We start from the raw sequence: 57,671 nt of genomic DNA, 5'->3' as shown, positions 1-57,671 counted from the left end.
AAAACGCCGGGTCGTTTAGATTTCCAGCGTGGTATTTTGTCGACCAATGCACAGGGTGAAATGGAAGTTTGTACTACCGGTCATCAGGGATCACACGTGTTTAGCTCATTTAGCCAGGCTAACTGCTTTATTGTGTTAGAGCAGGAACGCGGCTCTGTTGCCGCCGGTGAATGGGTTACGGTAGAACCCTTTAATTCACTGCTGGAGAGCTAAGCGATGCTGCCTGAACTGAGCGATAGCGAAACCCTGCGTTATAACCGTCAGATTATCCTGCGCGGATTTGACTTCGACGGGCAGGAAAAACTGAAAGCCTCTTCGGCGCTGATCGTCGGCTTAGGTGGTTTAGGTTGCCCGGCAGCCCAGTATCTGGCCGCTGCCGGTATTGGCTCGCTGACGCTGCTGGATTTCGACACCGTGTCGTTATCCAACCTACAGCGCCAAATACTGCACCGCGACGACCGCATTGGTATGTCAAAGGTTGAATCTGCCCGCCGCTCGCTGAGCGAAATCAATCCCAACGTGGCTTTGCATACGGTCGATGCCGCGCTGGATGACCAACAGTTGGCTGCGTTAATTCAGCAGGTGGATATTGTTGTAGACTGCACCGATAACGTAGATATCCGCAATCGGCTTAATCAGCAATGCTGCAAATTACGCATCCCCTTGGTTTCCGGTGCGGCTATTCGCATGGAAGGTCAGATTAGCGTATTTACTTACCAGCAGAATGAACCTTGCTATCAATGCCTGAGCCGCCTGTTTGGTGCCAATGCTTTAACCTGCGTCGAGGCCGGCGTAATGTCACCGTTGGTTGGCATGATCGGCTCAATGCAGGCAATGGAAACGATTAAAGTGTTAACTCACTTTGGTACCCCGTTAACCGGCCGACTACTGATGATTGATGCCATGACAATGCAGTTCAGAGAGATGAAACTGATGCGCGATCCGGCCTGTCCGGTGTGCTCAAGCTGTAGCTGACAACGTGGTTTAATTTGATTTTAGCGTAGATTTCGTGCGCATAATTGACATCGGGATATACATTTTTCCTAGCGGCCGAGGGGCGATACTTTTAACGTCTGGTGGGCTACCGGCCTACCTTTCCTAAGGGCCATTATTGGACACATTCATGTGTCCAACCCTACGGGCCAGCGCTAGCGCTGTTTAAATTTATTGCCGACAAATTTGTCGGCAACTCAAGTTGCGGCGCCCCCTTCGGTTGACCACCTTTAAGAGCAATAGTTTAATTATTGGAGTTTGTCAGCAGTCTGAGCCCTCAATAATGAGGGTTTTAAATTTATCATCGTCGCCAAACGTCATCCTCCTCAGCCCGTGAACGACGATCGGCTGAGATTTGTCGGAATACTTTATATTTCCGATTTGATTCCGGGGAAAAGAGAGACTACTAGTTTAAATATTAGCGTGATAAATATTCGGCAAGATAGCTTACAGTATGCTACCACTTTGACTGTTTGGCTGATTAGGTTGAGGTGCTGCATCTTGAGCCTGCCGATCGGGATCGGCCTGTTTATTATCACAGCCCTTAGCACCACACTTAACCAACTCTAGTGGGCCACTGTGCAGCAGGATAGCTAACCAGCCGGTTTTACTGGTAAAGTCTTCACCATTAAACGGCTGAACCCCTGAAGGCCCGCCGCATAGCATCATATGGCTTGATGCTACACATGACCAGCCACGGGCTTTCAACGCTTCCGACATTTCACTGTCTTTATTATCAAGCCGGTCGAGATATACTTTTTCTTTGGTCTCGGTATTTTCTGCCACCCAGGCCCTGAGCGATAGCTGCTCTTCGGTCAGGTTACTCTCATCCTCCATCCCCTTTTTATAAGGGATAACCTTTAAGGTTGACGGTGTCACCTCTCCACTTCTCGGATCGATGGCCTGATATTCACCAGCAAAGGTAAATAACGCAGAATTATCCGTCGCGGCTATTGCTGATGAAGTGCCCCATAACGCCAGGCAAGTCATCATTACCATTGAATATTTTCTCATTTGATTAACTGTCCTTGATTGACGGGAAAGGTCCGTACATGATGTAGGGAAGATAGCTTCCGCTCACCAGATGGCTTGATTTCCGTTAATTATCAGCATGCGGTAATGTCAGCACAGATAATAAATATAGCCCGCTTTTACCCATAAGGGCTATTGTTATCCAGATGGCTGATATTACAAATAAATTAATGAGCAGGCTATGTTTATAACCTATATCTTAGGGGAATTACCGCGGGGATAAAGCGTAAAACGTAAGCATAAAGGGAATTTTAATCAATCCCCTTTATGGTATTGTCGATTAGTCTACCAATTTACACACCCCAAACGCCGCCGGAATATGGAAGTCAGGCTTCACGGTTTGTGGGTTAACCCAACTAATCCATTTACGCACTTGGCCGGTTTCACCTTGACTAAACTCGCCGCGTAAAATTGCACACATCAGCTCGCGTTTATCACTTCCCAGCAGTAGATTGAGTTTTTCCAGCTCGCTAAGGTCAACTTTACCCGCCACGCTATAACCCTCTTTGGTTTTCTCTGCATGGGTTTTTAAACTGTTCCAGTTCCAGGTCGCATCCACCTGACGATAAAAATTAGCTTCGGCATCAAACACCCGCCCTGCTGAATCCATTTCCATGGTGTAGTAAGGCTTCAACTCTTTGCCGGTTGAAAAAAACAGCTCAACCCGGTCAGAGGCTAAAACCGCGGTATCTTTATCAGGGTCGTCCCCGAGCTGAATATCATCATCCTTCACGTTAAAGCGAAAATAGAGTGCATCTTTGTCCCACAAAGCACGAAACTCAGTTGCAGGAACCGCTTCTGGATTCCACGGAAAAACAAAATCAGTCAGCACCTCGGCTTTACTCCAGATAGCCGGATCGGCACTGCCGGTTAGCAATGGCGCCTTATCGGTATGATGAATATTGTACTGTTGAGCATGAGCCACCGTGATACCTAAAAGCAGAGTGGTAAAGCAGATGAGTAATCTTTTCATTAAAAGTACCTTATGCAAAATGTCACCAAGGGGTTAGCTGGAAATTATCTTGAAATGAAATTTCAATAAAAATATAGATCAATGAATTATTATTTCAAATAAGTTTATGACCAATTAAGCAACTGGCGTGCGTTTTTGCGATGGGTATCACTTAACAAGCTGACTTAGCCGCCGGTATGGCGAACCAAACCTATCCATGCGAAAATGCGCCGCTTATTATCAACTCTATCAACCCGGTGACCCGATGCGTGTAATGCTCGCTCCGATGGAAGGCGTATTGGATGCCTTTGTTCGTGAACTTCTCACAGAGATCAATGACTATGATCTTTGCATCACCGAATTTGTGCGCATTACCGGTACCCTGCTGCCGCAAAAAACCTATTATCGCTTAAGCCCTGAATTACATAACGGCGGGCTAACTAAATCAGGTACGCCGGTACGGGTTCAGCTATTGGGTAATTCACCCGACTGGCTGGCAGAAAACGCCGCCAGAGCGGTTGAGATGGGATCTCACGGGATTGATTTAAACTGCGGCTGCCCGGCTAAACGCGTTGTCGGCGGCGACGGCGGAGCCAGTCTGTTACGGGAACCTGAAACCATCTATCAGGTAGCCAAAGCGATGAGACAGGCGATTCCCGCAGATAAAATATTATCGGTTAAGGTCAGATTAGGCTGGGACTCTAGCGAACGTCGTTTTGAAATTGCCGATGCGGTACAACAAGCCGGAGCTAATGAGCTCACGGTACATGGCAGAACGAAAGAAGATGGCTATAAAGCAGATAAAATTAACTGGCAGGCCATCGGTGAAATTCGCCAGCGATTATCAATTCCGGTGATTGCTAACGGTGAAATCTGGAACTACCAAGATGGCCTGCGCTGCCAAGAAATCACCGGTTGCGATGCGCTGATGGTTGGTCGCGGCGCGCTAAATCTACCTAATCTAGGCTCGGTGGTTAAACATCAACAGGATAAGATGCCTTGGGATCGGGTGCTCATGCTATTAAAGAAATACGTTCAGACTGAGAATCCTTACGATACCGGGCTATATAATATTGCCAGAACCAAGCAATGGTTAGGGTATTTGCGTAAAGAGTATGATGAAGCATCAACATTGTTCTCATCCATCAGAGCGATGACTGATAAAGAGCAACTATCGCAATTTATCACTAGCCTGGTGAGGTGAAAATAATTTCAAGGTCAGCGCTGAATAGCCGATAGGCTGTATACGATGCGCCTACTCAAATAAGCGATCCCGGCAAGTAAGCAGCGCCAACAAAAATGCCGCTTGATATATGACAGGTATGATAACAAGGATTTACCGAACGCCATGACCTTCACAGCTGGCGATTTAATATTGCCAATCAATATAGAAAAGCAGCCGATTGACTACTTTTCTATAAAAATAGTGGTAATGATTACAGACCTGCCCGTGGATCAGGGCCATAGGCATTATCACCTACTGTAGGCTTCATCACTAAAGCCGCACCAATAAAGGCCGCAGCAAAAACAAGCCAACCCAAACACCACCATCCACTTTGACCCGCATCATGCAAACGCCGAACGTTATAAGGCAACATTGTCAGGATAGAAACCAATACAAATCCATAAGCAACAATCTCAGCAACGACTCCACTTCCACCAAATAACCGGCTGGCGATGAATGCAATAACAAAAAATACAATAAGTTGTATTAATAGAAAGAAGCCAAAATCTCTACGCCGTTCACGTCCGCTGTAACAAAAAATCTTTTTATACCCATTTAACCAAGCATTTATCGCATATGACATATGAATACCACTTCTATTAAAATTCCATTTAAAGCCGCTCTCAATATACATTTTGAATCGAGCAACCACATATTAAGATAACCAATAAGGCAAAATAATGATACTGCAATCTCAGTATAAAAAACACCATAAAAATAAAATAAAAAATTGGCGGGTCAGATGCTTCCCCATTAAAAAAATAGGTTAAAATCGAAAGCTCGTATGATACTGTTTTATATAATATTGCCAGAACTAAACGGGCCATTGGATATTTGAGCAAGGAATATGATGCTGCTAAGTTATTTAATCAAGTCAGAACTATTATTCAAAAATAACCATTATCACAGGCTATTTATTCAAAAACACGACCGGTATATATAAGGATATTCTATGAAGCTATTCTGCCTGCTGTTACTGTTCTCCGGCACTGCGTGGGCGTGCAGCCCGTCAGCGCTAAATATTCCTCAAGCTTTGTCTGTACCACTAGGCACTCAAGAAATTGTCTCGGTTGTAAAAGGATATTATGTACAACAGCAAAAAATAGAACAGAATAATAATGAAGGGATTTTTCAAGTCGTGCACTCTTTTGGGCAGCAGGTCGATGCCGGAAAGTATCGGGTCTTTATCGGTGGCCCATTAGGAAATTTCTGTGAATATGGCGAAATAGAAATGGAGTCAGCCTATCAGGATCAATATGCAACAGGTCTACGTTATTTGTTAGTGAGTAAAGTGGATAAAAAAGGACTGATTATTCCCCTGTTTTCGTCAGAAGGTTTGTCAATTAAGGACGGGCAAGTATATAGCCCTGAGCCCTATAAGCGCAGGGCTGAGAAGTACTTAACCATAGCGCAGTCGGCCTTTGATGCCAAAGTATTACAAGGAATTCCGGTAACCAACTGGCAGCAAGAATAAATAGACCGGTTTTTTGTTGCCAGTGCCAGAGATGAAACCATGTCTCCGGCGCTGGCAAATTAATTAATTAAGAACATTCAAAAGTGAGTAATGCAATACGATTTTTAGGCTCAAAAAATAAAATGACAGAACGTTCGGCGATATCCATAAAAGGATGCGCATAGGTTTGAGCAATAAAATGGAAAGGTGAGCCATCTTCAGCCAGTGGCCTGATATTGGTCTCCTGCATACAAGGCTTAGCTTCTGTCCCTACATTTCGCATATCAGACTGATAAGGAAATGGTTCAAAAGAAAACCAGTTACTGCATGAAGAAGCCACTTCCCCCGCGAACTGCTCTAATATGCCATCGTTTAATGGATAATCTTCAGGGTATTCCTCAAAAAAGTAATTACGCCGATCCAGAACAATATCACCTTCCTTCTGGTATCGCCGTTTACACGCCTGATAGTCAGCATGCATCTGCGTATATTGGTCTTCTAGATCCTGCCGATGGGTTGGCCATAATTCCAAATCTTTAGTTAGCTCAGCCGAAGGCTCATTCTCTAAAAAGAAATAGCGCCAATCGCCCATTAATTCATAACGACTGTCATCGGTAAGATGGAAAGCTATCCAACGATGACGTAGGTAATAGTTATGAAAAGTCGAGGTATTCTCAACCAAATCGATATCTATAGGATTAACAATGTGGATGTTGCCTGACCAATTTGGATTCACTGCCTTTAGATCTATTGATGCCAGTGGTAATAAATGACGGGCATATTTTTCTGTCGGTTGAGCAAATATTTGCTCAGGTTCCGGATAAGCCGTTAGATAATCAGGTAGCTTAAAGTCATCCCAAACGCTGGTCTTTTGATCAACCACCCTGAGAATATCCTGATGCTTATACAAGATGTTGTTGAAGTGATTAATGATATTATCGCTCGGCACCGGCGAACCGGTTAAGCCTGCAAAATCGCGGAAAAGTGTACGACTCTCCAGTTGCTCGCTCACGTCATAACAGAGTTTAAGCCATTTACTGAGGCAATAAACTCTCAGCATATTTTCGACCCTAAAGTTTCTGAATCCTTTTTTATCCGCAGGATAATAAGGCTCCAGCAAGTCAACCAGCTCTTGCCAAGGGACTTTAGCATTCATCTTATTTAGCAAATGCTCCCCGCGGTCTAAATAGGGAGAGTGGCGTTCATCGCTCATATAAGTAATATCCTTATTTATTGAAGCTCAGGAAAATCAGCCGTAGCACAAATCCAAAAACAAAATAACCAATTGAAATAAAGTGATTTTCACTATAAAAAATGGCTAAAATCCTCAAGGTATAATATATACATCCTCACCTGATTGATGCAATATAATCCCCGGTCTTCGTAACTGACGATAAGACTATTTCTAAAAAAAAACCAGAATAATAGCGGTTCCTGATGCTGAAATAATTTTCACAACAAATGGATTTAAGGTGTATTAATGATAAAGGGAATGACCAAAGTTACCGTCTGCATTTTCATCTTTGCATTAGCGGGTTGTGATGATTCCTCTCCAACAGTTACCGAGCAGCATAAAGAAAAATACATTTCAAACGAACCCGGTGCTTGGCCGTATTGTCCAGATAATACGATTTCCTGCCGCAATTTGCATAACGTTCATGAACGCCCCGAACAAGAAGATAGCGAATATCAAGTATCCCCAGTTATATATTTCTTGAATAACGAGAACTACCAAGCTCAAGCTATTTCTCTTCCTGGTGTTAGCGCCAACTTTAGTAGCCTTGTTTCCTCTGAAGGTAAAATATATGCCGTTGGTGGACCAACACTCACTATCGTTCAATCCGGCCGTGATGTTTCAAATCCATGGCAAGTACAGAAGTACTCCCGGTTTGCTGATTCGTTCCGAGATATCACTGTCGCCGGTTCAAAACCCGAACGTTTATTCACCACTGGCTCAAAGGGTGATATTTTCCGCACTCAAAACAGTGGAAAAACATGGGAACCCTTTAACATGGCATTCTGGGTTGAACCATCGATTCCAGATAATGAGCAATTAAATGAAAGGCAATCCCGCTTAGCGCCATATTCTTTTGAAGGTGAATCATATGGTATCGCTTTTGCTAACGACAATGTCGCAGTCGTAGTAGGCGAAGCAAATATTCTGCGCTCTGTGGATGGAGGGCAATCCTGGCAACCCGCCACAACTCGCCTTTCCTCTAGAACTGCACTTCAGGGCGTCACCTTTGTTTCAGATAAACAAGGTTGGGTGGTCGGTAGTGGTGGCTTGATAATGTTCACTAAGGATGGCGGAGATAACTGGGAAACAGTTCCTTTAGACACACAACAGACACACTTTATGTCAGTCAGCTTCTCAGATATCAATCATGGCTGTATCGCAGGTGGAAAAGGACGCGTATGGTGCACAACCGATGGAGGCACCAACTGGCAACAGGGCAATGTATCGAGTAAAAGTGATAGCATGATCACCCGAATTCAGTTGCTGAATGAACTAGATGGTTGGATGGTTAACCATACTGGTCATATTTACCGCACCCAAGATGGGGGCCTTCACTGGTCACTTTGGATGGATATTGCTGCCGCTTCCGCAGGAAAAATCACAAGCGTCAATCTATGGGGGATGACATTTGATGAACAGCATGGATGGGCAGCCGGCACCGTTAAATTTCCAAAAGACAAAGCAAACTCTAATTCCATGTCATTAACCTCATCTCCAGTAATTATCACTTGGGATCTGCCAGCAACAAAAAATTGAAATCAGACAAGAGGAAAATAAATTTCAAGTTTCAAAATAGCCGTGTTAGTAACGGCTTAATTAACACTCAGGATGATAATTATTATGATGATGCCTATGTCTGACGAAGCGTATATGTTGATTTTTCTTATTATAATGTCAATAAGTGTGGCTATTTCATTCATTATTAGTTTAATTGTCAGTAAACCAGATAGATTTTATCTATTTTTTGTATTGCTTACCGTTATTTCTATGGCGTTAATGGCGTTTAGCTTGCTTCTTTTCACATCATTCGCGCTTTTTTATCTTTTTGTCATGGTTATAATTTTTTTTATTGGTATGAATTGTAAATCCGAACAGGAAAGCAAGGTAGACAAAAATGGAAATACTCGTTTAAAAACAAGGATAAGAGAAGAAAGAAGAGAGAAGAAAAGGAACAAGTGGGGTGTTTAAAAATAGCTCTAAAATTCACCGAGGAGAAGCGCTCTGCCCCTCTATTTCAGTTAAATAAACACCCAGGAAAAACAGATATATATTTACTCTATAATTTTAAAAGTGAAACGGCTTCCGCCCGATGAGCAAAACTAGCCCCTTGATTTGGCAAATAGATATACCAACCATGACTGCTCACCTCAATTAGGCTCGCCGTATTGACTACAAAGTCAGAGTAATAAACTCATTTCTTCCGTCACTCCATACCTCGCCCTTTTCGGTTTTTACCGCTTGGCTAAACATCGGGCCATCGGTGCAGAAAGTATGATACTCACCATATTCTGCACAGCGATCGACTCCGGCAGGCAAGTTATCCAGCAGTTGGTTATCTATGGTCATACCAAGATAGTCAGAAGTCAGCCGAGTACTATCAACTGCAACAATCGACGTTTTATAGCCTAAAGCCAGAAACTCCTCGGTAATTTGTTCCGGTGTAGAACCCCACAGCGGATAAACGCCCTGTATGCCACTTTGCTGGTTAAGATTCTCCCGATAGGCTTTTACATCTTCCAGATGAATATCTCCGTACATTATGTGAGAGATTCCCTGTTGGACGAGATCAAGGCAGAACCGCCCTACTTTTTCATCGTAGTCGGCATAGGCATGCCCGCGTTTATCTTCCAGTTCAATAATATGTAATGGCAGACCTAATGCGTCAGCCTGGGCCTGTATCACTTCCCGGCGAATATTATGCGCGGTAGAACGACCGGTGTTAGCATCAAACATCGTCATCAGCCCGACTGGCTGATAATCATTGAATCGGGGGTCATAGCGCAGCCGATGCAGTGCCAGCGTGGCATCTTTTCCGCCGGAGGTTGCAACCATAATCGGGCGTTTTTGTGGCTGAATAATCATGTCTACCTAACGCTTATCTGAGATTATTATCGGATTAATATATATCACGCTCAGTGATAATGATGATTTTCATTCATTGTAAAACATAACCGATAATGATTTTTCAAGGGGATTAATATACGTAAAAATCAATTAATTCTCTCCAACAGCATAAAAATACAATTTATTACAAATAACCTCCCCTTTATCAGGCATATATAGGCTAATTCAGTTGTACGGGAAACCACATCATAAATTATAATTCTGTTAGCTGAACGTCCCGTTCATTTCCCATAATCTAATTAAGTCAGTGAGCTATGCGCGCAAAAATTCGTTGTTCATTATTAAGCCTGTTAATTTTATCCGCCGGCACAATGGCGGTACCTGAGGCCATGGCTAAAACTAGCCAAACTACAACTCAAAGCGCATCATCGCAACCGGAACTGGCTTCTGGCAGTGCGCTGGTGATTGATATGAAGAATCGCAGCGTTATTTATTCCAGCAACCCGGACAAAGTGGTTCCAATTGCCTCCATTACCAAGCTGATGACCGCGATGGTCGTTCTGGACAAGAAACAGCCTTTAACCGAAGTCATCTCAATTAATATTAATGACACTAAAGAGATGAAAGGTGTCTATTCGAGAGTAAAAATTGGCAGCGAAATCACCCGTCAAGAGATGCTATTACTGGCACTGATGTCGTCAGAAAACCGGGCGGCGGCGAGTCTGGCCCACCACTATCCCGGCGGCTATAACGCATTTATCAAGGCGATGAATGCCAAAGCTAAATCCCTGGGTATGAAAAACACCCGCTACGTTGAGCCGACCGGACTGTCAGAAAAAAATGTTTCAACCGCCAGAGACCTGACCCGTTTACTGATTGCCACCAAACAGTATCCCCTGCTTAGCAAACTGAGTACCACACCGGACAAGACCGTTGCTTTCCAGAAGCCTAACTACAGTTTAGGCTTTCGTAATACCAATCATTTGATCAGCAATGAAGCCTGGAATATTCAGCTAACTAAAACCGGCTTTACCAATGAAGCCGGACACTGTTTGGCAATGCGCACCACGATTGCTAATCGTGACGTCGCCTTGGTGGTATTAGATGCCTATGGTAAATACACCCACTTTGCTGATGCCAACCGTTTACGCAAATGGATGGAAACCGGCAAAACACCACCGGTTCCTGAAGCGGCTAAAAGCTATAAAAAGCAAAAAGCTCGTCAGGGACAAGCCTGATTCCAGCTTAGCCATCGCTAAGGTTCGATAGACAGACAGAACCGTCGCTTCAACCTACCGTTGAACGGCGGTTTTTTAATGATTAAACCAACCTGTTAGCTTGCCTGAGTGCTTCATATTTCAGTAGGAAGCGTTGAAACCTTCAGGTAAGCTTGACGCAATGTTGCCTGTATAAAGGCAAATTGTTAATTGACCCTATAAGGAATTTACACATTGGCTGGTGGTAGCTTACTTGCGTTGCTCGACGATATCGCAGCAGTTCTTGATGACGTTGCTTTAATGACGAAATTAGCCGCAAAAAAAACGTCCGGCGTCTTAGGTGACGATCTGGCACTGAATGCCCAACAGGTTAGCGGCGTCAGGGCCGAACGCGAAATTCCGGTAGTTTGGGCGGTAGCCAAAGGCTCATTTATCAATAAGCTCATTTTGGTTCCTCTGGCTTTGGCTATTAGCGCATTTGCTCCCTGGGCGGTGACTCCGTTACTGATGCTGGGTGGGGCGTTTTTATGCTTTGAAGGCGTTGAGAAGCTGGCACATAAATATCTGCATGCGAAAAACTCCGCTGATGACCAACAGAATTCAGCAGAAATAGACGTTTCTGAAGAAGATCTGGCCGCGCTTGAAAAAACAAAAATCAAAGGTGCAATAAGAACCGACTTTATCCTGTCCGCCGAAATTATTGCAATTACCTTAGGGGTTATTGCCGAAGCTGAATTTTTACAACAGGTCATTGTTATGTCCGGTATTGCTATCGCAATGACCATCGGTGTTTACGGACTGGTGGCCGGCATCGTCAAGCTAGACGATCTCGGTTTTTACCTGAGCCGTAAAAAAACCAGCGTGGTTAAAGCTATGGGCAATGGGCTTATCAGCGTTACACCTTACCTGATGAAAACCCTTTCGATCGTTGGTACCGCAGCCATGTTTATGGTGGGTGGCGGTATTCTGACTCACGGTATTCCGCCGGTAAGCGGCGCTATTGAACATTTGGCTCAAATGGCCGCGACCGTTCCGACCATAGGCTTTATTCTTAGCGCGGTTAGCCCGACCATCTTAAGCATGGTTTTTGGCGCTATTGCCGGCGCGATAGTACTAATCGGTGTCACTATCGTGGGTAAATTAAAAAATAACAAACCGTCGACCCCATCAGCCTGATTCTTTCCCGTTCGCCTTGCTGACCCATATTCAGCAAGGCGACATATCTGCTGACAAATCCGCCAAAACCAACACATCTATTACAGCCAATTAAACTATACTTACCCTAAGACCGCGAGATTAGCCTTAATTAAATAGAAGGTGTTATCTGTTGCCGGGTGCGGCCACCGGCAAGTCCGGAGGTGTCTTATGATGTTCAATCATGTCTGGGGACTTTTGACCCATCCCGGCCGGGAGTTCCAACAAATCAGTCAGGAAAAAGAGACAGTATCTCACCTGTATACCCGCTATATATTATTGATGGCGGCAATACCGGTGATCTGTTCGTTTATTGGTACCACCTATTTCGGCTGGATGTTCGGCGATGGTCAGGTTGTTAAAGTCATGCCAATTATAGCCATTTATATCGGCATTGTTTTCTACGGTATGCTGTTAGCCGCGGTGGCTATCGTGGGTAAAGTCATTCATGTTATGGCCCGTCGCTATCACCAACGCCCTGATTTGTCCCAATGTATTATTTTTGCCGGTTATACGGCTACTCCGATGTTCTTAAGCGGTATCGTTGCCTTATATCCGCTGGTGTGGATGTGTCTGTTAGCGGGTATTATCGGACTGTGCTATTGCGCTTATCTGCTTTATTCCGGCATTCCGGCCTTTCTTAACATTGACCGAAGCGAAGGATTTATCTTTTCCAGCTCAACGCTGGCCATTGGTATTCTGGTACTGGAAGCCCTGTTAGGACTCACGGTGTTACTGTGGGGATATGGCGCTCACTTTTGGTAAATGATTCGGGTGAGTAAACGCAGCCAACAAAGATGCAGCTTGAAGTATGACGGGTATAAGAGTAAGGAAGTCAAATATCACTAAGGGGGCGCATTTGATGGCACGCCCCCTTTGTTTTAACTCGGTAATCAGAAAAACACCACTTCACCGCCGTTCAGATTATACATAGAGCCAACGATTTTAATTTTACCTTCTTTTTCCAGCGTGTTTAGGATCTCGCTCTTACTGCGAATATTATCCACCGTCATCTGTACGTTAGTTTTCGCCACTGCATCAACAAAAGCGTCGTTACTTGATTTTCTTTCACCATCAAATTTAGTGGCATCTACGGCTGGCTTAATTTTTTCAAGCAGGCCGGTTAGATTGCCGAGTTCAACATTATCAATAGCGCCTTTGACTGCGCCGCACCCTGTATGCCCAATAACCAGAACCACTTTAGCCCCGGCTGCAGCACAGGCAAATTCTAAGCTACCCAAAAGATCTTCATTGGCAACATTGCCGGCAACACGACCGTTAAAAGCCTCACCAATTCCGGTATCGAGCAAAATTTCTGCCGGTGCACGCGAGTCGATACAGCTCAGAATAACCGCTGATGGAAATTGCCCGTCCTGACTGGAAACTTTTTGCGCCAGGTAATCATGGTGCTTTGGTTTTCCTGAGCGGAAACGCTGGTTTCCCTGTTTGAGACTTTCAACTACCTGATCAGGGGTCATACTGTCCCGCTGTTCTTTGGTCAATGCTGCGGCATAGCTAATACCCGGAACGCTGACGCCAATAACACCGGCAACGCCCAGAATAGACAATCCTGCCGCTTTTTTAAACAATGTACGGCGCGGAAGTTCAATAGGATCGGATACGTTTTTATCAGTCATGATGTGCACCTAAAGGGAGATAATGGACGATTTATAATGGGAATGAAGGCATCTGATTTCCATTACTTGAGTGGAGCCTTTAATCAGTATCGTAAGTGAATGCTATTTTTTCCAATAAAACCCCGACTTTTACTAAGTTTATTTAAATTAAAAGCAACATCTTAAAAATAAAATGAAATATTTAAAATCTACTATAATAAGTATTATTTATATTAAAATATTATTAGCCTGTTAATAATCACCAGCAAATTAAAGCAATGATGATTTTTGGCTTGGTCAGATGTTGAATTTAGAGAAAGTAATATGGATAACCAATTTATTGAAGGTGACAATCGTTTCTATCTAAATGATAGAGATAACAATATGATAGCTGAGATTGTTTTTATTCCCACCGGCGTTAATCTGGCAATCATTGACCATACTTACGTTGACCCAAGCTTTAAAGGCCAAGGGATTGGAAAAAAGCTGGTTGCCTTAGTGGTAAAAAAAATGCGCGCTGAGCACAGAAAGATTATTCCTCTGTGTCCGTTTGCTAAACATCAGTTTGATATGACTCCGGAATATCAGGATATTCTGGCTTAAATTAACAACAGCAGAAAACAAACACGAGTTTAACGCAACCAACCAACGCATTAATTAACATAAAGAAACAAAGTTTATACCGCAATAAAGGTATATCGTAAAAGGACGGTTAAAATTGATTGATCGGTTATCATGATATCCAGAGAAAAATAAAACGGGCTACCCGATATTGCGATAGCCCGTTTTACATACTTCAAGTTTTACATGCTTCAAATAGTCTTAGAAGCTGACTTTGATACCCAGATTTCCTGAATAACCATCCATTTGGCCATCAAAAGCTTTCTGGTAACGCGCGTCAGCATAAACATCAACGCCCTGCCCGACTTTTGCCGTCACTCCTACACCGCCCTGCCAGTATGACTCACTGAAATCTGGCCGAATCGTTGCTGTATCAACGGTCACTTTCGGATCCTTTCCTAACTGATAAATCACATCGCTGGACAGATAAGGCTTAATCACCTGCTCTTTACCACCGTCATGATACAGCCGGAATCCGCCTCGGGCCTGACCAACGCTATGAGAAGTCCCGCTGATATCAGAGATATCATCACTGAAGCTCTCAAGATTTAAATACTGATACTTAAGCTGCCCCTGAGGTTCAATGCTCCAGCCATCAGCAATATTAAATGCCTTGCCAACCTCGGCCGACATCGCTAAACCGTATCCATTCTGGTCGGCGTTATTGCGACTTTCATAACTATTGCGATAAAAAGTCCCCTGACCAACTAAGTCGATATAACCACCATCATTCGTCATGATGGTGTAATAACCACCCAAACCATAGGCATCAGTTTTGATTTTACCGGTATTAACCGACAGTTCCGCTCTGACACTACGTGCACGGTCTTGCGTATTAGTATGCTGAGTTCCCAGGGTCATCATCACACCGGCCGTTGTCTGAGTACCGGCCGCATTTTCTGACTGGTATAAATCGCTGCCCATTTGAGCAAACCAGATATCCGAATCATAGCTAAACCGCCCGGCATCAAAGTTATTGTGCTGACCGCTAATACGTCCCCATGCGCCTTGACTAAATCCACTGCCATAGGAAGCGGAGTCACCTCGGCGTTCATGCAAACTACCTAAGGTAGTAAAACCATAAAACTCATTGAGATAAGGTGCTGCAATATAGCCGGATACTTCGGTCCGATAAGCAATTTCGGGCTTAGGCGGAAGCGGAGGTAACGGTGGCTCCGGCGGTTCAGGCGGTACTGGAGGCTCAGGTGGTTCTGGCGGCTCCGGAGTTAAGTTAGACTGTAAATTCCAGTGATTATCATCAATTTCATACAGATAATAGTCATAAGCACCGGCCGACACGCTGCCGTTCATCGCAAACTGACCGGCTGATGCATCACCGTCTACGCTAATAAGGTTAATACCATTGCCGGTCGTCAGCGCACCAAGTCCGCCACGGTTCACTACGCGAACGCCATAATCACCGGTAACGTCACCCATTACGTGAATTTTATCGGTCACCGAGTCGTTATCGCCTAATGCACCATTTAGCGTAAAGTTACCGCCGCCGCTCAGGTTGCCATTAATCGTCAGAGTACTAAAGTCTGAGCTAGAAGCACGAGCGCTGGTTGAGCTTGGTAAAAAGACGACGTTTCCGGCCATGTTCAATGACTGGACATCAACATCACCGGTCAAATTCCACAGGCTAGTCTCATCAATATCGATGCTGTTTGCGTTAATCGCTGCACCGCTCCAAACAGAATTGCCGGTGAGTGATAGGTTAACCACATTGTTTTCGGCAGCCCGAATATCACCGACAACGGTCGACTGATTGTCTACCGTCATATTCACATTACTGACAATATTCAACGGTGAACTTACCGTTCCCACGTTGGTTGCCGCATCGATCAGAATACCGTTGCCGCCACTGAGTATTGAACCATTTCTCACATCAGTATTGATATTCGCGCCATAGGCCCGCAAACCTGAGCCCAACGTACTGATTACCGATGAATTATTCAGATCAACGTTGGTATAGACTGCGGCAGAGCCAGCCGCATAGATACCACCGGCATTAACGCCTTGAGTGGTGATGCGGCTATTCTCAAGATTAATGTTACTGCTGGTCTGAGTCCATAAAGCATAAGCGCTGGCACCGGTTGAGGTTCCAATAACGTTTTTCGCATCTACCGTTGAACTGGCAAACGTGCCAATCACCATGCCTGAATCACCAGTGGTATCGATACTTGCGGTGTCCAGATTTAATAGGCCACCTCTGGCCGCCGTCGCGCCTACGCTGCCAACACCCGCGGTAGAGATAGCCATATTAGTCGCGTCAAAACGATATTCAGAATAGATTCCGTGGGCGTTACCGCCTTTCGTTCCCACCGTGGTGCTATCAACCACCGCCGTTCCGCGGTTTTCTATCGCTGATGCGCCATAACCTTCGGTGTATATCTGACTGTTGGTGACCTGGACTTTAGAGTCCTTACCCGGCACCCAAATTCCGATCGCATTGTCGCCCTTAGACAGATAAGAACCGCCAATCACCGTAACATCAGCATAGGTGTTGACGTTGATCATGGTGGCGTTACCACTTTGAGAAGTGGCATTAACGTTAGTCAGCGTCACCTTTGCCAGATTAGTCGCATTCCCGATAACTCTAACTACCGCACCGCTATCAAGATGAATTTCTGCGTTACTTAGGTTAAAGGTTCCCCCGCCTTCTAGTACCTGATTAACCTTACCGGTGACATTCAGGCCATCCAGAGTAAGGGTTGATCCTCTGGCAACAGAAGCAACGGCGTAACCGTTATCCAAATAGGCCGTGGTATTGGTTAAATAACCATTAGCACCGGATGACAGGTTAATTGAAGTACCTGAATACCCGGTATTGCTAAAACTATTACCATCGCCGGTCAGCGTGCTGTTGGTCCCCGTCAGGTATACCCCTTTCAGCGAACCGCCATCGGTACTAATATGCGTATCGGTTAGAGATATTTCGGTACCTGACCAACCTTCAATACCATTCCCGGTAGCCGTAATCGTGGTACCGTCAAGGATCGTTTTAGATCCGACCCCGGTAGAATAAATCCCACGAGCAGTGTCACCGCTGGTTGTGATAGTTCCGCCGTGAAGGTTAACGGTGCCTTTACTGTTAGAAATACCGGATGCCACTATGCCATGCGTGGTTATGGATGAACCGGTCAGGTTCAACGCCCCACCCTCAGTCACTTTGACCCCGGTAGTATTGCGGCCGGTTGTATCAATCACCAGGCCAGAAATACTGTTTACGATGCTGTTTGCTCCGCCAACTTCAATAGCATAGCCGTTCTCTATTGCTGAATCATAGTCGCCGGTAACAGACTTTGTTGTGCCATCGATAACACTAAGAGTATTCTCCGCCCATGCGGAGGGCACACTAAAAAGTGGGATCAATAAACTGGCAAGAAGGGTTTTCCTAAAACTAGGCGGATTTAAAAACGTGGTCTTCATAGATAATATCCCTTTATTACTCTTGATATCCATTCATTGCAACTGCAACGTCATCATTTAATAAATAATTAAATTCGCTGCCGGCCCATTTTTAAAAAATAGGTTTAAGCAATGAATTTGAATACCACCCTATAGAGCTACTATTAAGTTATTAATAATCCTTAATAGTGTCGAAAAATCCCAATGTCCTGACTACACTTTAGCTATACCAAGCAATAGGTATATGTGTCTTCGGTCATTAAACAACCGAAATCACGCCAGAATTAAAAACTCAGAAGAAATTAAACTACAATTCAATATACTGATCAACATAAATCCATCGATCTAATGAGCTACATTAACAATCAATCATAAGATTTAAAGCTAATTAATGGCTTTATACCAGATCATCAGATCGAAGAAACCCCTCCTAATCAGGCCTATGTAATGATTAATGGTTATTTGATAGATAAATACACTAATAAACATAGTGTCAAAAATGTTATTAAAAATATAAAACTCATTATTTAAAGTTCATAAAAATTACTGAAATAATTTCTTACTTATTTTTAATAAATAAACTAATAGGTTGCTATTTCATTTAAAAAAATCAAGTATTAAATTCTTACAATTACCCTTAAAGAAAAATATTGTGATAATTGTGATGGCAAAAAACAGACAAACCACCCATCCGATACAACCTGAAATCATTAATATTATAATTATCAATCAATTATATTAATTCAACCTGACAGGGATCCTGACTCGTCTCCAGATTAACTCATCGTCGTACAAGCACGATGAATTCAGTTAAAAATCGAGTAACGGCTAAAACCAGTCAACCATAAAAAACAAAATATAACGGTTGTATGAGGTCATTCCTCACCCTTTTTCATCATTCAAAAAATGATTGAATTCTCTATCGCCGATCAACCCTTCAATTCCTTGGATTCCCGCTAGCCCATAGGTGAATTCAAGAACTAACTCACAGTTTTAATCTACTATTACAGTATGGTGATACTAGGTAACTTATTGATATAGGCTTCGGTTTAAGCCTTATCAGATCTCATCTTTTATACTTTTTTGAACTGTACATTGGTTCAGTTTTTTAAGAATTTCAATAAAGGGAGACGACGGATGTCAGACGCTATAAATAGGGATACTATTCAACAACTGACCGCCGGACACTATGCCGATCCGTTCTCCATATTGGGTATGCATAAAACCAGCGCAGGCTTTACCATTCGGGCCTTTCTACCTGATGCATTGCAAGTCGATGTATTAGATAAACAAACCCAACAATCTTTAGCTACGCTAACTCAGGTTGATGAAACCGGCTTTTTCTCCGGCCGCCTTCCCGCCAGAGCCCAACCCTATCAGTATCAGTTGCTTATTCAGTGGCAAGATCACCAGCAGGTGATTGAAGATCCCTACCGCTTTGGCCCGCTTTTGCAAGAAATGGACAGTTGGCTTTTAGCTGAGGGTACCCACCTTCGCCCTTATGAGCGGTTAGGCGCTCATCCGACCCGCTTAGATAATGTTGATGGCGTAACCTTTGCGGTATGGGCACCTAACGCTCTGCGCGTTTCCGTCGTCGGTGAGTTTAACTTCTGGGACGGCAGGCGTCACCCAATGCGCTTTCGTAAAGAAAATGGCATCTGGGAGCTGTTTATTCCGCACGTTCAGATTGGGCAAATCTATAAATATGAGGTGATAAACTGCCACGGGCAGCCAACGCTCAAAGCGGATCCTTATGCCTTTTCTGCCGAAATGCGGCCGAATACCGCCTCCCGAATTAGCCAGTTACCCCCTAGGGTAGCCATGTCAGACAAACGTCGCGCAGCAAACGCTTTTTCAGCACCGGTATCGATTTATGAAGTTCATTTGGGCTCGTGGCGTCGCCATACTGACGATAATAGTTGGCTAAGTTATAAAGAGTTAGCTGAACAGTTAATCCCCTACGTTAAATATATGGGTTTTACCCATATAGAATTAATGCCAATGAGTGAGCATCCCTTTGACGGTTCATGGGGGTACCAACCTATAGGCATATACGCACCAACCCGTCGTTTTGGCGACGTTGAAGAGTTTCGCGATCTGGTTGATGCTGCTCATCAGGCCGGAATTAACGTATTGCTTGACTGGGTGCCGGCACATTTCCCTACTGATGCCCACGGTCTGGCGCAGTTTGACGGTACTTCTCTGTATGAATATTCAGATCCGAAAGAGGGTTTTCATCAGGATTGGAACACGCTGATTTATAACTATAGCCGGCTTGAAGTCCGTAATTACCTTTCCGGTAATGCCCTGTACTGGATGGAGCGCTTTGGCATTGATGGCTTACGGGTTGATGCCGTGGCATCGATGATCTACCGCAATTACAGTCGGGCCGACGGAGAATGGATCCCCAATAAATTTGGCGGCAATGAAAATCTGGAGGCTATCGACTTCGTTCGTTACACCAATAAAACCATTGGTACCGAATGCCCCGGTGCTGCGACTATCGCTGAAGAGTCTACTGATTATCCCGGCGTCACTCTGCCACCGGATATGGGGGGGCTGGGTTTTCATTACAAATGGAATTTGGGCTGGATGCATGATTCGCTGGACTACATGAGTCTGGATCCGGTTCATCGCCAGTACCATCACGACTTGCTGACCTTCGGCATGCTTTACGCCTATACCGAAAACTTTGTTCTGCCGCTGTCTCACGATGAAGTGGTTCACGGTAAGCGTTCCCTGCTGGGCCGCATGCCCGGCGATACCTGGCAACAGTTTGCTAACCTGCGCGCTTACTACGGCTTTATGTGGGCTCACCCCGGCAAAAAACTGCTGTTTATGGGCGGTGAATTTGCTCAGGGTCGCGAATGGGATCACGACAGCAGCTTGGACTGGCATCTGCTGGACCCTATTCAAGGCGGCTGGCATAACGGCGTTCAAGATTTGGTTCGCGATCTTAACCATTGCTATCAGCAACAGGCCCCGCTCTATCAGCTAGATTTTGACCCTCGTGGCTTTGAGTGGCTGGTGGTTGATGACAAGCAAAATTCGGTATTTGCCTTTGTTCGTCGCGATGACGAAGGTAACGAAGTGGTGGTGGTCAGTAACTTTACGCCAGTTCCTCGTGAAAATTATCGCATCGGTATTGATATTGCCGGTGAGTATCGGGAAATCCTGAATACTGACTCCGAGTTTTATCGCGGCAGTAATACCGGAAACCACGGTGGAGTACACAGTGATGACATTCCTGCCCACGGCAGAAATCACTCGCTGCAATTGATGTTACCCCCTTTGGCAACGATATATTTACGACGGGAATCCTGATATGACGGCAACGCTACTCAGGGGGAGTGATTACCCGGTCGGCAGCCATTTTGACGGCAGCGGCATTAACTTCAGCTTATTTTCAGCCCATGCTGAAAAGGTTGAACTGTGCCTGTTTGATGAGCATGGACAGGAACAGCGATTGGCATTACCCGGCCGAACCGGTGACGTATGGCATGGTTATCTCGCCGGTTATAAACCGGGCGTTCGCTATGGCTATCGAGTTTATGGCCCTTGGGATCCGCAAAATGGCCTACGATTTAACCCGCAAAAACTGTTGATCGACCCTTACTGTCGTGCGCTGGACGCAAAAGTCCCCGACAGCCCTCTGCTAGTCGATGCCGGTTCTCAGCCCGATGCGGCAGACAGCGCCCCTGTGTCGCCAAAAAGTATCGTAACCCATGAACCCTATGACTGGCAGCAGGATAGGTGCCCGCGTACGCCGTGGTCGCAGTCGGTCATTTATGAAGCCCATGTTAAAGGGTTAACCAAAACTCATCCGGCTATTCCCGCCATTCTGCGTGGAAGCTATGCCGCTGTAGCGCATCCGGCGATGATTAATTACCTGAAAAATTTAGGGATTACTGCGCTGGAACTCCTCCCGGTTCAGCTGCATGCCGACGAACCCCGTTTGCAACAGGCCGGATTAACCAATTACTGGGGCTATAACGTTCTGGCCCCGTTTGCCATTGAACCGGATTACTGGTCCGGACAGCCAAATTCAACCCCGCTGTCTGAGTTCAGAGATATGGTTAGAACTCTGCATACCGCCGGTATTGAAGTGATTTTAGACCTGGTATTTAACCACAGTGCCGAACTCGATCTCGAAGGCCCGACGCTATCACTGCGCGGTGCTGATAACGCCAGCTATTACTGGCTTGATGACCAAGGCAATTATCACAACTGGAGCGGCTGTGGTAACACCCTGCAGCTGACACAGCCGGCCACGGTAAAATGGGTCATGGACTGCCTGCGATTCTGGGCCATTGAGTGCCATATCGACGGTTTCCGTTTTGACCTTGGCAGCGTGCTTGGCCGCACGCCTGAGTTCTCATCGTCATCGCCGTTAATCAGCGCCATGTTGCAGGATCCGATTATTTCACGGCTAAAGCTGATTGCAGAACCTTGGGATATCGGCCCCGATGGTTACCAGTTAGGCCAATTCAGCTCTCCGTTTGCCGAATGGAACGATCGTTTCCGTGATGATATCCGCCGTTTTTGGCTACAGGGCTCCGTGCCCCTTGGCCAATTTGCCAGACGCTATGCTGCCTCCAGCGATATTTTTAACCGTCATGGCCGCCAGCCTTGGGCCTCAGTCAACAAAATAACCTCCCATGACGGATTCACCCTGAATGATTTAGTCAGCTTTAATCACAAACATAATCAGGCCAATGGTGAAGATAACCGCGACGGTAACTCACAGAACTACAGCAACAACCACGGAACGGAAGGCCTTGAAGCAGACGACCAAACGTTAGATCGGCGGGCAGCCAGCCAACGCGCGCTGCTCACCACCCTGCTACTGTCGCAGGGAACCCCAATGCTGCTTGCCGGTGATGAATCTGGTCATAGCCAGCAGGGAAATAACAACGCCTATTGTCAGGACTCCCCCCTGACGTGGCTGAACTGGATTCAGGCCGATGATGAGTTAATGAACTTTACCCGCGGCCTGATAAATTTGCGTCAAAAAATCCCCGCATTAACCACCTGTGACTGGTGGACGGGCGAGGTCGCATCAGAAAAGGGAGATCGTGATGTGGATTGGCTGAATGCTCAAGGCCAAAGGTTGTCACCGCAGCAATGGGAACAGGGTGAACAGCAAGTCCTGCAGATTTTACTGTCGGGCAGTTGGCTGATAGCCATTAATACGAGCAACTGCAAGCAAACGTTGATTTTACCAGCGGGAAGTTGGCTAACCTCACAGCCGTTTAGCCTGCGTGAAGTACAGGTCGGCACTACCGATTATCAGGTGATGCCGCGAACAATTTGTGTATTACAACAAAAATGACCACGGGCTACAAAGTAATGCCGCTTTAGAGCACCCGATATAATTTTACGCATAGGATTTTAAAGATGTCAGGAGGAAACATGGTTAAATCTGATACAAGTCATCAATTGATGTTAGCAAGGCAATTACCTAAGCAGTCCGTCGCATTAATTTTGGCGGGAGGACGTGGGTCCCGCCTTAAAGGTTTAACCTCAAAACGTGCTAAGCCGGCAGTCCATTTTGGTGGGAAATTTCGCATCATTGATTTTGCATTATCAAACTGCATGAATTCAGGCATTCGCCGCATTGGTGTATTAACCCAATACCACTCTCACTCGTTGGTGCAGCACATTCAGCGCGGCTGGTCATTTCTCAATGAAGAGATGAATGAATTTGTCGATTTATTACCGGCCCAGCAGCGTGAAGATGTCGGCGAATGGTACCGGGGTACTGCCGATGCGATTTACCAGAATTTGGATATTATTCGTCGCTATAACGCGGAGTACATCGTTATTCTGGCCGGCGATCATATCTATAAGATGGATTATTCTCGCATGTTGCTCGACCATGTGGAGAAAGGCAGCCAGTGTACCGTTGCCTGTATTGCCGTACCTCGGTCAGAGGCGTCAGAATTTGGCGTAATGGATATTTCTGACGACCACCGGATCTTAAACTTCTTAGAGAAACCGGAAAATCCGCCGGCGATGCCCGACGATCCGGATATGTCTTTAGCCAGTATGGGAATCTACGTTTTTAATACCCAATACCTGTATAAGTTACTGCAAGAAGACAGCATCAACATGGAGACCAGCCATGACTTCGGTAAGGATTTAATTCCGAAGGCCGTATCTGAGGGCGTTGCGTGGGCTCATCCGTTCAGCCTGTCTTGCGTGACATCAGATATCAATGCTGCCCCTTATTGGCGTGATGTCGGTACCTTAGATGCCTACTGGAGTGCCAACCTCGATTTAGCTTCGGTGACGCCTGAATTGGACATGTACAACAAGAACTGGCCTATCCGGACCTATATGGAACCGCTGCCTCCGGCTAAGTTTGTACAAGACCGCTCCGGTAGCCACGGAATGACCATGAACTCTCTGATTGGTGCCGGCTGCATTATTTCAGGCTCAGTGGTACTTAACTCTGTGCTGTTCCCGCGGGTCAGGATTAACTCATTCTGTACGCTGGATTCAACGGTGCTGCTGCCGGACGTCTATATCGGGCGCTCTTGCCGCTTACGCCGCTGTGTTATTGACCGTGCCTGTCATTTACCGGAAGGTTTAGTTATCGGGGAAAACGCCGAAGAGGATGAACGCAGGTTCTACCGCTCTGCCAGCGGTATTGTGCTGGTGACCCGAGAAATGCTCGATAAGCTTTAATCGTTCATAACCGCGGAGGCAGCTTTCGATTCGATGACTGCCTCCGGTTTGTTCGATATCGCCATGTTTTACTATCAGGCATTTTTAATTGATTAGACATTCAATGTTATTTGGAAATTATTAAGAAATAGCACTCCAAATAAATCACATCAGGAGATGATATGCGAGTTCTACACGCATGTTCTGAATTATTTCCGCTGCTGAAAACCGGAGGGTTAGCGGATGTTATCGGCGCCCTTCCCGGCGCCCAGATCGCCGCAGGCGCAGATGTTCGACTATTGTTACCCGCCTTTCCGGCTTTAATGGAAGGGATACCGCAAACGTCTATCGTCACTGAAGTCGATACTTTTGCCGGCCGCGTAACGCTACGCTACGGCACTTATAATAACGTCGGCGTTTATCTGATCGATGCCCCGCACCTCTACGATCGCCCGGGCAGCCCGTATCACGATAATTCACAGCATGACTATGCCGATAACTATAAACGCTTTGGCCTGCTGGGTTGGATAGCCTGTGAGCTGGCCTGTGGCATTGATTTTTACTGGCAGGCTGATGTGGTTCACGGCCACGACTGGCATGCCGGATTAGCCGGTGCCTATCTGGCGGCCAAAGATTACCCGGCCCGCTTTGTATTTACCGTCCACAACCTGGCTTATCAGGGATTGTTTTCGGCTAGCCATATTGATGAGCTCCAGCTTCCTCGCCACTTTATGCAGCCTGAAGGGTTAGAGTTTTACGGACAGATTTCTTATCTAAAAGCCGGCCTTTATTACGCCGATAAGATTACTGCGGTCAGCCCGACCTATGCTCAAGAGATTACCCAGGCTGAATTTGGTTTTGGTATGGAAAACTTGCTGCGTCAGCGCCGAGAGCAGGGAAAGCTGGCCGGTATTCTCAACGGCGTTGATTACAACATCTGGAGCCCGCAAAAAGATACCTTACTCCCGCAAAACTACAACGATAAAAAAATGGCCGGCAAAGTAGAAAACAAGGCCCATTTGCAGTCAGTGATGGGACTCTCTGTTACGCCAAAAGTGCCGTTATTTTGCGTGGTCAGTCGCCTGAGCAACCAGAAAGGCTTAGATTTACTGCTTGACGCTCTGCCGACATTATTAAACGAAGGCTGCCAGCTAGTGTTGCTCGGCAGCGGCGATGCTGACTTACAAGATGCCTATCTTGCCATGGCAAAGAAACACCCTAAGCAAATCGCCGTCAAAATCGGCTATGACGAAAATCTGGCCCACCAAATTATCGGAGCCGCTGATGTCATACTGGTTCCGAGCCGATTTGAACCCTGCGGGCTAACCCAGCTCTACGGTCTGAAATACGGTACTTTGCCGTTGGTCAGGCTTACCGGGGGATTAGCCGATACGGTGATAGATTGTTCTCTGGAGAATCTGGCCGATAAAACCGCGACCGGATTTGTCTTCCGTGACTGTCAGGTCAGTGAACTAATCGATGCTATGCGCCGGGTGTTTGCACTGTGGGCAGAGCCGGTCAAGTGGAAGCGAGTTCAGCGTCAGGCGATGTCAATGGACTTTAGCTGGGACATTGCCGCACAAAAATATTTACAAATGTATCAACAGCTGAGGTAAGTCCTCAGTGGTATTGTTGAGTTTTTAAGCGATAATCAAGGTTAATAGCAATTTCGATTTAATGTCACGGCGAAGCATCCGGCACCAAGCCGGTAACTGAACGACCCGTGACAATACGTTTATTCACGGGGCCGCTGATAACAAACGGATTTGCCCATAATGCCGACACAAACCAGAGATGAATTAACGATATGGCTTCACAATTTAATTTTGAATCACCGGCTGAACGAGTTGAACACCTTAAGACGTCAATTCAAGAAAAGCTAAAGTTTACCATTGGTAAAGAACCGGCCTTAGCCACCGAACACGACTGGTTAAATGCCATCTCTTTTGTCGCACGGGACATGATGGTGGAACGCTGGCTGCGTTCTACCCGGGCACACTTTTCCCAATCGGGCCGTCGGGTTTATTACCTGTCGATGGAATTTTTAATGGGCAGAACGCTATCTAACGCCCTGCTCAATATTGGTATTTATGACGATCTGGCTGAAGCGCTGGACGGAATGGGATTTAGCCTTGAACAGCTGATCAGCGAAGAAGATGAGCCGGGCCTCGGCAACGGCGGCCTCGGTCGCTTAGCCGCCTGCTTCCTCGATTCGCTGGCAACCCTGGGCTTACCTGCCCGCGGCTATGGTATCCGCTACGAATATGGCATGTTCAAACAAAACATTGTTAACGGACAGCAGGCTGAATCTCCGGATAACTGGCTGGAATACGGTAATGCCTGGGAATTCCCGCGGCATAACGTTCGCCACAAAGTGTTTTTTGGCGGGCGTATTCAGATTGAAGGAAATGTCAGCCATTGGTTGGAAACCGAAGAAATCCTGGCCTGCGCCTATGACCAGATCATTCCCGGTTATGATACCGATGCCACCAATACCCTACGGCTGTGGTCAGCCCGAGCCAGTAACGAAATTAACCTCGGTAAATTTAATCAGGGGGATTATTTTGCGGCGGTAGAGGATAAAAACCACTCGGAGAACGTATCTCGGGTGCTCTATCCGAATGATTCAACCTACTCCGGGCGTGAACTGCGTTTACGTCAGGAATACTTCTTAGTGTCAGCAACCTTACAGGATATTCTGAGCGGTCACTGGACGGCTTATGAAACCTATGAAAACCTGGCCAGCAAGATTGCTATCCATCTGAATGATACTCACCCGGTACTGGCCATTCCTGAGCTGATGCGCCTGCTGATTGATATCCATAATTACAGTTGGGAAGATGCATGGTATATCACCTGTCAGGTGTTCTCTTACACCAACCATACGCTAATGAGTGAAGCGCTGGAAACGTGGCCGGTGGAGATGCTGGGTAAAAACTTGCCGCGCCACCTACAGATTATTTTTGAAATTAACGATCAGTTCCTGGATGTGGTTAAAAGCCATTATCCTGACGATAGCAGCTTACCTAGCCGGGTTTCTATCATTGATGAAAACAACGGGCGTCAGGTTCGCATGGCGTGGCTTGCAGTTATTGCCAGCCATAAAGTGAATGGCGTATCAGCCCTGCACTCAGAGCTGATGGTTCAGTCACTGTTTGCTGACTTTGCTATGATTTTCCCCGGCCGTTTCTGTAATAAAACCAACGGTGTCACCCCTCGCCGCTGGTTAGGCTTGGCCAATAAACCGCTTTCCTCACTGTTGGACGATGTGATCGATAAGACCTGGCGTACAGATTTAAGTAAGCTGTCATATTTAAACCAACAGGCTGACTTCCCGGGCTTTATTGACAAGATCAAACAGGTCAAACTGCAGAACAAGAGCAGGCTGGCGGAGTATATTGCTGAAAACCTGAACGTGATTGTTAATCCTCACGCCCTGTTTGACGTGCAGATAAAACGGATTCACGAATATAAGCGCCAGTTGCTCAATCTGCTGCAGGTGATTAACCGTTATAACCGGATTCTGAAATCCCCTGATGACGAGTGGGTGCCGAGAGTGGTTATTTTTGCCGGTAAAGCAGCATCATCCTATGTCAACGCGAAGCTGATTATCCGCTTGATTAACGACGTCGCGAAAGTCGTCAATAACGATGAGCGGATTAAAAATAAGCTCAAGGTTGTTTTTGTGCCTAACTACAGCGTCAGCCTGGCCCAGATGATTATTCCGGCTACCGACCTGTCAGAACAAATTTCATTAGCAGGAACCGAAGCTTCCGGTACCGGCAATATGAAGTTTGCTCTAAACGGCGCCTTGACCATCGGCACCCTTGACGGCGCGAATATTGAAATCAAACAGCACGTCGGTGACGATAATATCTTTATTTTCGGCAATACCGCCGAACAGGTTGAAGAGATTCGTCGTAACGGCTACAACCCGCGTAAATACTATGAAGAGGATAAAGAACTTCATGAAGTATTAACCCAGATTGCTACCGGTACCTTCAGCCCGGATGAGCCGCATCGCTACAGTGGATTATTTGACTCGCTGGTCAACTTCGGTGATTTCTACCAGTTACTGGCTGACTACCGTTCCTATGTCAATATGCAGGATCAGGTCGATAAGCTGTACCGCAAACCCGATGAATGGGCACGTAAAACCGTGCTGAATATTGCCAACATGGGGTATTTCTCTTCAGACCGTACCATTCAGGAATACGCCGACGAAATCTGGAATATTAAACCGGTTAAATTGTAATTTATCTAACCGCCAATCTGGCCCCCATCCCCCGCTTTTCGCGGGGGATTAATGATGAATTGATTCATGGACAAGCTTCCTCCTCAGGTAACACCACCAAACGCCTCACCAAAAGATGCTATGACGCTGGCCGGGATTGCCACCGACTACATCAATGCTAAAGGGCAACGAGAAAGTATTACCCAGCATACCCGTGAGCGGCTGTTTGCAGCCATGAGCGCCTCAGAGCCAAATTCAGGGCTATTATCAGATAACTCACCGCTGCCACCGGTCAGCGTTTTTTATACTGATTGCGAATATCGAATACCACTGACCCGACCCGGTGCCTATCAATGGCATTTACAGCTGGAAGATTTAGCTCTGGTTGAAACGACCGATACCAACCGTTATTCCGGCAGCCTTAAAGATAAAAATAGCTCTGCTATCGTATTACCATCATCACTCCCGTTGGGATACCACCGGCTGATTGTCAGCGATCCGCATAGCGATAATACCAATTGGTCATGCCGAATTATTATCGCCCCTAAACGCGGTTTTATTCCCCGCCAGCTAGGCAATCAAGCCAAGCTTTGGGGCACCTGTATTCAACTATATACCTTACGTTCAGCGACCAACTGGGGCATCGGTGACTTTAGCGACCTGAAACATATGCTGCACCATGTTGCGCGGCGAGGAGGTGCCTTTGTCGGGCTTAATCCAATACATGCGCTCTATCCGGCAAATCCGGACAGTGCCAGCCCTTACAGCCCTTCGTCCCGTAACTGGCTAAACGTCATCTATATCGATGTCGCCGGCGTCCCTGAATTCCAACGCAGCGCAAGCGCGCAAGTTTGGTGGAACAGTGCTGAAGTACAGCAGCGCTGGCAACAAGTCAGGCAGACAGATTTAGTCGATTATCCGCAGGTTATTGCCCTCAAGCTGGACGGTTTACGCCTCGCTTATGCCCATTTTAAACACCTAAACCACCAGCATGAGCGCGTTCAGGCATTTAACTATTTTATCTATCATCATGGCGCTCCCTTACAAAAACAGGCCGAGTTTGATGCACTTCATGCTTATTATGCCCGACGAGAGCCTGATATGTGGGGCTGGCCGGCGTGGCCAAAGGAATACCAAGATGGCAATAGTGATGCCGTCAGGCAATTTGTCGCTGAGCATCAGGACGAAGTCCGATTCTATGCATGGCTACAATGGCTGGCTCATGCTCAGCTAGCCGAATGCTTTACCCTCAGCCAGCGCCAGGGAATGTCGATCGGTATTTATCGCGATCTGGCGGTCGGCGTTACTGAGGGCGGCTCAGATACCTGGTGTGATAAAACCCTTTACCGAATTAAAGCCTCGATTGGCGCACCGCCTGACCCGCTGGGGCCGCTGGGGCAAAACTGGGGATTACCGCCAATGGACCCGCAAATTATGGTCCAGCGAGCCTATCAGCCCTTTATCGATTTATTACGTTCCAATATGCGTTACTGCGGCGCACTGCGTATCGATCACGTTATGTCGCTACTACGCCTGTGGTGGATCCCTTACGGGGACACTGCCGACCGGGGGGGATATGTCTCTTATCCGGTAGATGACTTACTGGCTATTCTGGCGTTAGAAAGCCAGCGCCATAAATGCATGGTTATCGGTGAGGATTTGGGAATCGTTCCGCCCGAGATCGTCAATAAGCTTAAACAGAGCGGTGTGTTTTCATACAAAGTGCTCTATTTTGAACAGAACGGCAGCGGTCAATTTAAGCAGCCGGAAGAGTATCCGGCTCAGGCAATGGCGACTATCACCACCCATGATTTACCCACCCTGCGCAGCTACTGGCAGTCGGGTGATTTAGATTTAGGCCAAGCGCTGGGCCTATATCCGAATGAACAGGTTTTGGCCGATCTCAGAGCAGACAGAGAACGGTGTAAACTGGCCCTATTAGATAACCTGCGCCAAGCTAACCTTATTGATAACTCGGTTAATCGTCACTCAGATGAATTCAGCGCCGACCAACCCATGACCCCGGAACTGAATAACGCCATCCATCGGTTTATTGCCTCAAGCGGCAGTTTACTGATTGGACTACAGCCCGAAGACTGGCTAGCAATGGATACGCCGGTTAACGTACCCGGTACTACAGATCAGTACCCTAACTGGCGCAGAAAATTAACCGCCAGTCTGGATGATCTATTTAGCGATCCTCAAACGGACAGGTTACTTAAAACGGTACAGTCAGCACGAGATAACCTATTTTAGCTTGGTTATCACCGAACCATCACTCTCGTCACCCCAAAGGAAGCCAGGATGATGATTGAGTGGCGTCACATAATAGAGACATGCTCAACCGATCGATATTACCCGAATCAGACGACCCTATAACGATGGAGAACTTAACGTGAATATCACCATTGAAACGCGAGACACAACGACCGTATATGGTATCCGTCACAACGGCCCCTATATGGAAATTGATAAAGCCTTTAATGCACTGTGGGACTGGGTGGTCGCGGTAGACCTTCCGACTCAGGTTACTTGTGGCATGGCTATATTCCACGATGACCCGACAAAAACCGCGCCGCAGAGTTGTCGTTCAGACGCCTGCGTCCAGTTAAAGCAGCCACCGTCAGAGCTGCAGCTGTCTGAAATAGTTAAACCTATCGAGATTGCCGGCGGTTGCTTTGCTCTTTATCGACATATCGGCCCCTATTCTGCCCTGGAGCCGGTTTATCATCAGTTTTATCACCAATGGCTACCGGCCAGTGATTACCAGAAAACGGCTCAGCCATCGTTTGAAATTTATATCAACAATCCGCTGGATACGCCGCCGGATGAGTTAATCACCGATATCTATTTTCCGGTCATGGCTAAATAAGCGTTATTTCATAAACAAAAATGGCGCCCTTACGGGCGCCAGATAGGAAGGCTGATAGCTTAAGTCGTTATTCTTTTACGCTCTGAAACTCTTTCTCGGCGGTATTAAAGCGTGACAGCATTTTTTCTGTCGGACGGTTGCCGACCATGCTGAAAACAAAAATACCGATAGTGGCGAAGATAAAGCCCGGGATGATTTCATACAGGCCAAACCAGGCATATTGCTTCCAGATAATGACGGTCGCAGCACCAATCAGCATACCGGCAAGAGCACCGTTACGGGTCATGCCAGACCACACCACCGACAGCAGCACAACCGGACCAAACGCCGCGCCAAAGCCGGCCCATGCATAGCTTACTAAGCCAAGCACCCGGTTATCCGGATTTGATGCCAGCAAAATAGCGATGATAGCGATCAATAGCACCATAAAGCGCCCTACCCAAACCAACTCGTTTTGGCTTGCCTTATTGCGTAAAAAAGCTTTATAGAAGTCTTCGGTCAGCGCACTGGAACACACTAATAGCTGACAGCTTAGGGTACTCATTACCGCCGCAAGAATGGCAGACAGTAAAATGCCGGCAATCCACGGATTAAACAGCAGCATGGCTAACTCAATAAATACCCGCTCGCCGTTTTCATTCACGTTACCGGCCAGCGACGGATTATTAGAGAAGAAAGCAATACCAAAGAAGCCCACCGCAACCGCTCCGGCAAGACAGAAGATCATCCAGGTCATACTGATGCGACGAGCATTATGAATAACGTGGTGAGAATCAGCGGCCATAAAGCGAGCCAGAATATGTGGCTGACCGAAATAACCTAGCCCCCAGCCCAACAAAGAGATAATGGCAATAACGTTCAGCCCCTTAAACATATCCAGATTTTCAGGGTTTTTCGCCGCGATCACCAGCATCGAGCTATCAATACCCCCTACGGCAATAATCACCATCACCGGCGTTAGAATCAGGGCAAAAATCATTAATGTTGCCTGAACGGTATCCGTCCAGCTTACCGCTAAAAAACCGCCAATAAAGGTATAGGCAATGGTGGCTAAAGCGCCAACCCAAAGCGCCGTTCCATAGCTTAAGCCGAAGGTACTTTCAAACAGACGCGCACCGGCAACGACCCCTGATGCACAATAGATAGTGAAGAAAACCAAAATAATCAGGGCAGAAAAAATGCGTAAGATACGACTTTTATCTTCAAAACGGGTGGTGAAATAGTCAGGCAGCGTCAGCGCATTGTGGTTAACTTCGGTATGAACCCGAAGGCGACCGGCAACAAAACGCCAGTTTAAATAGGCCCCGATAGTCAAACCAATCGCAATCCAGCTTTCTGATATTCCGGAAAGAAATACCGCCCCCGGTAATCCCATTAACAGCCAGCCGCTCATATCGGAAGCACCGGCAGATAATGCTGTGACAAAGCTGCCTAACCGACGGCCGCCTAAAATAAAATCACCAAAGTTATTGGTGGCACGATAGGCGATAAGCCCGATAGCTACCATCCCTACAATATAGACCACAAAGGTCACTAACATCGGCATACTGTCGTTCATGTAGCTCTCCGCATTCCGGTATTCTCATCATTAAGTTAACGTTATATGTTATGTATCGTGCTGGTAGCACTTCATCTAAAACAGGTTAACCGCGCATATCTCTGATTACTGAAAGGCGCTCCATATTGCCGCTTGTCAGGTATCACCTTCTCTGATTCAGTATCATTTAGCCTATACAATAAATTCTAAAAGACACAAATAACTTAACAAATAAATTACAAATATCCGTGACCGTGTCTCATTTCAGAAATTTATTTATCGATTCGGATAAAAAGCTTGCTGCCACTGTACTGGGCAAAAGTGGGAAATTATCCATACAGTATCAATGAATTACAAGCCTTTGGAATATATTCCTAAAAATACTCCATCTATAGAATTAATCACCAAGATGGATCGGGATCACATAATAGGTGCAACCATATTTAAACAAGGTTGCAACATCATGCCATTTACACCTATTCTCAATAACCATCATCTATCAATTCAGCATAACCATTTTTTACTATTTTTAGTTTTTCAGACCATTATCGCTGCCTGATTTACCATCAGAGATGTTTAGCGATTGTTACTTGGTTTTGGCTACCTGCGATAAGAGGAAATAAAATGGCAATGACTACCATGGGCGTGAAGCTGGATGAAGCGACGCGCGACAGAATAAAAAAAGCGGCCCATACCGTCGACCGCACACCTCATTGGTTAATCAAACAGGCCATCTTTAACTACCTCGAACAGCTTGAGGGGGGAAACATTCCCGCGGAGCTATCAACCAACGGTCAGGACAACAAATCAGACGGCGAGCTCATCGCTGAACCTGCTACACAACAGGGTTATCAGCCATTTTTGGAATTTGCTGAGAATATTTTACCCCAGTCGGTCAGCCGGGCGGCCATTACCGCGGCTTATCGCACGCCGGAAACTGAAATTATCCCCCGATTACTCGAGCAGGCCAAACTGACGGCGGAACAAGCACAATCGACCCACCAATTGGCCTATAAGCTGGCAGAGAAACTGCGCAACCAAAAAAATAGTATTGGCCGGGCCGGTATGGTCCAGGGGTTACTCCAGGAGTTCTCGCTGTCATCATCAGAAGGCGTTGCCCTGATGTGTCTGGCCGAAGCCTTACTGCGCATTCCCGACAAAGCCACCCGAGACGCCCTTATCCGCGACAAAATCAGTAACGGCAATTGGCACTCTCATATCGGGCAAAGCCCTTCTCTGTTCGTTAATGCCGCCACCTGGGGGTTATTACTGACCGGCAAACTGGTCTCGACCCATAATGAGTCTCAACTCTCGTCATCGCTTAATCGAATTATTGGTAAAAGTGGTGAACCCCTGATCCGCAAAGGGGTTGATATGGCGATGCGCCTGATGGGCGAACAGTTTGTCACCGGTGAGACTATTTCAGAAGCGTTAGCCAACGCTCATAAGCAGGAAGAAAAAGGCTTTCGTTACTCTTACGATATGTTAGGCGAAGCGGCTTTAACCGAAAAAGATGCTCAACGTTATCTGTTCTCTTATCAACAAGCTATTCATGCCATTGGCAAAGCCGCAAACGGCCGCGGGATATATGAAGGCCCGGGTATTTCCATCAAGCTATCGGCGCTGCACCCTCGCTATAGTCGGGCACAGTATGAGCGGGTAATGGATGAACTCTATCCGCGCCTGCTGGAACTGACCCTACTGGCGCGTCAGTACGATATCGGGCTGAATATTGATGCTGAAGAAGCAGACCGGTTAGAGATCTCATTAGACCTGCTGGAAAAACTGTGTTTCGAACCTAAGTTGGCTAACTGGAACGGCATTGGCTTTGTGGTTCAGGCTTATCAAAAACGCTGCCCGTACGTTATCGACTATCTGATCGATCTGGCCCACCGTAGCCAGCACCGGCTGATGATTCGTTTAGTAAAAGGCGCCTACTGGGACAGCGAAATCAAACGCGCTCAGGTTGACGGTCTTGAAGGCTATCCGGTTTATACCCGTAAGGTGTATACCGACATCGCCTACCTGGCCTGTGCGCGTAAATTGCTGGCCGTGCCTGAAGCTATTTATCCTCAGTTCGCCACCCACAATGCCCATACTCTGTCAGCCATCTATTATCTGGCTGGTCAAAATTATTACCCCGGACAGTATGAGTTCCAGTGCCTGCACGGTATGGGGGAACCGCTCTATTTTCAGGTGGTCGGAAAGCACAGCGATGGCAAACTCAATCGACCTTGCCGCATCTATGCTCCGGTAGGAACCCATGAAACGCTGCTCGCCTATCTGGTTCGTCGATTACTTGAGAACGGCGCGAATACCTCGTTTGTTAATCGTATTGCCGATAGCGCAATTTCACTTGATGAACTGGTTGCCGATCCGGCCAAAATCATTGAGTCTCAGTCAGCAGTAGAAGGTGAATTAGGCAGACCTCATCAGCGCATTCCACTGCCAAGAGGTTTATATGCCGGCGTTCGCCTGAATTCTTACGGTCTGGATTTGTCTAATGAACAGCGTTTAGCTTCGCTCTCCAGCGCCCTGTTATCGGGAGCAACTCAGGAATGGCAATCAGCCCCGCTGATTGATGCACTACTTGATGGTGAACGCACGCCGGTTAAAGTGTTTAATCCGGCGGATGCCAGAGACTGTGTCGGCTATGTCACCGATGCCACCGAACAGGATGTTGACCGGGCCATTGAAGCCGCAGTGAACAGCGCGCCAATTTGGTTTGCAACGCCGCCAGAGCGCCGGGCTGAACTGCTAAATCGTAGCGCATCAATGCTGGAAAACCAGCTTCAACCGATGATTGGGCTATTAGTCCGCGAAGCAGGCAAAACCTTTAATAACGCCATATCTGAAGTCAGAGAGGCCATCGACTTCCTGCGCTATTATGCCGAGCTGGTACAGCATGATTTCAGTAATGACAGCTATCGTCCGCTCGGGCCGGTGGTCTGTATTAGCCCGTGGAACTTCCCGCTGGCGATCTTTGCCGGCCAGATTGCGGCTGCGCTGGCCGCCGGTAACACCGTTTTGGCTAAGCCGGCAGAGCAAACGCCGCTGATTGCCAGCCAGATGATTAAACTGATGCATCAGGCAGGTATTCCCGCCGGAGCCGTTCAACTGCTGCCGGGCAAAGGTGAAATCATCGGCGCAAAACTGGTGGGTGACAATCGGGTTAAAGGCGTGATGTTTACCGGCTCCACCGAAGTCGCACAGATGTTACAGCGTAACTTATCCGGACGACTGGATCACAATGGCCAACCTACTCCGCTGATCGCTGAAACCGGCGGGCTGAATGCCATGATTGTCGACTCTTCAGCGTTGACTGAACAGGTGGTGACCGACGTAGTGGCATCGGCCTTTGACAGCGCGGGCCAGCGCTGTTCGGCCTTACGTATTCTCTGCCTACAGGAAGATATCGCCGACCGGACGATTGAAATGCTAAAAGGGGCAATGGCTGAATGTACGATGGGCAACCCCGATCGCCTGTCTACCGATATCGGTCCGGTCATTGATAGTGAAGCTAAAGCGAATATTGAACAGCATATTCAGGTGATGCGGGCCAAAGGCCATCCGGTTTATCAGGCGGTTTTCTATCCGGAGGCCGATGAGTCCGTATGGTCTAAAGGCACCTTTGTTAAACCCACCTTAATTGAACTCGATAGCATTGATGAACTGACGAAAGAGGTCTTCGGCCCGGTGCTGCACGTCGTGCGCTACCAAAGAGAAAACATCAGTGAATTGGTTAGTCAGATCAACGCCGCCGGCTATGGACTGACAATGGGAATTCATACCCGCATTGATGAAACAATCAGCCAGATTACTGAGCAGGCTCGGGTCGGTAACCTGTACGTGAACCGCAATATTGTCGGTGCGGTGGTCGGCGTCCAGCCTTTTGGCGGCGAGGGATTATCAGGAACGGGTCCTAAAGCCGGCGGGCCGCTGTACCTTTACCGTTTGCTCTCTCATCGCCCTACCGACGCATTGACTAAAGCCTTCCAGCGCTCAGATGACTTGCACCATATTGATACCCGGGGCAGAGATCTGCTGTTGCAGCCGCTGGAGCAATTTAAAGCCTGGGCCGTTAACCAATACAATCTGCCACTTGCGGCAGTCTGTGATAGCTATCGGGATAACTCTCAGTCGGGCACCATTCGCTTACTTAATGGCCCGACCGGTGAGCGCAATAGTTACGCCCTGCTGCCGCGCGATAGCGTGCTGTGCCTTAATCATTCAGAAGAGGACGCACTGATTCAATTAGCCGCCGTGCTGGCCGTGGGGTCTAATGCGCTATGGATAGACGATAAAACCACCCGAACTTGGTATAAAAACTTCCCTGACTCGGTACAGAAAAAGATTGGCTTTATTGCCGACTGGCAGAGTTCTGACGCTCAGTTTGATGCGGTTATCTACCACGGAGACAGTGATAAACTCAAAGACGTTTGCCAACAGCTTGCCCGGCGCGACGGGCCGATTGTTTCGGTTCAAGGCTTTGCCTGCGGTAACAGTAATATCTTACTGGAGCGCTTAGTGGTGGAGCGGGCCCTGAGTATTAATACTGCGGCCGCGGGGGGAAATGCCAGCCTGATGACCATCGGATAATTCATCTCATAACCCGGGCATCGGTTAAATTTTAAGGATGCCCGTTTTTTTTAGTCATATGCACAAATTACCGAAAATCGCTATGAATCACGGGGGTTTGACTGATTGTGCGTATGACAGATGACCTAAATTAGTTATACTGTCTGTAATACTGAATTCGATTAACGTCTACGACAATTCCAATCATACAAGTACATCAATGAAAACAATCACAACTCAGATTCCGGCTCTCGATAAGGTGGTTCGCATTTGTGACTACTTATCTGATAAAAATGGCGCGACCTTTAGCCAGATATACCAGGACGTTGGTATCGCCAAAAGTAGTACATCATCATTGCTGAACGGGATGGTAGCCCATGGTTTACTTCGTCAGGATGCTGATAAATATTACCTTGGATTACGGCTGTATGAGTTTGGTAATAAAGCGGTTGAACAATACGATATTAAAAAGATCGCCCTGCCGGTATTAAGCGATCTGCGAGATAAAACCAATCTCACCTGTCATCTCGGCGTGTTGCAGGGGTCTTCACCGATTTATCTCACCAAGCTGGAAAGTCCTCAGGCTATTATTATTCGGAGCTGGGAAGGAAAACGGCTTTCATTGCACAGTTCCGGTCTGGGTAAAGTCTTAATGGCTTGGTTAACCGATGACGAAGTCGATGCCCTGCTTCCGGACGATCAGCAGCTCCAGCGTTTTACTGATACCACGATTACCGATAAGTTTAAGCTAAAACAGGCGCTGGCTGAGATTCGCGTTAAAGGCTGGGCCTATGATGATGAAGAAGACAGTCAGGGCGTGCGCTGTATTGCAGTTCCGGTCAGAAATCCTCAGGGCAAAGTGATTGCGGCTATCAGTATGTCAGGCGTCGCCTTCCAGATCCCTGACGATAAACGGGAACATCTGGCCTCTCTGGTGATTGAAGCCGGAAAGCGATTGTCTTTACAGCTAAAATAACAACGGCTGAGTCGGGTTAAGCAAAATGAGCCACCCTAAAACGCTTTGGGGTAGCTCATTTTACACGCATCAAACCTGCAGTAGCATCACGCTCAGAACCCTACTCCTGATAAGCGACTCCCGCATATTTCAACACCTTCATCAGGCGCTGTTTTTTCTCTGATGATAACGGTTTTACCGGCGCTAAAACCTGGGTTGAAATATCCAGGCCGGTTAAGCGAATCGCCTGCTTGATAACACCAAAGAACGGGGTTTCCAAACTGTATACCGTTGACAGCTTAGAGAGCTGGCACTGAAGCTCAAACATCGTCTGATACTCTTTGCGCTTAAATGCCCGATAAATTCCGCAGGTTATCTCTGGCGCAAAGTTAGCCGTTGCCGGGATCCCGCCGTTCCCGCCCATGACCAAGGTATCCATCATATATTCGTCATAGCCTGAAAAAATCACAAAGTCAGGACGAATCGGGCGAACCTGATTAACGGTTTCGCGAATATGACTAATATTATCTACAGTGTCTTTAATACCAATGATATTAGCTACGTCTGTGGCTAATCTGGCGATCAAATCAACGCTGATATCTTGTCCGGTAAGCGCAGGGAAATTATATAAAATAACCGGAGAACAGATATTCTCTGCCACCGTACGGAAATGATGATAGATAAAGTCATCATTGAGTAGTGCGTAATAAGGATTCAATACCAGAACCGCATCAACCCCGAGTTTATCGGCATGAAGGCCAAACTCAATCACTTCTTGAGTACTCGGGCTACTGATACCTAATAATACCGGCACGCGCCCCGCAATATGCTTAACGGCAAACTCAGCCACCTCAAATCGCTGTTCTTTTGGCATATGACAAAACTCACCGCCGCTGCCCAAAATCAGCATCCCGTCGACGCCGTCATCGACCAGCTTGTCGATCAGTCGACCCATTCCCTGTGTATCCAGTTGCCCGTTGGTATCAAAAATTGTCGGTACCGGTGGAAAAACACCTCTAAATTTGTTCAGATCAGCCATTGTTTTACCTTATTGCCTATAAAATTAAACCGTCCCATCGTCGGGTACTGTTTATGCACCACTTAGGCGCTATTCAGGCAGGCCTCAGCTCAATCCACCGACGCCTGCCTGATGATGACTAACTGGTGTAAGCACCGGCCATCAGTGACGCAGCTCTTTCTGTAAACTGCTTATAGATTCCTCTGCGGGCAGAGTAGTCCGGACGAACCCAACGGCTCTTACGTTCAGCCATAATGGCATCAATTTCCTGCTCGGTTTTACGCTCACCGTTAACACCAATAATGTTAAGCTTGCGCTCCGGTACGTTCATTTCAATCACATCACCGTCTTCAATTAGGGCTATTGGTCCACCGTCAGCCGCTTCCGGGGATACATGGCCCACGCACGGCCCGCTGGTTGCGCCGGAGAAACGACCGTCGGTAATCAAAGCAACCCGACCGTCCAGACGATTGTCATAAACGATCGCATCGGTGGTCATTAGCATTTCTGGCGCGCCAGAGCCTTTTGGCCCTTCATAGCGAATAAACAGCACATCGCCCGGCTCCACTTGGTTATGGATAATGGCTTGCTGTGCGTCTTCTTCTGAATTAAATACTTTGGCCGGCCCGATATGCTGATGCATATCAGCACGACAGGCGGCGTACTTAATGACTGCCCCGTCCGGTGCAATATTGCCTTTTAGAATGGCAATTGAGCCTTTCTTGGTTGCTGACTCCGGTTTTCTAATCACATCTTCCGGCTGGACTTTATAGTTCGCCAGATAGCCATGATTACGTTCAAAGAAGCCTGACTGCTGAATCATCTCCAGGTTATCCCCCAGAGAGCGTCCGGTGACGGTCAGCACGTCTAAATCGAGTTGATCGCGCAGCAGCCACTGGATCATCGGGATGCCGCCGGCAAACCACATTAATTCAGTAACATACTCGCCGCTCGGCTGGATATTAGTCAGGTAAGGAATCTGATGATTAATGCGGTCAAACACCTCCGGTTTTAGTTCCCACCCCAGTTCATGAGCAATGGCCGGTAAGTGAATAAGCCCGTTGGTACTGCCTCCGATTGCAGCATGAACCTTAATCGCATTCTCAAATGCGGCAGGGGTCAGAATTCTTCCGGTAGTAATATTCTTCTCAGCCAGATACATCGCCTGATGCCCGGCAGCGCGTGCCATACGGCGAATTTCAGACATGGTGGCAGGGATCAGTGCACTGCCCGGTAACGCCATGCCTAAGGCTTCGGACATACACTGCATGGTACTTGCCGTGCCCATAAACTGACAGGCACCGGCCGTTGGGCAGCCACACTGTTGATAGGCTTCGACCTGCTTAACGCTGATCTCCCCTTTCTTTAACTTAGCGGTAATGCCACCTAAGTCGGAGGTGCTCATATTCGGTGCCGGGCGCATAGAGCCGCCGGGAATATGCAGTAATGGCATATCCAGCCGCGCCGCGGCGATCAGGTGCGCCGGAATAGATTTATCACAGCTAGAGATCAATACTCCGGCATCATAAGGCACTACCGACGCATGGATTTCCACCATATTGGCAATGGCTTCACGGGAGGCCAGAATATAGTTCATGCCGTCGTGGCCTTGCCCCCAACCGTCACAGATATCCGTCACATGGTGACGCACTGCCCGGCCACCGCTTTCATGAACGCCTAATACCGTTTCATAACCCAGTTCGCCTAAGTGGAAGCTTCCCGGATGGCTCTCGCCATAACAGTCATCAATCAGGACCTGAGGCTTTTTGGTATCTTCTTTGCTGTAGTTCATCCCTAAACGCAGGGCATCAAGCTGGGACCATAAATCACGGGCACTTTGACATTTTTGTTGCATTTTCAATTCCTCAAAATAATCTATCAACACGACATTGAATCATCATTACCGGCTATTTAGTGGGTGGTCGGGCCGTAATGGCCGGTAAAGTAAAGAGTAAGAAAGTGGCGATTAACAGTGCTCCGACTAACACAAACATGCCTGCAGTTTGGCTAATGGTCATGGTTAATAATCCCACCAGATAAGGGCCGATAAAGCCGCCTAAATTACCCAGGGCATTGATTGAACCCCGTACGCCACCCAACACGTTGGCAGGGAAAAGTAACGGTGGAAGCGTCCAGAACGGTCCGGCATAGGCTTGCAGGAAGAATCCGCATATCACCATCATTCCGTAAGCCAGCCAGATATTGTCTTTTAATAGCAGAGACAGCGTCAGACAGATGGCAAAACCGACCAGAGGAATAGCGGTATATAGCCGACGGTTCATCGTCTTATCACACCATTTGGCAATGTAGTATTGGCCGATAATACAGAGGAAATAAGGTGCAGCGGTCAAGGCACCCACAATGGTCATACCGCTTCCGGTCAGATTTCTAATCAGGTTAGGCATCCACAGTGCGAAGCCATAGAAACCGACCTGAACGAAGAAATAAATCCCGATTAACTTCCATAAATTTACGCTACGGATAATGGTTTTAAAACTGGCTTTATCGTCAACGGACGAGCCCATTTTGTCTTCTTCAAGCTTGCGCTCAATCCACTCACGTTCACGCGGGTCTAACCACTTAGCCTGATGCGGATGATCTGCCACCATCGGCATCCAGATAAACAGTAATCCTAGCGATAATACACCTTCGATAATAAACATTTCACGCCAGCCCTGAACTTCAATTAACCAGCCGGAGAGCGGGCCAGTAATAATCGAAGCGACGGCCAAGTTCATTTGGAAGAAGGCAATAGCACGGGCTTTTTCCTCATTAGGAAACCAGTGTCCTATCAGTGCTAAGATCGCCGGATAAACACCGCCTTCAGCCACCCCGAGTATGAAGCGTATAATCAGTAGCTGAGTTGGGTTCTGTACGAATCCGGTGAGTAAGGCAAAACCGCCCCAGGCAACGATTGTCCAGGCGATAAACTTTTTAGCACTATAGCGTTCGGCAATGTGTCCGCCGGGTACTTGTAGAAAAATGTATCCGATAAAGAAAATGCCTGCGACTAATCCTGAAAACGAAGCAGTCATTCCTAAATCTTTATCCATACCGCCAGCAATACCAATGGCGATATTTGTTCTATCCATATAAGCCACGATATAGACCAATATCGTGGCGGGGATAATGTGTTTCCACCGTCCTTTAGGAATTGGGGCACTTGAGGCTGTATTCATCAGTATGTTCCTTGGCTCAACCTTTAAATTATTAGAAATTAATGCGTTGTATTATTTTGGTGTATAGCTGTTGAGATGAATCATTTTAGTTCCATATACAGAACAAATGTACTGCATATGGAACATATACTCTATTGTAGGTAGGAAAGAGTCAATCGTTTGAATCGCTAAAGTTAGGGTTCTGTGAGCAAACGCAAATTTTTTATCTATCCAATTCGTTGAATCTGCAGTACGCCATCTCCCCTCCTCACCACAGGGCTAAGTGCCCGATATATTAAAAAATCAATAATTATCAATACATTGTTATAGATAGCCTATCGATAGCGGATGAAATTAGTTGCTGTCGATCACAAAAAATCAACTTGACCGGCGCATATCATTGACTCCGGCACTGCCTGAGTCGAATATAAAACAAAATACAGAACAATAGTTCCACATAAAGAACAAATCAGCAGGCGTAATTATTTTTCAATAATCCAAGGAGTAAAAAAATGATTACCACTGCTATTTTTCCCGGCCGTTATGTGCAAGGAGCCGATGCAATAAAGCTGTGCTTAGGTGAGGAACTTTCCCGCCTTGGCAAGAAAGCGTTGGTGTTACAGGACCCGTTTGTTAACCAAACCTTAGGCGGCATGATTGCCGGGGCATTAGACGGTAAAATCGATTTTCAAGTTGAAGTATTCAATAGCGAATGTTCAGACGAAGAAATTGCCCGCATCTCATCGCTGGCCAAAGCCTATGGTGCTGAAGTCGTGGTCGGAATGGGCGGCGGTAAAACGCTGGACACCGCTAAGGCTACGGGTGCGGCACTAAAACTGCCAATCGCGATTGTGCCTACGCTGGCGTCAACGGATGCCCCCTGCAGCTCGCTAGTGGTGATTTATACTCAGGAAGGCCAGTTTAAGCGTTATCTGATGATCCCTCGTAACCCCGACGTGGTGCTGGTTGACTCTAAAGTTATCGCTCAGGCTCCGGTTCGCTTTTTGGTTTCCGGCATTGGTGATGCGCTGGCGACGTGGTTTGAAGCCGAAGATTGTCGGATTAAGCTGGCAGGCAATATGACAACCCGCCCCGGCCCTATGTCAGCCTTTGGTCTGGCCCGCCTGTGTTACGATACCTTGCTTAAGTATGGCGTTCTGGCCAAGTCTGCTTGTGAGCAACAGCAGGTAACCCCGGCACTTGAGCACGTGATTGAAGCCAACACCCTACTCTCCGGCCTCGGCTTTGAAAGCGGCGGCTTGGCCGCGGCCCATGCTATTCATAACGGGCTCACCGTATTGCCGCAAACCCATAGCTATTGGCACGGAGAAAAAGTCGCCTTCGGTACCTTAGCCATGCTGATGCTGACCGATCGGGATCCTGAAATTATTGATACCGTTTATACCTTCTGTCAGCAGGTCGGGTTACCGATTACGCTGGAAGATATTGGTCTAAAACAGGTCAGCGATGAAGAGCTTATGAAGGTGGCTAAAGCGGCGTGTAATGAAGGTGAGACCATGCATAACGAGCCTTGTGAAATTAGCCCGGAAAATGTGATGGCTGCGCTTCGGGCGGCGGATGCTGAAGGTCGTCGACGTAAGTTAGCGGCGTAGTTCCTATTTACAGGCAATAAAAAAACCGTGGCCCGCAATAAAAACGAGGGTCACGGTTTCGGCTAGCTATTTTTCGGCGTCACTGATGCACTAGGTTAAAGATTGATCTCGCAGGGTATCCAGCAGGTCATAGCCTTTCCAGGTTAATCCCGTCACCTGATAATAATCTAATGAGCTGGAGCTATAATCGTGCCCTTCGATATAACTATTCTCTTGCAACAGACTAATATGGGCACAGACCAGACCATGATCATATCCGGTAATGCTGGTACTTTTTACCCCGTTGGCACTGACATCAGATGCTTCAACCATCACTAATATTTTTTTAATTAATTCCCAATCTCTTTTCATATTCCACCTCATGACTGATTGAATACTCAAAGTATCGGCGGTTTTCTCATAATCAGCCAACTTCAGCGGTTTCATTTTTGTCGTTGAGTTAACAGATAAAATAAAAAGATCGCTAAAAAACACAGTATGCGGAATAAATAGCCAGTCCTGCCGTAGTGACCACAATGGCGCTCTGCCGGCAACGCCGGAATTTAGGGTGTTTCTGGCAATAATGATAGCCAAATACTTATTATGTGGTATCCAATAAAACCACACGTTATATTATAATTTACACATCGAATAGATTGCGTTCTGAGTATGTATGAATAAATCATTTAGTGACGGGCTGATGGCGGGGCTTGTTGCCCACGAGCCGGTGATAACAAAAACCATGCTGAGCTATAGCATCGATTACAGAAAAGGATTTGTCTGTGGCTTTTCTTATGCACTCGAAAAATTATGCAGTGACTCCACCATGGCTCAATATCAGGCAGGTCAATTAGCCTATTTTTATCAGTTGGAGCAAGAGCTGCTGAGCGATTTTTTTACCGACTTTAGTGGCAATCACCTTTCAGATGATTTCACTAAGGGCTATAACAGTGCCCGATTATCCCCTGCTTCTTAAGCCAACGTTTTATTACTTTGGCTTATATTCATATCCGCCCCCTCAACTCTCTGTAATAATTCATTATTATCAATTAATTAAAAAATTTTCACCGTCTATTTTTAAGTAAAAAACCCCCCATTCATCCCTTATTTGACGCTATTCCCCCCTGCCATTAATCCTATTTTTCGCCGCCAACGGCGCATTTATCGTCGGCAATTTTACGCCATAAAATACAGACAAGATCACACAACAATCATTTTGATCGTAATTTAAACCAAAAACAGTTGACTGTACTGTGAAGTGGGTGCAGCCTAACTAAAATAAAGAACAGTAGTTCCACATGCAGAACAAATCACATACTAAAAAACGGAGTACGCCATACTATGAGTCTGAATAAATTTAGAGGTATCTTTCCACCGGTTCCAACCATCGTTAACAGTGCAGGCAAGCTCGATCGCGACGGCATGGGCAAACTGATAGACAGAGTGATCGACAGTGGTGCAAACGGTATGCTGATTCTAGGCAGCGGCGGTGAGTTTTGTCATATGGACCATGAAATGCGTCTTGAAGTGGCTGAATTTGCCATGAGTCACGTTGCCGGTCGTGTTCCGGTCATGTTAGGTATCGCTGCCCCGGGAACAGATGAAACCATCCAATACGGGTTGCATGCGCAAAAGATTGGTGCTGCCGCTGTACTGGTGGTTAATCCCTATTATGCCCAGTTAAGCAGTGAGTATATTTACCATCACTATCGGAGCATTGGGGAAAGTCTGGCTGTTCCGGTGCTGTTATATAATTTTCCGGCATTAACCGGGCAAGATATCGGCCTTGATGTTATCACCCGCTTAGCCAAAGACGTTCCCAACATTATTGGCATTAAAGACACTATTGATAATATCAGCCACACCAGAGAGATCATTAACCGAATCCATCCTTTCCGACCTGAATTTATTATCTTCTCCGGCTATGACGAATATCTGTTAGATACCCTAATTCTAGGCGGACACGGCGGTATTCCAGCCACCTTCAATATTGCACCTGAAGTGACCGGGGGTATCTATAACGCCTTTGTAAATAAAGAGTATGAGAAGGCGTTCGAGTTACAGCGCACCTTGGCAAAACTCTCTTCGTTATATGCCATTGAATCCCCTTTCTTTGGCGTGGTGAAAGAAGGCATTAAAGCATCGGGTTTAGATATATCAACAAACGTTATTGCACCGGTCAGAAAGCTCTCTGCCGATAAAATTTCGCAGGTTAAGCGCATTCTGCAGTCAGCCGGAATCGACGCACAATAACAATAAAAACCGTTATTTGGATCTAACAATTATCAGGAGATTTCCATGAGTAATGTCTATCCCGTAATGAAGCTTAATCCTAACGATGATGTCGTTGTCGCCCGCTTTCCGGTATCTGCCGGCACGGTATTAGCCAATGAAAACATTAAAGTTCAATCCGATATTCCTGAGGGCCATAAAATATCCCTACGGGATATTCCCGTTGGCCAAGCGGTAAAACGCTACGGGCAAATTATCGGTTTTGCCTCAGAGCCCATTAAAGCAGGCGACCATATCCACACCCACAACCTAAGCATGGGTGACTTCAGCCGCGACTACGCCTTCGGTGAAGATACCATTGAACTACCTAAAGCGGAAAAAATCGATACCTTTATGGGCATCAAACGGGCCGACGGTCGCGTAGCAACCCGAAACTTTATCGGTATTCTGACCTCGGTAAACTGCAGTGCCACAGTCGCCCGGGCAATTGAAGATCATTATAAAAAGCACGGACTAGAAAACTACCCTAACGTTGACGGGGTTGTCGCTCTGCCGCAAAGCTTCGGCTGTGCGATTGGTTTTGACAGTGAAGCCATGGTTGTTATGCGCCGCACCTTGAGCGGATATGCCCGACACGTCAACTTTGCTGGCGTGGTTATCATCGGTCTGGGATGTGAATCTAATCAGATCAAAGATCTGATTCAGGTCGAAAACCTGACCGAAGGCAAAATGCTGCATACCATGACAATTCAGGAAACCGGCGGCACGCAAAAAACCATTAATAAGGGCATTGAAGTTATTGATGGAATGCTGGCCGAAGCCAACCAGGTTAAACGTGAAGAGGTACCCGTTTCTGAAATTATTCTGGCCTTAGAGTGCGGCGGTTCCGATAGCTATTCGGGTATTTCAGCCAATCCGGTACTTGGCTATGCCGCCGATAAAATTGTTCAGCAAGGCGGTACCGCAATTCTGTCCGAAACATCTGAGATCTACGGGGCAGAACATCTGTTAACCCGCCGTGCCGTGACGCCCGAAGTCGGTAAAAAACTCATCAGCCGGATTAAATGGTGGGAGGATTACTGTGCCCGCAATAACAGCGAGATGAATAACAATCCATCGGCGGGCAACAAAGTCGGTGGCCTGACGACAGTACTGGAAAAATCCCTCGGTGGCATCGCCAAAGGCGGAACCTCTAACTTAGTCGATGTTTATGAATATGCTGAACCGGTCACCGCCAAAGGGCTGGTCTTTATGGATACCCCCGGATACGACCCGATTGCCGTTACCGGCCAAATTGCCGGCGGAGCCAATCTGCTATGTTTTACGACCGGCAGGGGATCGGCATTTGGCAGCAAACCAACGCCGTCCCTAAAGCTGGCCACCAACAATACGCTCTGGAAGCGGCAGGAAGAAGATATGGATATTAACTGTGGCAACGTCGTTGACGGCACAGAAACCATTGCTGAAGCCGGCGAGCGTTTATACACCATGATTCTGGATATGGCATCGGGTAAAAAAACCAAGAGTGAACTTTTTGGTTACGGTGGTTTGGAATTTGTTCCCTGGAATATTGGTTCAATTATGTAATTGACCGATTATCAGGCACCACTGTTTATTTAAATACTGCGTTTCATAACAAGCTTTATATTCACAATTATAAATAGCGGTGCCTAAAAATAAAATAATAGAAACCTTCGGGTAATCATTCACAGGAGTTGTGAACATGTCTTTTATTGATAAGCTATTACAAGATATCCCTCTGCCTAATATGATAAAAGTTCGGCAACACTTTGCATCACCGAATGAAATTATTGATATAAAGTCAGTGGTTAAACAAGAATTAAATAAGCCTGAAATTAAAGCGACGATAAAACCCGGCATGACCATTGCAGTTGGTATTGGCAGCCGGGGAATTGCTGAAATACCCAGAATTGCACAGGCCGTTATTGCTGAGTTAAAAGCCTTGGGGGCTATTCCCTTTGCCGTTCCGGCGATGGGAAGCCACGGTGGTGCGACCGCTGAAGGTCAACGCCACGTGCTGGAGAATTTGGGGATGACGGAAGAAATACTGGGCTGTGAGATCCGCGCATCAATGGAAACGGTAAAGCTTGGTGAATTGGAAAATGGGCTGCCTATTTTAATGGATAAAAACGCGATGCAGGCTGATGGCATTATTGCCATTAACCGGATTAAAGCTCACAACGCGTTCACCGCCCCGATAGAAAGCGGCATTATCAAAATGATTACTATCGGTTTTGGCAAACAAGACGGCGCAGACTCTTGCCATACTCACGGCTTCGGCAATATGGCGAAAAACATTGTCGACATGGCGCGAATTAAGGTGAAAAAGACCCCTTTTCTCTTTGGTATCGGTACGGTTGAGAATGCCTATGACAAAGTGGTAAAAATCGAAGCTATTGCCGCAGACAGATTAGAAGAGCGTGAAACCGCACTCTTGGCTGAATCTAAATCCTATTTCCCTAAGATCTTGTTTGATAACGTTGATATCGCGGTTATTGATCTAATGGGCAAAATATATTCCGGCGGCGGTATGGACGGACACGTGATGGGCAGAGCGCCGACGCCCTTTGTTGAACCTATTGCGACTATCAGGCCCGATCGCATAGCGGTGCTGGATTTACATGAGCAAAGCGGCGGCAATGCGACCGGCATGGGTTGGGCCGATTACTGTACCCAGCGCCTGTATAATAAAATCGATTTGCCCGAAACTTATCCTAATGTCATTACATCCCGACTCGCGCGCGATGGCTTTATTCCCGTCATTATGCCATCAGATAAGCAAGCCATTCAGGTTGCGATTAAGACCTGCATTATATTAGATGGCAGAACTGAAGCGCGAATAGTCAGAATGGCTAACACATTACATATAGGTGAAATTTATATTTCTGAAAATATGCTGGACGATGCTCGCGCCAATAATAATATCGAAATATTAACTGAACCGTCCCAGTTTATTTTTGATGAAGAAAATAACTTTACGGATATCGGCGAATGGTAAAGAAAAATATTCATTAATTAATCAGTAGAAAAAACTCAATAATATTATCGTTTATTTAAAACTAAAATTATATATGAATATATAAGGATACCTCATGTCTGTCACCTTACCGTCGGTGGTTAATAAAACGAAATGGCGATTAATACCCTTTATGTTAATGCTGTATATTTTGGCCTTTTTAGATCGCTCTAATATTGGTTTTGCTAAAGAGACCTACCAGCTTGATATTGGATTAAGCAATGAAGCCTATGCGCTCGGTGCCGGCTTATTCTTTGTGGTGTATGCCTTTTTAGGCGCGCCGGCCAACCTCTGTTTAAGAAAGTTCGGCGCCAAACGTTGGATCGGCGTAACGACCCTCGCCTGGGGTACACTCTCGATGGCAATGGGCTATGCCGACAGTGAGGCTAAATTTTTAACCGTACGCGTATTACTCGGCATCGCCGAAGCCGGATTCTTTCCCGGCATGATTTATCTGACCTCACAATGGTTTCCTCAGGCTAACCGGGCCAGCGTGATGGGCCTGTTCTATATGGGTGCTCCGCTAGCAATGGCATTCGGCTCCCCCTTATCCGGTGCGTTATTAGAACTTCACGGCATGTTAGGCCATCCCGGCTGGTACTGGATGTTTATTATTGAAGGCGCATTAGCCTTTGCTGCCGGTATATGGACCTTCTTTTATCTGGACGATGCACCGATATCCGCCCGCTTCCTAAGCCCTGCTGAAAAAGAGCTGTTAATTAATCAATTGAATACCGAAGAAAGTAAAAAAGTCTCTTCCAGCATTATTGAAGCGCTTAAAAATCCGAAAATATGGCATCTGGCGATTATTTACGGAACCATCCAGTGTGGCGTTTATGGTTTGATTTTCTTCTTACCGTCCCAAGTGGCTTCGATTATGGGTAGCTCGGTTAACTTTATGACCTCGGTCGTTACGGCTATTCCCTGGCTATGCGCACTGCTAGGCACCTACTTTATTCCTCGTTATTCAGACCGGACTCAGGAACGCCGTAAAATTGCTGCCGCAACCCTGTTGGTCGGAGGGATAGCCATTATGCTCTCTTCGGTTGCCGGTCCTTATGGCGCCATCATTGCACTTTGTCTTAGTGCAACCGCCTTCTTTGCCTGTCAGCCAATATTCTGGGCGATTCCGACCAGTATTCTGTCCGGTAGCGCTCTGGCTGTCAGTATCGGATTTATCAATATGTTCGGCGCATTGTTCAGCTTTGCCGCCCCGATTATCCGCGTTCATGCCGAGAATATGTTTAATAGCCCGGTAGCCGGATTAGTGGCCATCGGCTCGGTAGCATCTGTCGGTGCACTGGCCATTATGGCCCTCAGAAAACAGAGTTAACCATAGTGAGTTCAGTCGATTATTGGCACCTCAATCATCGACTGAACAACCAGAACTGAACGCTAAAAACGACCAGAGGACCATATGCATATACATCTTGACGTTATCGGCGGTATTGCAGGAGATATGTTTTCAGCGGCTATGCTGGATACCTTTCCCGACCTTGCCCCGCCGCTTTTCAACCTGCTTGATAAGTTAACGCTAAGTTCCCGGCTAAACATCACGCTGGAACCTGCTCAGGATAAGGGACTAAACGGGAAGCGTTTTCAGGTCCGTATCAAGGGGCTGGCCGTCAAAGATTCAACCCACTTTATTTTCCAGAATACCCAACAACACGCTAACGTTTTAACCCCTACGGCAAGGGCAAGCACACATCATCACACCAGCTGGCAAAAGATTATTAACACCTTGGAACAGGCGCCTCTTACCGATGAAGTCCGTCAGCGTGCGCTGGAAATTTATACCCTACTCGCTCAGGCTGAAAGCCAGATACATCAAGTGGATTTACCGCAGATTCATCTGCATGAAGTGGGCGCACTCGACGCATTAGTCGATATTATCAGTGCGGCATTTCTTATCACCCATAGCGGCGCTAAAAGCTGGTCTTGCTCCGATCTGCCGTGGGGCGGAGGAACCGTACGCTGTGAACATGGTGAAATTCCGGTTCCTGCACCGGCGACGCTGAAGCTACTTGAAGGCTTCAATTGGCATGATGACGGCGACAGCGGGGAGAGAGTGACCCCAACCGGAGCCGCCATACTCGCTTGGTTAAAGCAATATCGGCGGCCGATCGTCGGTCAGGCCCAACGGGCCGGTTATGGTTTCGGCAATAGAAAATTAAAAGGCCGGGCTAACGTCCTGCGAGTTTGCCCGTTCAAAACCCCGAACGCTACGGAATCTGACGGTCAATATATCAGTCAAATCGCCTGCGTTATTCAGTGCGATATTGATGATATGACGCCTGAACTATTAGCTATCGCACAAAAAAACCTGCGCCGGTTAGACGGCCTGATTGACCTTACCAGCCAAACTTTACAGGGTAAAAAAGAGCGTTGGGTAACCCGCTTAGAAATGCTCTGCCTACCGGAAAACTTATCTGCTATTTGCGACGCCATATTTATTCAAACGTCAACCCTGGGTCTTCGCCATTGGCAAACCCAACGTTTTATGCTGCCCCGCCGTCAGGCGTTAATCGAATTTAACCAACAGGACTGGCCGGTAAAGTATGCCCAACGCCCCAACGGAGAACGTAGCTGTAAGCTGGAAGCCGATGCCTTACTTACCCCATTGACCAGCCATGACCAGCGGCAAAGCATAAAATCCAGCGTTGAAAAATGCCCTGACTTAACGCAATACGACCGTCGTCCAGAATCGGCCAAGGAGATTAAATGAACAACAACCATAGTACTCAGCTGGCTTTACTCCGGTTAGAGCAATGGCTGAAAGCCGTCGGACAATGCACCGTTGCCGTGAGTGGTGGTATAGACAGCATGCTAATGGCTTATATCGCCCACCAAGCCCTGGGACAAAAAGCGCTGATAGTCCATGCGACTTCGGCCGCGGTTCCTTATGCTGACGGTATTCGAGTCGCGGAATATGCCCGACGCTATCAATGGAATTTTAAACAAATTATTACCGGCGAAATCGATCGCGAAGATTATCAAAGAAATCCGGTCAACCGCTGCTATTACTGCAAAACCAGCCTTTATATTAACCTGCGTAAATTAGACCACGGTCAGGCGATCGGCGGTACCAATCTGGACGATCTTGGCGATTATCGTCCGGGGCTCATAGCGGCAAAAGAACAGCATATCCGCCATCCGTATATTGAATGTCTGATCGATAAGAAGACTATCAGGCAAATTGCTGCCCTGCTTGGCCTGAGGGATTTACAGGATTTACCCGCGTCTCCCTGTCTGGCGAGCCGAGTCGAAACTGGTATTCGCATATCGTCAGCACAGCTCGACCTCATCGATAGGGTTGAACGCCACGTGCGTAAAGTGATAAGCGGCGAAACCATCCGTTTTCGCATCCGACAGTCAGCCATGGTACTGGAACTTGACGATCGTACTTTAGTGGAGCTACAGGCCGGCGATATCGACCAGCTTGCTATACACATTAAAACCATGGCTAAAGAGTGCGGATTAAACGCGCCATTATTTATTTCAGCTTATCAACGGGGTAGCGCCTTTGTCGGTAATAAGGAGCCGGTAAATTATGTCGAAGCCTAATCTATCCGCGCCAGATATTACGATGGATTTCGAGCGGTTACAGCGATGTGGCGTTGAAGAGGCCGTGTTGTGTGAATTTAAACGCGGTGAGCAAATTGAACACATTCTGTCACTGGCAAAAGATCAACATCGTAGATTATTACTCACTCGTCTAACGCCGGAAAAATTGATTCAACTGTCCGAAAGCTGGATCCGCCAGCTTGAATATAACCCAACCGCTCACTGTGCAGTATTTGGTGGCGATGTTCTATTAGCTGCGCCGGTAAGAATCGGCATCATTTCCGGCGGCTCATCAGACGTCGCTGTATGCCAAGAAATCCAAACCACCCTTAACTTTCACGGAATAGATTGCGACTTGCATCAGGATATTGGCGTTGCCGGATTATGGCGACTGCAGGAGAGGCTGCCCGTATTGCGTCACTACGCCATTATTATTGCGGTTGCCGGCATGGAAGCCGCCTTGCCAACCGTCATCTCCGGATTAGTTCATGCCCCGATTATCGCGGTGCCGACCTCCGTTGGCTATGGCATCGCCAGCGGCGGTCAGGTTGCACTAAATAGCTGTTTAGCCAGCTGTTCCGGCGGCGTAATGACCATGAATATTGATAACGGCTATGGCGCAGCCGCCGCCGCAATCCGTATTTACCAACAAATTGTCGATTATCGTTCCACCAACACGCCAGATAAATAGCCTGAATAAAAGCGTTAATCAAATAAAACACAGAGGGAGTAATAATAAAAAAAACCAGCCTTTATTTTTAGCCGGAATACCTAATCCAGAGCACCAATAAATTGGATTAGTGAAATATTCCTGACAATTAATCTTAAATATACAAGCTATATCTTCACCGATATGGCTGAGGGATTCTTTATGTCTAATAATTCGATATCAAGATACAGCCCGGGTGCAGCGGCAACCACCGTCAGATGGAAAATATTCATTATTATGCTGCTGTTAGGTGCAATTAACTATATTGACCGAACATCATTGGCTATTGCTATGCCTTATATCGTTGAAGAGTTTGATATTCAGGATGCAGTGGTAGTCGGTCTATTACACAGTACGTTTTTCTGGGCTTACGCGTTAATGCAAATACCCAGCGGGGTACTGGCGGATAGATTTAAAACCCGAACAATTATTGCCTGGGCAACAATTATTTGGGGAGCATTTCAGGCGGTTGCTGCACTCTGCTATAGCACCTTTACCCTGGCCATTGCGCGCGTCGGATTAGGCGTATCTGAAGCACCGATTATGCCATCAGGCGCCAAGCTGATGGGAGCATGGCTGACACCGACAGAACGCGGACGAGGCTCAATGCTGCTAGACGGCGGAGCTGCGTTAGGTACCGCGCTCGGCGCCGTGATACTCACTTGGCTGATTGCATTTTTTGGATCCTGGAGAATGGCATTCGTGGTGGCCGGTATTGGTACTATTATGGCCGGCCTTCTTGCCTGGTGGTATATCCGCACCTATCCCCATGAGCACCCGTATATCAATAAGGCTGAGCTGGACCATATTACTGAACATAATCCGACCAGCGTTGAAAGCGGAAAAAAATTCAAACTATCCGATATCAAACCCTACTTAAAACAGCGCAACGTTCTGGCATTAATTGGCGGCTGGGTTTGCTATAGCACGGTATTTTATGGGCTAATGACATGGCTTCCGCTCTATTTCCAAAAAACCTACGGATTCGATATTAAATCGATGGGTGGCGCGATGGCCTTTATCTTCTTACTGTGTTTTATCGGTCAGTTAACCGGCGGCTACATTATGGACCGTTGGAGAAACTCGGGCGCTAAAACAAATAAAGTGCTCCACACCATGTTGGCAATTTCTGCCATTACCGCCGGAGTGGGCATATTCCTTTGTGCAAACAGCAGCGATCCTATGCTTGCCGTTGGGCTACTTGCCGTTGCCATGTTCCCATTACGCTGGGCCAGCGTTTACTGGTCGATTCCGTCGCTGCTTGGCGCGCAAAAAGTGGCGGGCACTATTTGTGGAACCATGAACTTCAGCAGCAACCTGTTTGCAGCAATTATTCCTATATTTATTGGCTTTATTGTTCAACTCACCGGAAATTACTATGCCGCAATGATGGTGTTTGTTCTGGCTGCGGTCGGTTATCTCATCTGTTCCTTAATGATTAACTTTGATAAGCCGGTTATTGTGACGGAAGATCAGGCGTAATTTATGGCATGGCCCGACGTTTTCACGCCGGGCCACTGCTGATGATGTAATTTGCCTGTTTGGCGATTAAGAAAATAGCTTAATCGCCTGCTGGGTTTTACTTAACCAGGCTTTGTGTAGTTTACGATAATGAGGTTTGGCACAGCGGGCAGTGGTTAAAATAGTCTCCAACTGCTGTTTTGCCGCCTCCATTTTCCCCTGGTCCATCAATAGCTGATAGTAACGAAAGCGCGCTTCAGGCCCGGTGTAATAGTTAATCAGTGCCTGATATTCGCTTTCTGCTTCAGCAAGATGACCGTTTTCAGCCAGCGCTCTGGCATATAACAGGTGCCCGTCCTGTGACTGATAGTCAGGGCTATGCTGCGTAATGTCATCTAACGTCTGCTGACAGCTGACGGGATCGTGGCTGTCGAACTGGGCCGCAGCCAGCTTAACCATGATATCCGGGTCCCGAGTAAAAATACCGGTTAATGCATTTTTATATTCAGGTATCGCTTCTTTGGGGCGACCAACCCGCATTAACTCATCGGCTAACAGGACATAGTTCTGGCTGGTTTGGGTGATATTTAGCTCATCACGTAGCATGCGGATATGGCGTTCAGGATCCATTTTATCATGGGCATGACGTATAATTTTGCGCCCGTCTCTGCTGCTGAATAAGTCAGGCAGCATAATTGCCAGGGCGTACACTGCGCAGCCAATGCCCGGTAACCCAATGATCAGGTATAACCAATAGCGTTCCTGACCGGTTTTTACCACATGGACACCGCACAAAACTTGAAGACAAACCACAAAGATAATGGGCATTTCAGCACTCCCTGCTAAATATTTCGACTATTTGGCTATACTATCATCCTGACTAGCATTGCGGACAAAAAAGCGGTTTATGATATGACTCATCGGGTGATTTAACAATCGCAACGGTGTCAAATTAGTGCATAAAAATGACGTTTCTGCTTCCCGATAATTACCACTCTCTATAACTATCTCAAATTAAGTGTTGCTATTATCCAAGCAAAATGCGTTAATAGCTTCACAGGCTGGAACGCAGTCTATTATATGTATGTCATTTTGAGTAAAGTAGTTCCTATTTCAAGCGTTATCTGTCGATATCACTTATCTGATGAATTTCTTCTTAGTGCCGCCATATGTAATAACTAAAATCACAGCTTATCGTCACCTACTTTTTAGGTGTACATAATCACTAGAGGAAATTAAAAAATGGCTAAAATTACTGGTCAGGTAAAATGGTTTGATGCAGGTAAAGGTTTCGGTTTCATCACTCCAGCAGACGGCAGCAAAGATGTATTCGTACATTTCTCTGCAATCGAAGGTAACGACTACAAAACATTAGATGAAGGCCAACAGGTTGAATTCAATGTTGAAGCTGGTCAAAAAGGTCCTTCAGCTGCAAACGTAGTTGCTATCTAATTTAAGCTAACGCTTAATTAAGATTTAAAAAACCGCCTCAGGGCGGTTTTTTGTTATCTGTGATGCATGCGGTAATATATTTACGCCAATGCATTTCCCTTTCTGATGATATAGCCTCTTCCCCCTCTCGCTTTGTTTTCACAATTAATTTTTTAGAACACTTTCATTTAAATAAAATCACTACAGATTCAGTTTAGTCTTTTGGTATAACATAGATATGTTAAAGCCTATGGGTTATTAGTTTGTAATTTTGTTAAAAACAAAAATAACCCTATCATATTGATTTTAAATATTTTTTATATTTAACCCAACCTCGATATATAAATAAATACATATCGACACTTTAAAAAATATAAAAATATGTGATTTAACCGATAGATAATAAATAGCCAAAGGCATACTTTTTTATCATGTAAAAATAATCATAATCATTATCGAATGAATAAACGCTCTCAGGTCTATTTGTTTTAACTGATTTTTATTAGCGGACAAGGCTGCCATACATGAGAATAAAGAAATCACGCATCGCCCTAATACTGTTTATCGGCATTATTCTGGGTGTTATTGGTCTAAGCGGCGGAGCTTACGTCCTGCATAAAACCTCCGATACCCAGTTTTGCCTCTCATGCCATACCATGCAAACCCCCTACGATGAATACACCGGTTCGGTTCACTTTACCAATCAGAAAGGAATTCGGGCCGAATGTTCTGACTGCCATATTCCTAAAGCCCCTCTCGATTTTCTGATAGCCAAACTGAAAGCGGGAAAAGACGTTTACCATCAGTTTGTCACCGGAAAAATTGATAC

At 46.6% G+C, this 57,671-nt stretch carries 44 protein-coding genes (1 of these 44 running past the window's edge); 31 read left to right on the top strand and 13 right to left on the bottom strand.

All coding sequences use genetic code 11. From position 1 onward, the window contains the following. Together moeA and moeB are read left to right on the top strand one after the other, a co-directional pair. Positions 1-213 carry the end of a molybdopterin molybdotransferase MoeA gene (gene moeA / locus YWE_RS0105425; protein WP_029093601.1) on the top strand. It extends 1,032 nt beyond the left edge of the window, so only the last 213 of its 1,245 coding nucleotides appear in the window; the start codon falls outside the window, past its left edge; the stop codon is at positions 211-213. A 3-nt stretch (positions 214-216) separates the two neighbouring features. Next, a complete protein-coding gene (gene moeB, locus YWE_RS0105420; protein WP_029093600.1) occupies positions 217-975 on the top strand; it encodes a molybdopterin-synthase adenylyltransferase MoeB in 759 nt (252 codons plus the stop codon). A gap of 465 nt (positions 976-1,440) precedes the next feature. Here the strand turns inward: moeB and YWE_RS0105415 are convergent, their stop codons facing one another. Both YWE_RS0105415 and YWE_RS0105410 read right to left on the bottom strand, forming a co-directional pair. Then, complete coding sequence (locus tag YWE_RS0105415; RefSeq protein WP_127526458.1) at positions 1,441-2,007, bottom strand: hypothetical protein; 567 nt, start codon at positions 2,005-2,007, stop codon at positions 1,441-1,443. Positions 2,008-2,305: 298 nt separating this feature from the next. Continuing rightward, positions 2,306-2,998 (bottom strand): carbohydrate-binding family 9-like protein, encoded by a 693-nt coding sequence (locus YWE_RS0105410; RefSeq protein WP_029093598.1) that lies wholly within the window; start codon positions 2,996-2,998, stop codon positions 2,306-2,308. Between the two features lie 244 nt (positions 2,999-3,242). Between YWE_RS0105410 and dusC the strand changes: the two genes are divergently transcribed. Beyond that, on the top strand, positions 3,243-4,181 hold the full coding sequence (gene dusC, locus YWE_RS0105405) for a tRNA dihydrouridine(16) synthase DusC (protein ID WP_029093597.1): 939 nt from the start codon (positions 3,243-3,245) through the stop codon (positions 4,179-4,181). Between the two features lie 232 nt (positions 4,182-4,413). Here dusC and YWE_RS0105400 read toward each other — a convergent pair whose 3' ends face one another. After that, positions 4,414-4,836 (bottom strand): DUF805 domain-containing protein, encoded by a 423-nt coding sequence (locus YWE_RS0105400; RefSeq protein WP_029093596.1) that lies wholly within the window; start codon positions 4,834-4,836, stop codon positions 4,414-4,416. A 318-nt stretch (positions 4,837-5,154) separates the two neighbouring features. On the opposite strand from YWE_RS0105400, the gene YWE_RS0105395 reads away from it, so the two are divergent. Then, positions 5,155-5,676 carry a hypothetical protein gene (locus tag YWE_RS0105395; protein WP_029093595.1) on the top strand — a complete coding sequence of 174 codons (522 nt, stop codon included), beginning with the start codon at positions 5,155-5,157 and terminating at the stop codon, positions 5,674-5,676. A 67-nt stretch (positions 5,677-5,743) separates the two neighbouring features. On the opposite strand, the gene YWE_RS0105390 is transcribed toward YWE_RS0105395, so the two are convergent. Next, positions 5,744-6,868 carry a transposase gene (locus tag YWE_RS0105390; RefSeq protein WP_029093594.1) on the bottom strand — a complete coding sequence of 375 codons (1,125 nt, stop codon included), beginning with the start codon at positions 6,866-6,868 and terminating at the stop codon, positions 5,744-5,746. Between the two features lie 279 nt (positions 6,869-7,147). On the opposite strand from YWE_RS0105390, the gene YWE_RS0105385 reads away from it, so the two are divergent. Together YWE_RS0105385 and YWE_RS0105380 are read left to right on the top strand one after the other, a co-directional pair. Further along, positions 7,148-8,428 carry a WD40/YVTN/BNR-like repeat-containing protein gene (locus tag YWE_RS0105385; RefSeq protein WP_161628766.1) on the top strand — a complete coding sequence of 427 codons (1,281 nt, stop codon included), beginning with the start codon at positions 7,148-7,150 and terminating at the stop codon, positions 8,426-8,428. An 84-nt stretch (positions 8,429-8,512) separates the two neighbouring features. Then, positions 8,513-8,860 (top strand): hypothetical protein, encoded by a 348-nt coding sequence (locus tag YWE_RS0105380; protein WP_029093592.1) that lies wholly within the window; start codon positions 8,513-8,515, stop codon positions 8,858-8,860. Positions 8,861-9,061: 201 nt separating this feature from the next. Here the strand turns inward: YWE_RS0105380 and YWE_RS26705 are convergent, their stop codons facing one another. Beyond that, positions 9,062-9,754: a Dph6-related ATP pyrophosphatase gene (locus YWE_RS26705; RefSeq protein WP_051323213.1), complete on the bottom strand. Its 693-nt coding sequence runs from the start codon at positions 9,752-9,754 to the stop codon at positions 9,062-9,064. 296 nt (positions 9,755-10,050) lie between these two features. Between YWE_RS26705 and pbpG the strand changes: the two genes are divergently transcribed. The 3 genes from pbpG to YWE_RS0105360 all read left to right on the top strand — a co-directional run bounded on the left by pbpG (position 10,051) and on the right by YWE_RS0105360 (position 12,912). Further along, complete coding sequence (pbpG, locus tag YWE_RS0105370) at positions 10,051-10,974, top strand: D-alanyl-D-alanine endopeptidase (protein WP_029093591.1); 924 nt, start codon at positions 10,051-10,053, stop codon at positions 10,972-10,974. A gap of 213 nt (positions 10,975-11,187) precedes the next feature. After that, positions 11,188-12,129 carry a DUF808 domain-containing protein gene (locus YWE_RS0105365; RefSeq protein ID WP_029093590.1) on the top strand — a complete coding sequence of 314 codons (942 nt, stop codon included), beginning with the start codon at positions 11,188-11,190 and terminating at the stop codon, positions 12,127-12,129. 192 nt (positions 12,130-12,321) lie between these two features. Next, positions 12,322-12,912, top strand: coding sequence for a Yip1 family protein (locus YWE_RS0105360; RefSeq protein WP_036015248.1), 591 nt, complete (start codon positions 12,322-12,324; stop codon positions 12,910-12,912). Between the two features lie 128 nt (positions 12,913-13,040). Here the strand turns inward: YWE_RS0105360 and YWE_RS0105355 are convergent, their stop codons facing one another. Continuing rightward, positions 13,041-13,784, bottom strand: a complete 744-nt coding sequence (locus YWE_RS0105355; protein WP_051323212.1) for a carbonic anhydrase — start codon at positions 13,782-13,784, stop codon at positions 13,041-13,043. Between the two features lie 267 nt (positions 13,785-14,051). On the opposite strand from YWE_RS0105355, the gene YWE_RS0105350 reads away from it, so the two are divergent. Further along, positions 14,052-14,366 carry a GNAT family N-acetyltransferase gene (locus tag YWE_RS0105350; RefSeq protein WP_345917561.1) on the top strand — a complete coding sequence of 105 codons (315 nt, stop codon included), beginning with the start codon at positions 14,052-14,054 and terminating at the stop codon, positions 14,364-14,366. Between the two features lie 219 nt (positions 14,367-14,585). On the opposite strand, the gene YWE_RS0105345 is transcribed toward YWE_RS0105350, so the two are convergent. Continuing rightward, complete coding sequence (locus YWE_RS0105345) at positions 14,586-17,816, bottom strand: autotransporter family protein (protein WP_036015194.1); 3,231 nt, start codon at positions 17,814-17,816, stop codon at positions 14,586-14,588. A gap of 1,116 nt (positions 17,817-18,932) precedes the next feature. Here YWE_RS0105345 and glgB point away from each other — a divergent pair. From glgB to YWE_RS26700, 7 genes are all read left to right on the top strand, one after another. Beyond that, the gene (gene glgB, locus YWE_RS0105340; protein ID WP_029093585.1) at positions 18,933-21,119 is read left to right on the top strand and encodes a 1,4-alpha-glucan branching protein GlgB; all 2,187 of its coding nucleotides are present in this window, start codon (positions 18,933-18,935) and stop codon (positions 21,117-21,119) included. A gap of 1 nt (position 21,120) precedes the next feature. Further along, entirely contained in the window at positions 21,121-23,127 is a 2,007-nt protein-coding gene (gene glgX, locus YWE_RS0105335; protein WP_029093584.1) for a glycogen debranching protein GlgX, read from the top strand. Positions 23,128-23,207: 80 nt separating this feature from the next. After that, positions 23,208-24,485: a glucose-1-phosphate adenylyltransferase gene (gene glgC, locus YWE_RS0105330; protein WP_029093583.1), complete on the top strand. Its 1,278-nt coding sequence runs from the start codon at positions 23,208-23,210 to the stop codon at positions 24,483-24,485. A gap of 161 nt (positions 24,486-24,646) precedes the next feature. After that, the gene (glgA, locus tag YWE_RS0105325) at positions 24,647-26,080 is read left to right on the top strand and encodes a glycogen synthase GlgA (protein ID WP_029093582.1); all 1,434 of its coding nucleotides are present in this window, start codon (positions 24,647-24,649) and stop codon (positions 26,078-26,080) included. Positions 26,081-26,271: 191 nt separating this feature from the next. Next, positions 26,272-28,719, top strand: coding sequence for a glycogen phosphorylase (gene glgP / locus YWE_RS0105320; RefSeq protein ID WP_029093581.1), 2,448 nt, complete (start codon positions 26,272-26,274; stop codon positions 28,717-28,719). 66 nt (positions 28,720-28,785) lie between these two features. Next, a complete protein-coding gene (gene malQ / locus YWE_RS0105315; RefSeq protein ID WP_084166994.1) occupies positions 28,786-30,954 on the top strand; it encodes a 4-alpha-glucanotransferase in 2,169 nt (722 codons plus the stop codon). A gap of 139 nt (positions 30,955-31,093) precedes the next feature. Continuing rightward, on the top strand, positions 31,094-31,570 hold the full coding sequence (locus YWE_RS26700) for an AraC family transcriptional regulator (RefSeq protein ID WP_051323211.1): 477 nt from the start codon (positions 31,094-31,096) through the stop codon (positions 31,568-31,570). Positions 31,571-31,637: 67 nt separating this feature from the next. Here the strand turns inward: YWE_RS26700 and putP are convergent, their stop codons facing one another. Then, positions 31,638-33,128 carry a sodium/proline symporter PutP gene (gene putP / locus YWE_RS0105305; RefSeq protein ID WP_029093579.1) on the bottom strand — a complete coding sequence of 497 codons (1,491 nt, stop codon included), beginning with the start codon at positions 33,126-33,128 and terminating at the stop codon, positions 31,638-31,640. A gap of 603 nt (positions 33,129-33,731) precedes the next feature. Between putP and putA the strand changes: the two genes are divergently transcribed. Together putA and YWE_RS0105295 are read left to right on the top strand one after the other, a co-directional pair. Then, the gene (gene putA / locus YWE_RS0105300) at positions 33,732-37,706 is read left to right on the top strand and encodes a trifunctional transcriptional regulator/proline dehydrogenase/L-glutamate gamma-semialdehyde dehydrogenase (RefSeq protein ID WP_029093578.1); all 3,975 of its coding nucleotides are present in this window, start codon (positions 33,732-33,734) and stop codon (positions 37,704-37,706) included. 199 nt (positions 37,707-37,905) lie between these two features. Beyond that, positions 37,906-38,661: an IclR family transcriptional regulator gene (locus YWE_RS0105295; protein ID WP_029093577.1), complete on the top strand. Its 756-nt coding sequence runs from the start codon at positions 37,906-37,908 to the stop codon at positions 38,659-38,661. A 100-nt stretch (positions 38,662-38,761) separates the two neighbouring features. On the opposite strand, the gene YWE_RS0105290 is transcribed toward YWE_RS0105295, so the two are convergent. The 3 genes from YWE_RS0105290 to YWE_RS0105280 all read right to left on the bottom strand — a co-directional run bounded on the left by YWE_RS0105290 (position 38,762) and on the right by YWE_RS0105280 (position 42,837). Then, entirely contained in the window at positions 38,762-39,679 is a 918-nt protein-coding gene (locus YWE_RS0105290) for a dihydrodipicolinate synthase family protein (protein ID WP_029093576.1), read from the bottom strand. Positions 39,680-39,797: 118 nt separating this feature from the next. After that, positions 39,798-41,513, bottom strand: a complete 1,716-nt coding sequence (gene ilvD / locus YWE_RS0105285; protein ID WP_029093575.1) for a dihydroxy-acid dehydratase — start codon at positions 41,511-41,513, stop codon at positions 39,798-39,800. 52 nt (positions 41,514-41,565) lie between these two features. Beyond that, the gene (locus YWE_RS0105280; protein WP_029093574.1) at positions 41,566-42,837 is read right to left on the bottom strand and encodes an MFS transporter; all 1,272 of its coding nucleotides are present in this window, start codon (positions 42,835-42,837) and stop codon (positions 41,566-41,568) included. A gap of 491 nt (positions 42,838-43,328) precedes the next feature. Between YWE_RS0105280 and YWE_RS0105275 the strand changes: the two genes are divergently transcribed. Next, the gene (locus YWE_RS0105275; RefSeq protein WP_029093573.1) at positions 43,329-44,429 is read left to right on the top strand and encodes a glycerol dehydrogenase; all 1,101 of its coding nucleotides are present in this window, start codon (positions 43,329-43,331) and stop codon (positions 44,427-44,429) included. 90 nt (positions 44,430-44,519) lie between these two features. Here the strand turns inward: YWE_RS0105275 and YWE_RS0105270 are convergent, their stop codons facing one another. Continuing rightward, positions 44,520-45,002 carry a DUF2513 domain-containing protein gene (locus YWE_RS0105270; RefSeq protein WP_029093572.1) on the bottom strand — a complete coding sequence of 161 codons (483 nt, stop codon included), beginning with the start codon at positions 45,000-45,002 and terminating at the stop codon, positions 44,520-44,522. A 79-nt stretch (positions 45,003-45,081) separates the two neighbouring features. On the opposite strand from YWE_RS0105270, the gene YWE_RS26695 reads away from it, so the two are divergent. The 9 genes from YWE_RS26695 to YWE_RS0105220 all read left to right on the top strand — a co-directional run bounded on the left by YWE_RS26695 (position 45,082) and on the right by YWE_RS0105220 (position 55,432). After that, positions 45,082-45,384, top strand: a complete 303-nt coding sequence (locus YWE_RS26695) for a DUF2623 family protein (RefSeq protein WP_051323210.1) — start codon at positions 45,082-45,084, stop codon at positions 45,382-45,384. Between the two features lie 365 nt (positions 45,385-45,749). Next, the gene (locus YWE_RS0105260; RefSeq protein ID WP_029093571.1) at positions 45,750-46,661 is read left to right on the top strand and encodes a dihydrodipicolinate synthase family protein; all 912 of its coding nucleotides are present in this window, start codon (positions 45,750-45,752) and stop codon (positions 46,659-46,661) included. Between the two features lie 45 nt (positions 46,662-46,706). After that, positions 46,707-48,227, top strand: a complete 1,521-nt coding sequence (locus YWE_RS0105255) for a UxaA family hydrolase (protein ID WP_029093570.1) — start codon at positions 46,707-46,709, stop codon at positions 48,225-48,227. A 136-nt stretch (positions 48,228-48,363) separates the two neighbouring features. Next, complete coding sequence (locus YWE_RS0105245; protein WP_029093569.1) at positions 48,364-49,659, top strand: nickel pincer cofactor-dependent isomerase, group 22; 1,296 nt, start codon at positions 48,364-48,366, stop codon at positions 49,657-49,659. A 94-nt stretch (positions 49,660-49,753) separates the two neighbouring features. Beyond that, positions 49,754-51,010 carry an MFS transporter gene (locus YWE_RS0105240; RefSeq protein WP_029093568.1) on the top strand — a complete coding sequence of 419 codons (1,257 nt, stop codon included), beginning with the start codon at positions 49,754-49,756 and terminating at the stop codon, positions 51,008-51,010. Between the two features lie 84 nt (positions 51,011-51,094). Then, positions 51,095-52,402 (top strand): nickel pincer cofactor biosynthesis protein LarC, encoded by a 1,308-nt coding sequence (gene larC, locus YWE_RS0105235; RefSeq protein ID WP_029093567.1) that lies wholly within the window; start codon positions 51,095-51,097, stop codon positions 52,400-52,402. Next, a complete protein-coding gene (gene larE, locus YWE_RS0105230) occupies positions 52,399-53,241 on the top strand; it encodes an ATP-dependent sacrificial sulfur transferase LarE (protein WP_051323209.1) in 843 nt (280 codons plus the stop codon). The genes larC and larE overlap by 4 nt, the downstream gene beginning before the upstream one ends. After that, a complete protein-coding gene (gene larB, locus YWE_RS26690) occupies positions 53,228-53,932 on the top strand; it encodes a nickel pincer cofactor biosynthesis protein LarB (RefSeq protein ID WP_051323208.1) in 705 nt (234 codons plus the stop codon). The genes larE and larB overlap by 14 nt, the downstream gene beginning before the upstream one ends. 180 nt (positions 53,933-54,112) lie before the next feature. Next, positions 54,113-55,432, top strand: a complete 1,320-nt coding sequence (locus tag YWE_RS0105220; protein ID WP_029093565.1) for an MFS transporter — start codon at positions 54,113-54,115, stop codon at positions 55,430-55,432. Positions 55,433-55,498: 66 nt separating this feature from the next. Here the strand turns inward: YWE_RS0105220 and YWE_RS0105215 are convergent, their stop codons facing one another. Then, the gene (locus YWE_RS0105215; protein WP_029093564.1) at positions 55,499-56,239 is read right to left on the bottom strand and encodes a hypothetical protein; all 741 of its coding nucleotides are present in this window, start codon (positions 56,237-56,239) and stop codon (positions 55,499-55,501) included. 414 nt (positions 56,240-56,653) lie between these two features. Here YWE_RS0105215 and cspE point away from each other — a divergent pair, with 414 nt between their 5' ends. After that, positions 56,654-56,863 carry a transcription antiterminator/RNA stability regulator CspE gene (gene cspE, locus YWE_RS0105210; RefSeq protein ID WP_036015188.1) on the top strand — a complete coding sequence of 70 codons (210 nt, stop codon included), beginning with the start codon at positions 56,654-56,656 and terminating at the stop codon, positions 56,861-56,863. Positions 56,864-57,366: 503 nt separating this feature from the next. Then, positions 57,367-57,671, top strand: a 305-nt coding sequence (locus YWE_RS26685; protein ID WP_036015186.1) for a NapC/NirT family cytochrome c, incomplete at its 3' end; no start/stop codon positions are given.

It is taken from the genome of Budvicia aquatica DSM 5075 = ATCC 35567 (genome assembly GCF_000427805.1).
Taxonomy (GTDB): Bacteria; Pseudomonadota; Gammaproteobacteria; order Enterobacterales; family Enterobacteriaceae; genus Budvicia; species Budvicia aquatica.
The sequence above is the reverse complement of the archived record's forward strand: the minus strand, read 5'-3'. Positions and strand labels throughout refer to the sequence as shown.

Coding starts and splice junctions, on each gene's coding strand:
- YWE_RS0105360 (WP_036015248.1), top strand. CDS start 12,322: ATGTTCAATCATGTCTGGGGACTTTTGACCCATCCCGGCCGGGAGTTC.
- larE (WP_051323209.1), top strand. CDS start 52,399: ATGAACAACAACCATAGTACTCAGCTGGCTTTACTCCGGTTAGAGCAA.
- glgC (WP_029093583.1), top strand. CDS start 23,208: ATGGTTAAATCTGATACAAGTCATCAATTGATGTTAGCAAGGCAATTA.
- glgA (WP_029093582.1), top strand. CDS start 24,647: ATGCGAGTTCTACACGCATGTTCTGAATTATTTCCGCTGCTGAAAACC.
- YWE_RS0105220 (WP_029093565.1), top strand. CDS start 54,113: ATGTCTAATAATTCGATATCAAGATACAGCCCGGGTGCAGCGGCAACC.
- malQ (WP_084166994.1), top strand. CDS start 28,786: ATGGACAAGCTTCCTCCTCAGGTAACACCACCAAACGCCTCACCAAAA.
- glgB (WP_029093585.1), top strand. CDS start 18,933: ATGTCAGACGCTATAAATAGGGATACTATTCAACAACTGACCGCCGGA.
- YWE_RS0105345 (WP_036015194.1), bottom strand. CDS start 17,816: ATGAAGACCACGTTTTTAAATCCGCCTAGTTTTAGGAAAACCCTTCTT.
- YWE_RS26705 (WP_051323213.1), bottom strand. CDS start 9,754: ATGATTATTCAGCCACAAAAACGCCCGATTATGGTTGCAACCTCCGGC.
- YWE_RS0105280 (WP_029093574.1), bottom strand. CDS start 42,837: ATGAATACAGCCTCAAGTGCCCCAATTCCTAAAGGACGGTGGAAACAC.
- YWE_RS0105410 (WP_029093598.1), bottom strand. CDS start 2,998: ATGAAAAGATTACTCATCTGCTTTACCACTCTGCTTTTAGGTATCACG.
- YWE_RS0105380 (WP_029093592.1), top strand. CDS start 8,513: ATGATGATGCCTATGTCTGACGAAGCGTATATGTTGATTTTTCTTATT.
- YWE_RS26695 (WP_051323210.1), top strand. CDS start 45,082: ATGAATAAATCATTTAGTGACGGGCTGATGGCGGGGCTTGTTGCCCAC.
- YWE_RS0105295 (WP_029093577.1), top strand. CDS start 37,906: ATGAAAACAATCACAACTCAGATTCCGGCTCTCGATAAGGTGGTTCGC.
- YWE_RS0105395 (WP_029093595.1), top strand. CDS start 5,155: ATGAAGCTATTCTGCCTGCTGTTACTGTTCTCCGGCACTGCGTGGGCG.
- dusC (WP_029093597.1), top strand. CDS start 3,243: ATGCGTGTAATGCTCGCTCCGATGGAAGGCGTATTGGATGCCTTTGTT.
- YWE_RS0105355 (WP_051323212.1), bottom strand. CDS start 13,784: ATGACTGATAAAAACGTATCCGATCCTATTGAACTTCCGCGCCGTACA.
- moeB (WP_029093600.1), top strand. CDS start 217: ATGCTGCCTGAACTGAGCGATAGCGAAACCCTGCGTTATAACCGTCAG.
- YWE_RS0105385 (WP_161628766.1), top strand. CDS start 7,148: ATGACCAAAGTTACCGTCTGCATTTTCATCTTTGCATTAGCGGGTTGT.
- ilvD (WP_029093575.1), bottom strand. CDS start 41,513: ATGCAACAAAAATGTCAAAGTGCCCGTGATTTATGGTCCCAGCTTGAT.
- larB (WP_051323208.1), top strand. CDS start 53,228: ATGTCGAAGCCTAATCTATCCGCGCCAGATATTACGATGGATTTCGAG.
- putP (WP_029093579.1), bottom strand. CDS start 33,128: ATGAACGACAGTATGCCGATGTTAGTGACCTTTGTGGTCTATATTGTA.
- YWE_RS0105215 (WP_029093564.1), bottom strand. CDS start 56,239: ATGCCCATTATCTTTGTGGTTTGTCTTCAAGTTTTGTGCGGTGTCCAT.
- YWE_RS0105260 (WP_029093571.1), top strand. CDS start 45,750: ATGAGTCTGAATAAATTTAGAGGTATCTTTCCACCGGTTCCAACCATC.
- putA (WP_029093578.1), top strand. CDS start 33,732: ATGGCAATGACTACCATGGGCGTGAAGCTGGATGAAGCGACGCGCGAC.
- YWE_RS0105275 (WP_029093573.1), top strand. CDS start 43,329: ATGATTACCACTGCTATTTTTCCCGGCCGTTATGTGCAAGGAGCCGAT.
- YWE_RS0105400 (WP_029093596.1), bottom strand. CDS start 4,836: ATGTATATTGAGAGCGGCTTTAAATGGAATTTTAATAGAAGTGGTATT.
- YWE_RS0105240 (WP_029093568.1), top strand. CDS start 49,754: ATGTCTGTCACCTTACCGTCGGTGGTTAATAAAACGAAATGGCGATTA.
- glgX (WP_029093584.1), top strand. CDS start 21,121: ATGACGGCAACGCTACTCAGGGGGAGTGATTACCCGGTCGGCAGCCAT.
- YWE_RS0105390 (WP_029093594.1), bottom strand. CDS start 6,868: ATGAGCGATGAACGCCACTCTCCCTATTTAGACCGCGGGGAGCATTTG.
- glgP (WP_029093581.1), top strand. CDS start 26,272: ATGGCTTCACAATTTAATTTTGAATCACCGGCTGAACGAGTTGAACAC.
- pbpG (WP_029093591.1), top strand. CDS start 10,051: ATGCGCGCAAAAATTCGTTGTTCATTATTAAGCCTGTTAATTTTATCC.
- larC (WP_029093567.1), top strand. CDS start 51,095: ATGCATATACATCTTGACGTTATCGGCGGTATTGCAGGAGATATGTTT.
- YWE_RS0105255 (WP_029093570.1), top strand. CDS start 46,707: ATGAGTAATGTCTATCCCGTAATGAAGCTTAATCCTAACGATGATGTC.
- YWE_RS0105245 (WP_029093569.1), top strand. CDS start 48,364: ATGTCTTTTATTGATAAGCTATTACAAGATATCCCTCTGCCTAATATG.
- cspE (WP_036015188.1), top strand. CDS start 56,654: ATGGCTAAAATTACTGGTCAGGTAAAATGGTTTGATGCAGGTAAAGGT.
- YWE_RS0105415 (WP_127526458.1), bottom strand. CDS start 2,007: ATGAGAAAATATTCAATGGTAATGATGACTTGCCTGGCGTTATGGGGC.
- YWE_RS0105290 (WP_029093576.1), bottom strand. CDS start 39,679: ATGGCTGATCTGAACAAATTTAGAGGTGTTTTTCCACCGGTACCGACA.